The following is a 56,456-nucleotide window of genomic DNA, read 5'->3' as shown; positions in this document are numbered from 1 at the left end:
TACCGGCTGCCGGAGCCGATCCGCCAGGCGGACCGGCTCTCTCGGTCCGGGGCGCGGACCGCCTGAGCGACCCCGGGCACCCCGGGACGAGCCGGCGTCGGGAACGCGTCCCGGCGCCGGACGGGCTATCCGGCGCAGACGGCCTTGCTCAGCATTCCGTGCGGGTCTCAGGCAGGCGGCGGCGGTGGACCTGGTCAGCGGGGCGTACGGCACCGCCGATGCAGTTCGTCCACGCGTTCGGTGAGTCCGCTCCGGTCGAGGTGCTCCAGCAGCGGCACCATGACCCGACGGCTGCTGTCCAGCGCCCTTCTCGCCTCGCTGACGGTGAACGGCTGGGGCAGGCGGGCCAGCAGCTCCGCCGCGCGGACGTCCGCCCCCGCTGGGAGCACCACGCCGTCGGCCACCCGTAGCAGCGCGCCCGTCCGCACGGCCGCCGCCACCTCCTTGGGACCGAGCCCCAGCTCGGCCAACCGTCCCGCCTCTGGAGCGAGGAAGGGCCGGGCGGCGAGCTCGGCGCGCAGACGCTCCACCGCCGCCGCCACGGGCGCGGGCAGGCCGGAGGACCCGCTGACGATCCGACCACCCGCGACGGCCAGCGGCGGTTCGACCAGGGCCGTGACGAGATGGCGGTCCGGCAGGCCGAGCTCCTGCCGTGCCACGTCGACCGGCATCCCCGGCTCCAACGGGTGCGCCGCCGCGTACCGCCGCACCGCGCCGGACAGCCGCTCCCGCAGCCCGGACCAGTATGCGGGATCAGCGTGCCAGTCCCCGGACACCGGCCTCCCCTGAGGTGCGCATCCCATTGCCCGCAGGTCACCCCCGCGCAGCAGCCGGTGCGTCCGCAGCAGGGATCCGGCGTCCGGCGTCGCGGCGGTCAAGTCGACGGCCCTCTCCCTGGCCGCGCCCCGGCGGCGTAGCCCGGGCGGCCGTGCGTCGAGCACGGTCGCGCCCGCCAACACCCTCACACCGGTTCCCACGCCGGTTCTCGCACCGATTCTCGCGCCGATTCTTGGGCCGGTTCCGGGGCTGTGGCCGGGGTCGCGCAGCAGCAACACGTCCCCCACGTGCAGCGGCAGCGGACGGGCCAGACGAAGCCTGGCGATCCGCCCGCCGAGTGGCCGTACTTCGCACACCACGGCAGCGGAACCGATGTGCGCGGTCAGTCGCGGCGGCAGACCCTGTACGTCGGACAGATGCTCGACCGCACCCCCGACCGGAGAGATCCGCACGTCGACGGCAGCGGTCCAGGTCCACGCCCCCGGGGTGACGAGGGCCTGGCCCCGTTCCGGCGCGGCGGGGGCGCGCAGGTTGAGCGCCACCCGGGCGACACCGGTCGCCGAGGGCACTGCCTCGTTCAGGCACTCGACCGCGCGGATGCGCACCGTGCCGGCCGCCAGCGCCAGTTCGTCGCCGGTCGCGACCGTTCCCGCCGGCAGCGTCCCCGTAACGACGGTGCCACTGCCTCGCACGGTGAACGCGCGGTCGATCCACATCCGCACCGGCGCGCGGGGATCGGGCGTGGGCAACCCGGCCACGAGGCGGTCCAGCGCCGCCCGTAGCCCCGTCAGCCCCTGGCCGGTGCGTCCGCTCACCGCGACCCGCTCCACGGATCCGAGGCCGCTCTCCGCCAGCCGGGTCGCCGCCCGTACCATCGCGGGCCCGGGGTCGGCGAGGTCCGCGCGGGTGACGGCGAGCAGGCCGTGCCGTACGCCGAGGGCTTCCAGTGCCACCAGATGCTCCTCCGACTGGGGCATCCAGCCCTCGTCGGCGGCCACCACGAACATCACAGCGGGTGCCGGACCCACCCCGGCCAGCATCGTCGCGAGGAACCGCTCGTGCCCGGGGACGTCCACGAACGCCAGCCGCTCCCCCGAAGGCAGCGTCGTCCAGGCGTATCCGAGCTCGATCGTCAGGCCGCGCTGCCGTTCCTCCTCCAGCCGGTCCGGTTCCATGCCGGTGAGCACGCGCACCAGCGTGGACTTCCCGTGATCGACATGCCCTGCCGTGGCCACGACGTGCATCAGCCCTCCACCGCCAGAACCGCCCGCGCCACGTCGCCGTCCCGCGTCCCCGGGACGGCGCGCAGGTCGATGAGGAGCCGCCCGCCCTCGATCCTGCCGACGACCGGCGGCTCGCCCGTGCGCAGGGGGCCGGCGAACCGCTCCGGCAGGCTCACCGCGGCGCTCGGCAGTGTGACGCCGGGCGCGCCCCCGCCGCCCACGTTCGCCTCGCTGGGCACGGCCCGCGCGTCGAGCCCGGCCTCGGCGAGCGTGCCCGCGAGGACGGCGGCGCGCGCCGCGAGCGCCTCCGGGTCGGCGTGCAAGGCCTCGCCGAGCGGCGGCACGGGTCCGCGCAGGGTGGCCTCCAGGGCCGCCAGGGTCAGGACGAGGGCGGCGGCGTTGTTGTTGACGACATGCACGTCCTCGGCGTCGGGCACGGCCTGGGCCAGCGCGTCCATCGCTCCGCGCCCGCGCCTGGCCCGCGTCCCGCGTACCAGGTCGAACTCCACATCAGTCGGACCCGCGGCCGCCGTCACCGCGTCGATCGCCGCCGCCGACAGGGGTGCCCGACCCAGATTGGTGTGCAGCAGCACCCCGGTCGCGTTGATCACCGGACGGAGGCTCGTGGCGCGCGGGGGCAGCGCGGCCACCGCCGCGCCGACGACCTCGTCCGGGCCGAGTTCGCCCTGCCGTACGCGCCGCTGAGCGGAGGCGACGGCCTTCTTGACCGCCGCCCGCCCGAGCCTTCCCTGCGCCGCGACCAGCTCCGGAGCCGCGAGGACGGCGTCGGTACGGGGCACCCGTCTGCGTTGATCCACTCACGGAACACTAGAACGGAGCCCGACGTGATTCGAAGCCGCCGGGCCGGGAGCGGATGACACCGTCCCGCCAGGAAGTCAGGCAAGTCGTCGCAGGTCGGCCTGTACGTCGACTCGCGCGTCAGCGGTTCGCCGAACCGTCCGTCCCGGTGTCACCGGCGCTCTCAGCGGCCGCTCCCCGGTCGGCATCCCCGGCACTGTTGCCATCGTGGGCATGGTCACCATCATGGACACGGTCACCATCATGGGCACCACAGTCACCGTCGGCCTGGTCACCATCGTGGACACGGCCACTGCGGGCGCGGTACAGGCGCACCAGGAGGACGGCGAGGACGACCGTCACCACGCCCAGCAGCAGTGCGGTGTCGGGCACGTGACCGGCCACGGATTTCAGCCACACCTGGAGCGAGAACTGGTCGTCCACACTGGAGATGCTTCCGAGGTTGGCGGTGCCGTCGGTGACCAGGAACAGCACGCCGATGCCGACGAACAGCAGCCCGGAGATCAGGCTGGTGCTGTGCGTGCGCAGCGGGCCGAGGCGGATCCGCTTGCCCCGCAACCACGTCTTGCGGCCGAGGTCGAAGCGGTCCCACAACAGCGCGAGGAAGAACAGCGGCATGGCCATGCCGAGCGCGTAGAGCGCCATCAGCGCGCCGCCGTAGATCGGTTCACCACCGGCGGCGGAGACGGTCAGCACGCTGCCGAGCAGCGGCCCCGAGCAGAATCCGGCCAGGCCGTAGACCGTGCCGAGTGCGAACACCGACGCCGTTGAGGAGATCCGGATGCCGGCCGTCGCCCGCTGTGCGGCGGCCAGGCCGAAGCCCTTGCCCAGGATCGCGGCGGCGCCGAGGACGATCAGTACGATCCCTCCGACCGTCGTCGTGACGTCGCGATAGCGGGTGATCAGCGCTCCGACGGCGCCGACCCCGGCGCCGAGCGGCACCAACACGACCGCGAGCCCGGCATAGAACACCATCGTGCGCCGGGCGAGCGTGCCGACCCGCTCGAAGGCGTACGCGAAGAAGGACGGCAGGAGCAGTGCGGAGCACGGGCTGACCAACGACAGCAGCCCGCCGAGGAAGGCGCCCAGGAACCCGATCTGGCTCATCCGTGCCCGGCCGCCTGGTCGATCATGGCGGTGAACTCCTCCAGCGGCTGCGCGCCGAGCAGGGGCTGTCCGTTGATGAGGAAGGCCGGGGTACTCGGCACGCCGATGGACTGCCCCTCGATCATGTCCTTCTCGATGGCCTCGTCGAACGCCTTGCTCCCCATGTCCTTGACGAAGCGGTCGAGGTCCGGCACTCCGGCCTGCTCGGCGAACTTCCGCAGCGCCTTGGATGTGTAGTCCGGATGGCCGGTGGCCGGTGCCGCGGCGTACAGCGCAGCACTGAACTCCCTGAACTTGCCCTGTGCTCCCGCCGCTCGCGCGGCCCTGGCGACGTTGATCGACGGCTCGCCGAAGATCGGGTAGTCGCGCCATTCGATGCGCAGCGTCCCCTTGCCGGCATAGCGCTTCACGAGCTCAGGCTCGATGTCCCGGCCGAACTTCGCGCAGAACGGGCACCGGAAATCGGAGTAGACGACCATCGTGACCGGAGCGTCGGGACGGCCCACGGCAAGCGGATCCCCCGACACGCGACGGGCGACCGAGCTGAGCGGCCCCGTCTCGTCGGCGGACGTTCCGGACGGCGAAGCCCCGTCGGCATCGGTCCCGCTCCCCGCGGTCCCGTCCGACCCGCCTGGAGATGCCGCACTCGTCCCGGGTCCGCCCCTACCCGCCGCAGTGGCATCATTGGACGGGCGGGTGACCAGGGACCCCAGCAGCCCCACGGCGACCACAAGTAGGACCACGACCAGCACCGCATCACGCTTGACGGTGTTTTTCTGGTTGTTCGTCCCCATGGAGCCTCCGCGGTCCCGGCAGCACTTACTACTATCCACCATAGTAGTAAGTGCTGCCGGGACCGGATCCGCCCTACGGAGACGCACTCGCCCCACACTCACCTCACCGGGCCACACGAGGCCGAGCAACGTCCCCGAGGTCGTTGAGACCGGTCGGGCGCCGAACCGAACCAATGCCCGACGAAGCGCGGCGACCATCAGCCAGTCGAGGTGTTTGTCCACTAACAGCGACGACCGAACGGCGGCCGCGATAGCGCCGCGACCGTAACACCTCACAAGAACCGCCTGCCCGAATGGAACTTTTATTACATTGCGGACGAACGGTAAATAGGTGACTACTCAGAGTTGCCTATAGAACGTGTGAGCGATATCTTTACGGTGTGCTGATCGGCTGGAGGCCGGAGGGAGGCGTTCCGGGATGATGCTTTCGGGTGCGATATTGCTGCGCCGCCCAGTCCCGCAGGCCTCGCCTTCCTCACCTTCCTCGCCCTCCTGGCCGCCTTCTCCTTCGGCCGGTTCGGTCGGTCTGGCTGGTTCGGTCGGTCTGGCCGGTTCGGCTCGTCCGGGGCGGCGTGCGCCCCGGCGCTATGAGCCGTTGCGATGCGAGCCGTTGCGGTACGAGTCGTTGCGGTACGAGCCGTCGATGAGGTCGCGACGCTTCGCCGGTGATGCTTACGGGGCTGTGCTTCTCGATCGTGCTCGAGTCCATGTGCCCGGTATGGTCCAGCCCGTCATCGGGCAGTTCGACCACGCACCAGTCCAGATGGTGGACCCCGAGGCCGGACAGTTCGGCAAAGCGCCGGCCCAGATGATGCAGCCCGAGGCCGGGCAGCGTGACGGCGAGCCACGCCAGACAACGCGATCGCCGGATGCTGCGGAGGGGGCAGGCTTCGCGGGAGATGTGACCACGGGACAGCAGGGCCGGTGGTCGCGGACGGTGAGGACCGAGCGCGAGGACGCATCCGCCTGGGACGGGATCTGGCAAGGCCGTCCGGCCGGCCCCGCCGGGGGGATGTCGGGTGAGGCTGGGCGGGAATCGCCCGGGCGGCGTCGTCCGCGGCAGGGGCCGCGGCAGGCGCCGGGGCCGGGGCAGGGGCCGGGGGAGGAGCCGGGGGAAGCGCGGAAAGAACCAGGCCGGAAAGAACCAGGCCGGGAGGGGCGCGCCGGTAGCGGGCCCGGGTGTGGGGACTGGCCCGATCCCGGCCTGGCCGCAGCAGCGGTGACGGAGCTGCTGCGCCGCGCCGGACAGATCGCCGCCGCCGGGGATCAGGTGCCGTGCGACACCGAAGCGGCGATGGCGGAGATCGTGGCGTTGGCGCGGGCGATTGATCTGGCCGAGGCCGCGCTCGCCGCCAGGCTGGTGGTGGCTGAGGCCGGGAAGGGCCACCACCTGTTCGGGCGGCGTTCGGTCGGCGCGTGGCTGGCCGCCGCCACCGGCTCGCGCGCCGCCCGGGCCGGGGAGCGCATCACTCTGGCCCGGCAACTGTCCCGCCTGCCCCAGACCGCTGCCCGGCTCGCCGAGGGCAGCCTGTCTTTCGGTTACGCCGCCACGATCTCCTCCGCGGTGCGGCATCTGGATGACACCGAGACCGCTTTGGCCGAGCCGATCCTGGTCGACCTGGCCGACGCTTCCGCCAGTACGGTCGAGGATGTCGCCCGTGCGGGGCAGGCGATTTTCGAGACCATCGATCCTGAGGGGCGTCTGGCCCGGGCCGCGGCCAAGACCGAGCGCCAGCACCTGACGATCGCCGACACCTTCGACGGGATGGGCCGCGTCAGCGGCCTGCTGGATCCTGAGCTGAAGATGCAGCTCAAAACGTGGCTGGAGCCGTTGGCCGTCAAGACCGGCAGCGCCGACACCCGTAGCCACGCCCGGCGGATGGCCGACGCCCTGGCCATCCGCCTCTCGGAGGGCGGACGCCGCACGGTCATGCATGTGTCGGTTACCGAGCAGACTCTGACCGGTGAGTCCGATCAGCCCGCCCATCTGGAGGACGGCACCTCGATCCCGGCTGCTGACGCCCGCCGGATGGCCTACAGCGCCGAGTTGCGCCGGGTGTTGCGTGACGCGCGGGGGATCGTCACCGACTTCGGTCGTTCCCGCCGTCTGGCTTCGGCCGACCAGCGGGAGGCGATCATCGCCAAGTACGGCACCTGCTGCCGTGAGGGGTGTGACGTTCCCGCCTATCTGACGGAGATCGACCACATCGAGCCCTGGTATCCCACCGGTCGCACCGATCTGGACAACCTGGCTCCGTTGTGTGCGCCGGACAACAAGTGGAAATCCCGTCATCCGGACAAGGTCGAGATCATCGATCAGGGCGACGGCACCGTGTCCATGCGGTTCCATCGCTATCCCAAATTGCGTGCCCGGCCCTGGGTGAGCAGACGCTGATCACCAACCACCACCGACGCCGGCAAGCGACCACCACCACCACCACCGTCGACCACCACCGACGCCGACGCCGACGCCGGCAACCACCACCGACGGCCACCGTCGACGCCGCCAACGACAACCACCACCACCAACGACAACCACCAATGACCAGCGCCAATGACCAGCGCCAACGACCACCGCCGACGCTGGCAGCCAATGACCACCGCTGAGCACCACCGATGGCCGCTGACCAATGCCGACCAAGGGTGACCAGCGGCGATCAACTATGGCCAGCAGACCAGTGGCGACAAACGGCCACGACGCCGAACTCCGACAAGGCTCGTCCGGTGCGGTGGTACAGGCCTGGGCACATGCCTTGCGGGAGACGAGCAGTACGTATGCCGTCGGCTGTTGTGCGGTACCGAACGTCAGGCCGGGCGGACACCGAGGCAGTAGACCAGCACCACGAGCGTGACAATTGCGATCGAGACGAGCGCGGGCGTCAGGGCGAGCACAGCCGCGAGGGCATAACCGACCCGTGCTGGCAGCCATCCCAGCGCCACCCGCTCGTCGGCGAGCCAGCGGAGCCGGGCCTCGACCGCATCCCTCGACATGGCGAGCGCGGTGCTGGGGGTGCCGTGGCCGACCACGGCGAGCAGCCCGGCACGGACCGGTCCCGGACCGTGCAGGCGCGCGGCAGCCGCGTCAGCGGCCAGTTCGACAAGGACCCTGATGGCACCCGGCGCGCGGCGGCACAGCGGCACGAATGGCAGCGCCTTCGCCATGACGTCCGCGACCAGTAAAAGGAGATGGTGCCGGCCGCGCATGTGCGCGTGCTCGTGCGCCAGGATCGCGTCGCGTTCGCGGGGGCGCAGCCGGGCAACGCCGCGGGTCGCCACGATGGCGCCGCGCCGACCGCCGACGCTGTATGCGACGGGCGTGTCCTCATCCATCCAGAGGATCGAGCGCTCGCACCGGCAGACCGCGCGCAGCAGCGCGAGGTGTTCCCGCCGCCACCGCCTGCGGTGCCACGACAGGCGCGCGGCCACCACGGCGACCCATCCGGCCGCACCGAACACGGCCGCGGCCCCGGCCGACCGTGCGACGTGTCCCCACGCCACCTCCCCGCTGGCGCGGATGACGTTGACGCAGCTGTGCCTCATCCCGATCAGCCCGTCGAGGACGTACGCGTGTGGTGCCACGAGCAGCACCGCCGCCACCAGGGCCGCGACGACCATCAGCGCCATCGAGGTGACCCAGCCGACCAGGGCGAGCCCCGGCCGTACGCTCGGCTTCACGGCGATGCACAGGTAGGCCGGACCCGCAACACCGATGACGACGGCGGCCATGAGCAGCCCGAGAGCGAGCGTCACCCACGGCCTCCCCGCCGGTCCAGCGCGCGGCGGAGAATGTCCGACTCCTCCGGGGTCGCGGACCGGGCAAAGTGCAGCAGCACCTGTTCGGCGTCTCCGCTGGAGTGGAGCACGTCGCGTAGCAGCTTCGCGCCCGCCTCCTCGCGGGTCTCGCTGGCGGTGTACTCGTAGGCCCGGCCGGCGCGCTCCCTCCGGACCCATCCCTTTCCGTGCAGGTTGTCCAGCACCGTCATGACGGTGGTGTAGGCCAGCGGGCGGGGAGTGTGCAGCCGTTCGAGCACCTCGCGGACCCGCAGCGGTTCGCTCGCCGACCACAGCACGTCCATGACCTTGGCTTCGAGTTCGCCGAGACCGCGCATTGACCTCTCACCCTTCCGAATCAGGGGCTCGACCGAGCACCGGCCGGGCGAATCGGCCACGGGGCGCGGCCGCCGCGCGGGCAGGCATGGCCGCCCCCATCACCGACCGACACCAACGACAGTAACGGAGCACCGTGGCAGGACGGCTCGCCGAGCTTCCCGCGGCCGTCTCGGTGCCGGGCACGGCGTACGGCCGGGGAGGCCGCCAAGGGTATCGCGAGCGTCTTCGGTGGTGTCCGTTTCGGCGCGGGAACCGGTCAACCCTGCCTACGGGTCCCGGGTTCGGCAGTGGAATCAGCAGTGGAATCAGTATTGGCACGAGAAGCGGCATCAGAGGCGGCACCAGAAGCGGCATCGGCAGCGGCGCGGAGTCGGTCGGACAGGGTACGGAGCACCGGGACGAGCTCGGGCGGGTCGAGGACCTGGAACTCGAAGCCCTTGACCGCGACGTGGAGCGCCAGCTCGTCCAGCGAGTCGGCCCCGGTGTGGAACACACAGGAGCCCGCGTCACGGGCCTCCAGCCGTCCCGCCGCCGGCGAGCAGCGCTGGGCCACGGTGTCGATCGGCGCGTGGAAGAGGATGCGTGCCCGGTAGCGGTATGGCGCGGACGAAATGGACTGCGACACATATGCGACCACGTCGTCAGATGGAGGGGTGCGCGGCACGAATCGGGCGCCTGGCGGCCCCGGCGGTCCCTCGATCCGGTCGAGGCGGAAGGTCCGCCAGTCGGCGCGGTCCACGTCCCACGCCAGCAGGTACCAGCGGCGCGGTGTGTGGACCAGCCGGTGCGGCTCGATATTCCGGACGGTGACGCCGTCGCGCCCCGGATAGCGCAGTCGCAGCCGGCGCTGGTCCCGGCAAGCCGCGGCGACCGCGGTCAGCAACTCGGGGTCCACTGCCTCGGTGGCCGAACCCGGTCCGACCAGCGGCACGGTCGTCGCCAGGAAGGCGGTCACCCGGTGCCGGAGGCGGCGCGGAAGCAGGTGTTCCAGCTTGGCCAGCGCGCTAACCGCGCTCTCCTCCAACCCGGCCACGCCGCCGGTCACGGCCGTGCGCAGCCCGATCGCCATCGCCACCGCCTCCTCATCGTCGAGCAGCAGCGGCGGCAGGGACGCCCCCACCGCGAGCCGGTACCCGCCCGCGACACCCGGCGTGGCGTCCACCGGATAGCCGAGGTCGCGCAGCCGGTCGATGTCACGCCGTACGGTCCGCAGGCCGACACTGAGCCGCTCGGCGAGTTCGGCGCCGGTCCAGTCGCCGCGTGACTGGAGGAGGGATAGCAGGCGAAGCAGGCGGGCGGACGTCTCGAGCATGTGCTCCATCGTGCCGCACAATTGGTGCCAGAACTTGACACCAATGGTTCATACGATCAACTCATGACGAACAGCGACATGACCGCCCCTCGACCGGCCTCCGACGACACCGAGATCCGCCCATACCGCATCGAGATCCCGCAGGACGATCTCGACGATCTGCGTGAGCGACTGGCCCGGACCCGGTGGACCCCCGACCTGCCGGGGACCGGCTGGGAGCGGGGCGTTCCGACCTCCTACCTGCGCGGCCTCGCCGACTACTGGGGCGGCGAGTACGACTGGCGAGCGCAGGAGAAGGCGCTCAACGCCCTTCCGCAGTTCATCACCACGATCGACGGCACGGACGTGCACTTCCTGCACGTACGCTCCGCCGAGCCGAACGCCACCCCGCTGATGCTGCTCCATGGCTGGCCCGGATCCGTCGTCGAGTTCCTCGATCTGATCGGCCCGCTCACCGACCCGGTGGGGCACGGCGGCGACCGCGCCGACGCCTTCCACCTGGTGATCCCGTCGCTCCCGGGTTACGGGTTCTCCGGGCCGCTGCCCGACACCGGGTGGACCGACGGACGCACCGCCGCGGCGCTCACCGAGTTGATGGCCCGGCTCGGATACGACCGGTACGGCGTGCAGGGAGGCGACGTGGGGGCCTTCATCGCTCCTCTGATGGGCCGTGCCGCGCCGGAGCGGGTGATCGGAGTCCACGCCAATGCCCTGGTCACCTTCCCGACCGGCGACCCCGCCGACATGGCCGCGCTGACCGGGGCAGAACGTGACCGGCTGGCGGCGATGAAGGAGTGGCAGGATCGGTCGGGCGCGTACATGCAGATCCAGGGCACCCGGCCGCAGACCATCGCCCACGCCCTGCTCGACTCCCCCGCCGGGCAGCTCGCCTGGATCGTGGAGAAGTTCCGCGAGTGGACCGACCCGGCCGCCGAGCTGCCCGAGGACGCCGTCGACCGCGACCGGATCCTCACCGACGTGAGCGTCTACTGGTTCACCCGTACGGCCGGCTCGGCCGCGCACACGTACTACGAGCGGTTCAACGATCCGAGCATGTGGGCGCCGAAGGAGCGCTCCACCGTGCCGACCGCCGTCGCGGTGTTCACGACCGACTTCTCCATCCGCCGCTTCGCCGACAAGGTTCACAACGTGGTGCGCTGGTCGGAGTTCGAGCGCGGGGGCCACTTCGCCGCGTTGGAGGCTCCCGACCTGCTCGCCGCCGACATAAAGGAGTTCTTCCGGACGCTCCTCGCCTGAACGGCGTGGCATGGATGAGGGGCATGGATGAGGTGCATGGCTGAGCGGTGTCGGTGAGCGGTGTCGGTGAGCGGCGTGGGCACGCGGAGCGGGGAGGGGCGGGCAAGCAAGCGCGGCAGCGTGGATGAGCGGTGCGGCTACGCCGATGAGCGGCCGAGCTTTTACCAGCTCAGGGGAATGAAGGGGAGGCGGCGCACACTCTTCCCTGTTACGAAGGAGGCATACCCCCGCATTCATCAAAGCCGACGCACAGGAGGTCGTGATGGTGTGGCTGGACGTCGCGGTGGAAACCGAAGGCCCCCACGCTGTCATCCATCCGTACGGTGAGATCGACCTGACGACCACGGGCATCCTGTGGGACACGCTCGACCGCGTCATCCACCAGGTGTCCGTCCCGAAGATCGAGGTCGACATGGGCGATGTGTCCTTCATGGACTGCGCGGGCGTGCGCGCCCTGATCCCGATCAAGCAGCACGTCAGGGAGCAGGGCGGCACCTTCGTGTTGACTCACGTCCCACCGGGGGTCGAGCGGCTCCTGTCCGCGGTGGGGCTCGACCACGAGCTCGAACCGTGCGAGAAGCCCGGCTGGACGCCGCTCCGCTCCATACCCTCCCAGGTGGAGCGCCTTGGGTGGCCCTGGACGATATCCCGCCTCTGACAGGCGGCGGGGCGGCGCCTCTCCCCTGATCGGCCAGTTGGGGAGCCCGCCCGTGCACCGAGATCCGGCACACCTTCCCGAGGATGGCGGAACGCGGGCCTCAACCATGATCAACCATGCCTGTTGGGCACCCCTAAACGCACCGCTTGTTGCGCAAGCTTTTGGGCGAGCATTCATTGCGCAGTCCGCACATTTACGGGACGCGCATATTTGCGGAACACGCAAGAACTGCTAGAGTCTTGATCATGGGCACAGAAGGTGAGCGCCTGGGGCTGCGCGAGCGCAAGAAGCAGGAGACCCGCATCGCGCTGAGCTGGGCCGCGATTCGCCTCGCCGTGGAGCGCGGGCTGGACAACGTCCGTGTGGAGGACATCGCGGCCGAGGCCGGCGTCTCCCCACGCACTTTCAACAACTACTTCTCCAGCAAGGGCGAAGCGATCGCCGCCCGGCATCTCGACCGGGCCCGGCTGATCGCCGATGAACTGCGCGCTCGTCCGGCTTCGGAACCGCTGTGGGAGGCCATCGCCCACGCGGTGATGGCCCGGTTCACGCTGAGACAGGGCGCCGAGGGACAGGGCGCCGAGGGTGCCGGGGGCCAGGACACGCCCGACCGGCAGTGGCTCGACGGGGTCCGCTTGATGACGACCGATCCGGCGCTGACGGGCGCGTTCCTCCAGGCCGCCACCGCCGCCGAGACCGAGCTCGCCGCGGCGATCGCCGAGCGCACGGGCGCCGACGTCGACCGCGACCTCTACCCGCGGCTGGTGGCCGGCGCGGTGGGAGTCGCCATCAGGGTGTCCATGCAGCAGTGGCTGCACGCGGACCCGCCCGTCCCGATCAATCAACTACTCCGTGACGCGCTCCGCCAGCTCTCCATGGGACTGCCGGTTCCTTAACCTCCCGGGAAGGCCGCCAGAGCCCCCTCAAAGAAGACGCGGAGCCCCGCACCGTCTGAGAAACCAACCCGAGTGCCCTCGCGCCGCCGGGTCGATCGCCCATGCGCTTCGCCCGGCCGCTTTCCGCTGTTTCCCCGCCGTCCGAGGAGCACTGCCATGTACGTCGACGTCGTCATCGCCGGAGCCGGACCGAACGGGTTGATGCTCGCCTGCGAGCTGAGCCTGGCCGGAGTGCGCCCGCTCGTGCTGGAACGCCTGCCGGAGCGCACCGAGGAGAACCGGGCCAACGGCCTGGTCGGCCAGGTGGTACGGATGCTCGACCGCCGGGGCCTGCACCGCCGCCTCAGCGGCAGCATTGAACCCCCACGGCCGGGGCCGTCCTTCGTGTTCGGCGCGCTGCCGCTGGACCTGAGCACGCTGGAGGACAACCCGCTCTACAGCCTGCCCGTACCGCAGCGCCGCATCGAGCAGGTCCTGGAGGAGCACGCCGTCGAACTGGGCGTGGAGATCCGTCGCGGGCACGAGCTCACCGGGCTGGCCCAGGAGACCGACGCGGTCACCGTCGACGTCGCGGGCCCCGCCGGCTCCTACCGGCTGCGCGCCCGCTACCTGGTCGGGGCGGACGGTGGCCGCAGCCTGACGCGCAAGCTGGCCGGCATCGGCTTCCCCGGCGTGACCAGGGACAACACCATCTCCCGCACCGCGCAGGCCGTCGTGCCGTCCTCGCTGGTCGATCCGGTCACCGGCGGGCTGAACGTTCCCGGACACGGGCTCGTCCCGCCGTTCAGGCACCATCGCACCGAACGCGGCCTGTTCGTGTACGCGCCGTTCCCCTCCCGCCCTCCGCTGGTGAGTACGACGGAGTGGGACCCGGGCGAGGCCGGTGACGGGCCCCTGACCCTCGACGAACTGCGCCAGAGCGTACGCCGGGTGCTGGGGGCGGATCTGCCGATCGACCCGCCCGAGGGGCCGGGACCGCACATGGTGCGCCGGCAGGTCGGCGGCAACACCCGGCTCGCCGACCGGTTCCGCGACGGCAGGGTGCTGCTGGTCGGCGACGCCGCCCACGTGCACTCGGCGATGGGTGGGCCCGGGCTCAACCTGGGCCTGCAGGACACCGTCAACCTGGGCTGGAAGCTCGCCGCCGAGATCCACGGCTGGGCCCCGCCCGGGCTGCTGGACACCTACGAACGCGAGCGGCGGCCGGCCGCCGAGCGGGTGATCATGCAGACGCAGGCCCAGTCGGCTCTGGTCGCCCCCGGCACCGAGGTCACCGCACTGCGTGAGCTGTTCACGGAGTTACTCGCCGACCGGCGAAACGTCCAGCGCATCGCGGACCTGATGGCGGGAGCGGACATCCGCTACGACCCGGGATCCGGCGACGCGCATCCCCTCGTCGGCCGGTGGGCGCCCGACCTCTCGCTGGACACCGGGAACGGTCCGGTCCGGCTGGCCGAGCTGACCGAGAACGCCCGGCCGCTGCTGCTGGACCTGACCACGGACGCGTCACTCGCCATGGAGCTGTCCGGCTGGCAGGACCGGGTGGACGCCGTCACCGCGAGGTGCGATGACTCCCCGGCCGGCGCCCTGCTGCTGCGGCCGGACTGCTACGTCGCATGGGCCTCGGTATCCCCCAACCCCGGTTCGCGGGACCGAGCGGCGCTCCGCGCGGCGCTGGAGCGGTGGTTCGGAGCCGCCCGCTGAGCCGATGATCGGGGCGTCCGCTACCGGCCACTCGTGTCGCGTACGCGGTTTGTCCGCGGCCTGGGCCATGGCGGCGTAGGCCTGGAGTGCGGCGGACACGGTCGATCCCTGGTGATCCTTGGTCGCGCCGGCGGCATCGGGGAGGATGCGTTCTCAGACGGTCGAGCCCGCACGATCACCTGTCGTGCGGGCGTTCTGTGGGTGGGCCTGTGAGGACGGCCTCGCCGCCTCGACGTCACAGTCACATGGTCCACACATGGTCCACATGGTCGTGTGATCCGCGGGACATCGCCGTGAGGAGGTAGCGCGTGCTGCTCAGCCGCCTGCGCGTTCCCGGTCGTGTACCGGAGGAATGGCCGTTCACCCTCCCGGCCGTGCGCACGGAGAGGGCTTCTTCACGGTCCTGGACCGCATGGTGGCCGGACCGGGGCTCTATCTGATGGACGAGCCCGAGGCCGCCCTGTCGTTCACCTCGTGCCTTCGGCTGATCGGCCTCATGGACCGCGTGGCCAGGGATGGTGGGCAGATCGTGTGCGCCACGCACTCGCCGATCCTGGCCAGCCTCCCCGGCGCGCAGATCCTGGAGCTCGACGACGACGGGATCCGCATCGCCGAGTGGGAGAACCTGCAGGTGGTGGACCACTGGCGGCGCTACCTGGCCAAGCCGGACTTCTATCTCCGGCACGTCCTCTGCCCCGACGACGACTGATCGGCGCGGCAAGCAGGACCTGCCATTTTGCCGACTTACCCCCCTCTCATATGGATCTTCGTGAAATTTGGCGGCACAAGCCCGCATCGGCGTCTCTGCGAAGAAATGTTGAGAAGGAATCTTTGCATTGATATCTTCTCAACATGACGGAGATCCAGCGGAGACAGTTGTCCGATCCGGAGGCGTTGAAGGCGCTGGCACATCCGCTGCGCCAGCGCCTGCTCACCCACCTGCAGCGATACGGCCCGGCGACCTCCGCGACCCTCGCCGCCGAGTTCGATGAGGATCGCGGCGCCACGAGCTACCACCTGCGCCAGCTCTCCCGGTTCGGCTTCATCGAGGTGGACGTCGATCGTTCGGCCGGGCGGCGGAAATTCTGGCGCGCCATCCCACTGGACCTGCGGCTGCCGAGCCGCGCGGTGAACGCCGAGGCCGAGGCCGCAGCGACCGAGATCGACCGGCAGTGGCAGGAACACGGCGAACGGGAACTGGCGGCGTTCCTCGCGAACGAGGACGACTTCGGCCCGTTCGGCGACGCGGCACTCAGCTCGATCGGCGGCACCACCCTGACGGCCGCGGAACTGGCCGCCTTCACCGAGGAGTACGTTGCGCTGCTCACCCGGTGGCGGCGCGAACCGGACCAGGCGCCCGATGGGGCCCGGCACATCACGGTGATCTTCCATGCCTTCCCCACCCCCCGAAGCAGCGAGGCACGATGACCACCACCGTGGGCCGCAGGCCCTCCCTGTGGCGCAACCGCGACTTCCTCGTCATCTGGAGCGGCCAGATCGTGTCCACCCTGGGTTCCCGGGTCAGCGCGATGGCCATGCCGCTGCTCGTGCTCTCGATCACGGGGTCCGCGGCCGACGCCGGCGTCGTGGCCGCCGCGGCCTCCCTCCCCTACCTGGTGGCGAACCTCCTCGCCGGCACGCTGGTCGATCGCTGGGACCGCCGCCGCGTCATGCTGGCCGGCCAGCTCAGCGCGGGGGCCGCTCTCGCGAGCATCTGCGTCGCGTGGTGGCTCGGCGTCCTCACGCTGCCCCATCTGGTGATCGCCGCGTTCGTCCAGGGCGTCTGCTTCGTCTTCTACGGCCTCGCCGAGGAAGCCGCCCTGCCGCAAATCGTGCCCGCCGTGCTCCTGCCCGCCGCGATCGCGCAGAACGAGGCCAAGACCCGCGGCGCCGGTCTCGCCGGCCCTCCCGTCGGCGGCGCTCTGTTTGGCGTCGGCCAGGCCGTCCCGTTCCTGGCGAGCGCCCTTTCCTATCTGGTCGCCGCGTTCGCCCTGCTGTTCGTTCGGTCCGACCTGCGAGGCGAGCGCGCGGAGCGGCCCGGATCATTCTGGCACGACACCACGGCGGGCCTGCGGTGGCTCTGGGGGCACCCGCTGATCCGCGCCGCCGTACTCCTGGTCGCGGCGAGCAACATGATCTTCGCCGGGCTCGCCCTCGTGCTCGTCGTGCTCGCAGAGGAGCTGGGCGCCTCCTCGGCCGAGACGGGTGTGATGATGGGCGTCTACGGCGGGGGCGGGCTGCTCGGCGCGGTCGTCGCCGGCCGTCTGCACCGCCGGTTCAGCCCCAGAACCGTGATCATCGGCGTCAACTGGGTCTGGGCTGTGCTGCTCCCGCTGATCGCGGTCGCCCCTCACCCGCTGGTAGCCGGTTTGATCGCCGCGGGGACCTCCTTCGTCGGCCCGATGTGGAACATCGTGATCGGCACGTACCAGATGACACTGGTGCCGAACGGGATGCTGGGGCGGGTCAGCAGCGCGGGCATGACATTGAGCTGGGGTGTCATACCGGTGGGCTCCCTGGCGGCGGGCCATCTCCTCACCGTGGTCACACCTCGCGTCACCATGCTCGTCCTCGGCGCCGGCATGCTGGTGACCGCGCTGGCCGCGACGGCGAGCACGGCCGTCCGGCACGCCCCGCCACTTCCCGCCGGCGACACCCCACGGTGACGCGGCCGCAGTCCCGGCGTTCTTGGAGACGTCCACCGAGGCGAACGTACGGTTCTACGGGCGGCTGGGGTTCGAGGTCACCGCCGAGGTCGAGCTGCCCGGCGGCGGTCCGCGCACGTGGGCGATGATCCGCCGTCCGCACTGAACCGACCGGATTTACGACCACCTTCCGAGGCCCGCCAGGACCGCACCTCTTGACCGTTTCTGAACTCTGTGCGATCGTCCTAATCATGTTAGGAGAACCGATTCGAGATAGGAGAGCCGAACGTCACGAGAGGACGAAGGCCGAGATTCTCGAAGCGGCTTGGGACATCGCGCGCGCCGCTGGGCTGGCCGGGCTGACGCTGCGGGATGTGGCCCACAGGGTGGGGATGCGCCCTCCGTCGATGTACTCCTACTTCGACTCCAAGAACGCCGTCTACGACGCCATGTACGCGCAGGGCTGCCGCGAGTTCCTGGATCGCGTGACCCGCCTCGCGCTGACGGGTGACGCACTGCGCGACCTCAAGACCGGCAGCCGGATGTTCGTCGAGTTCTGCGTCGAGGATCCGGCGCGCTACCAGTTGATGTTCCAGCGCACGATTCCCGGGTTCGAGCCGTCCGCCGAGTCCTACGCGCTGGCGGTTCAGGCGCTGCGGACGATGGGCTCGCACCTGGCGAAGATCGGCATCGCCGCACCCGAGGCGCTGGACATGGTCACCGCGCTCACCACCGGCCTGGCCGACCAGCAGATCTCCAACGACCCGGGCGGCGATCGCTGGCTCAAGCTGGTCGACGAGGCCATGGAGATGTTCTTCGCCCACATGAGCAACCGCACGCAAGGGAGGCTCGGCTGATGCCCGACACCTCGACGGCGATGGAATCGCTACCCACACTCGATCGCCGGGAGGCCGCGGTGCTGGCGGCGGCCGAGAACGCGCGCTTCGTCGATCTGGTCCGATCATTCGATGCCGAAGACTGGACTCGGCAGACCGACTGCCCGGCCTGGGACGTGCGGGCGCTGGTCGCGCACGTCGTGGGCATGATGGAGTTCACCGCCTCGCCGCGCCAATTGGTCCACCAGCTTCGAGCCGGCAGCAAGGCCGCGGGCGACCGTCCCCTCGTCGACGGCATGACTCAGGTCCAGGTCGCCGAGCGAGCCCACCTGAGCACGTCCCAGCTCGTCGAACGGCTCACCGCCGTCGCGCCCCGTGCCGCCCGTGCCCGGCGCAGGATGCCCGCGCCGCTGCGCCGGATGCCGATCAAGACCGACGTCGGCGGCGTCATGGAGCCCTGGACGATCGGCTACCTGTACGACGTCATCTACACCCGCGACACCTGGATGCACCGCGTCGACCTCAGCCGTGCGACCGGCCGTCCCTTGAGGCTGACCGCCGGCCACGACGGCCGGATCGTGGCCGACGTCGTCGCCGAGTGGGCCCGGCGCCACGGCAGACCCTTCCGGCTCCACCTGGAGGGACCGGCGGGAGGCACCTTCGTCGTCGGCGACGACGGTGAGGAGATCACGCTCGACGCCGTCGAGTTCTGCCGGATCCTCTCAGGCCGCGACGGTGGCACGGGACTGCTCGCCCAACCGGTTCCCTTCTGAGGATCCGGAGACCCGCTCCTGAACGGCGCCGCCGGCACCGGATTTCGACGCTTGCAGTGACACCAATGCCGTTCACCCTCTTCGGAAACGCCAGTGGGAGGCGAGATGGGACCGAGTTCGGCCCCGGCGGACACGCGAATAATGGGGATCGTGCATGGCGCGCTACGCCGCGACCTGGACCGCTCACATGCGGCGCTGACCACCAAGCCGTATCCGCAGGGCCGGCAGCGGCGCGCGCTCGGCGAGCACGTGATGTGGCTGATGGGGCTCCTGCACGCGCACCACACCGGCGAGGACGAGGGCCTCTGGCCGCTGGTGCGCCGACGCAACCCGGCCGCGGGCCCGCTGCTCGACTCCCTGGACGCCGATCACCGTCGGATCGCCCCGGCGATCGTGACGTTGACGACCGCCGGGCGGCGGTACGCGGCGACGACGACCGACGAGGCGCGCTCCCGGCTCGTCGCGGCGCTGGAAGCACTGACAGGCGTGTTGGTGCCCCATCTGGAACGCGAGGTCGCCGAGGCCATGCCGGTGGTGTCGGCGAGCATCACGCAGGCCGAGTGGCACACCTGGGACCAGGCGTACAACGTCAAGCCCAAGTCCTTCCGCCGGCTCGGGATCGAGGGGCACTGGCTGCTCGACGGCATCGACCCCGAGGGCTACCAGGTCGTCGTCCGGCAGGTCCCGGCGGTGCCCCGGTTCATCCTGCTGCACGGTTTCGCACGCAGCTATCGACGCCAGACCGCGGCCCGCTGGCAGCCGTAGATCCCGACACGCGCCTGCAGCCCGGGCTGGTCGCGACCAACCCGGCATCGGAGATGCGGCCGCTACTACGCGCCCGCCACCACCGAAGTCCCGCCACACCACCTCCAGGTGTGCCCTTTATCGTGGGCTGAATCCAACCTTCTGTTACCCCCGTGTTTCTCGTCAGGGACGCCCGCCGCGCCGTTCCGTACCCGCACCGGATCCCGCAGACAGACACGCGAGCGGTCGAACTCACAGTGAGACATCCCGCATGGCCGGCCTCCCCGCGCGCCCGCCGCCACTGTGACCAGCACCCCCGCATCAGAACGGGCGATGCGCCCATTGGACGGCCAGAGCCCTAGACCATACAGGCAACCGACCACCGCACGGTGTACACCGTTCACTTCTGGTTTGTCCGATTCCGAAATGGTGCCCTGCGTAGCCGGAGCGCGATCTCTGCTCCGGCGGAGAGAAAGGGCACGCTATGGGTCACGGGCACCCCCACACCCACGACCACCATCACGATCACCACCACCATGGCCACGACGGCGGCGACGTCGCTCCCGCGGCCGACATGTCGATTCCGGACGGGGAGCTGTCGCCGCGCGACCTCTCCCGGCGCCAGATGTTCCGCCGCGCCGGACTCCTCGGCGCCGGGCTCACCGCCGCCGGCGTCCTCGGCGCCATGTCGCCGGCCACCGCGGCCGCGGCCGCGGCCAGCTCGCGCAGCGGTCCCGAGCGAAGGGACGGCTACCTCTGGCTCGCGGGCGACCACCACATCCACACCCAGTACAGCTCCGACGGCATGTACAAGGTCATCGACCAGGTACGCCACGCCAACGCGTACGGGCTGGACTGGATGGTCATCACCGACCACGGCAGCGTGGCCCACGCGAAGATCGGCGTGGAGAAGGTCAACCCCGACATCGTCGCCGCCCGGGAAGCGGTCAAGGAGACCCTCGTCTTCCAGGGCCTGGAGTGGAACATCCCGGCGGCCGAGCACGGCACGGTCTTCGTCGCGCCGGGCAAGGGCGAGGTCGCCACGCTCAAGGAGTTCGAGAACTCCTTCGACGGCGTGGTCAAGGGCGCCACCACCGGAACCCCGCAGAACGAGGCCCTCGCCATCTCGGGCCTGAACTTCCTCGCGGACGCCGTCAAGCGGCGCCGCGTTCCCGACGCGCTGTTCCTCGCGAACCACCCCTCGCGCAAGGGCATCGACTCGCCGCACGAGATCCGCGGCTGGCACGACACCCAGCCGGGCATCGCCGTGGGCATGGAGGGCGCGCCCGGCCACCAGGCGGCGGGCATCGCCAAGCCGTACGGCCCCGGCTCCGGCCGCGGCTACTACGACAACGGCCCCAGCGCCGACTCCTTCCCCGGCTACCCGGCCGAGAGTTACAAGACCTTCGGCGGCTTCGACTGGATGACCGCGACGGTCGGCGGCCTGTGGGACAGCCTGCTCGCCGAGGGCAGGGGATGGTGGATCACCGCCAACTCCGACGCGCACACGATCTACGGCGACACCACCGACCGCGGTCCCGGCGGCGACTTCAACGCCAACGGCAGGTACGAGGACCCGATCTACAAGGGTGTCCCGAACCTGACCAACGGCGACTTCTGGCCGGGGTACTACAGCCGCACCCACGTTGGGGCGGCCGACTTCTCCTACGGCGCCGTCATGGAGGGCATCCGCCAGGGCCGGATCTGGGTCGACCACGGTGGCCTGATCAGCGACCTGGTCGTACGTGCCCGGGCGCAGGGCAACCACGGTGTCACCCTCGGAGACACCCTGTACGTACGCAAGGGCGCGAAGGCCGAGGTCTCCATCCAGATCACGCTGGCGAACACCCCGAACTGGGCGCAGGTCGTGCCGACCCTGGCCCGCGTCGACGTGATCCAGGGCGACGTGACCGGCCCGGTGTCGGACCAGGACGCGTTCACCACGCCGAACACGAAGGTCGTGCAGTCCTTCGAGGTCGGCAAGAACAGCGGCACCGTCACGTTCACCTACCAGGTGGGCGCCGTCGACCGGCCCATCTACGTACGGCTCCGCGGCACCGACGGCAAGCGCTCCGCCCCCGGCCTGCTCGGGGCGTCCGTCGACCCCAACGGTCCGGCGATCGACGTTTTCGGCGACGCCGACCCGTGGAGCGACCTGTGGTTCTACACCAACCCGATCTGGATCCTGCCGCGCCGATGATCCTCGGTGTCGACTCGGGATCACGTACGGTCGCCGAGGCCGAGCGTCTTCTCCACTCCGTGGTGGAGGCGCTCGGCCTGCCGTCCGCCGTGATCGGCTGCACGCACTTCGTCAGGACCGGGGCGCTCCCCCACGTGGCCTGCTCGGTCACGCTGGAAGGAGACGCCGACCTGTCCCTCCTGCCCGATGGCGTGTCCGCCGCGCTGGGCGAGAGCCGTACCGGCCCGGACGCGGAGGGCGCGGCGCTCGCCGCGGCGGAGCACGCGGCCGGGAGGACGGGCAGGATCGTCCTCTTCCCCGGCCAGGACGAACTGACCGGGACGCTGCCCGTGCGCGAGGTCCTCGCCCGCTCGGCCATCGACCGGGTGGTCGTACTGGCCCAGGCTGACGAGCCGGACGCGGACACGGACGTGGTCACCAACGACCACGTCCGGCCGGAGTGGCGCGACGGCCTGATGACGTTGGTCACCATGCCCGCGTCCGGCGGGTGCCTGACCCCCGCCGAGATCCCCAATCCCACGCCCTGCTGCGCCGATCACGCCTGACCTCCAGGCCCCCCCGGAGCGGCGCTCGTCTCCAGTTCACGGCGACCGTGCAGGCCGCCGTGAACGTCGGTCAGCGTCCGTGATGGGCTGGCTACCTGCGGCCGATCCGGTGGACCGTCCATCCGGCTTCGGCCCACCACCCGTCGTGTAGGGCGTTACGGGCGTCGATCACCACCCGCTGGGCTACCGCTTCGGCCACCGTCTGCGGGTGGATGCCGCGGAACTCCGGCCAGGCGGTCATCACCAGCAGCACGTTGGCGTCGGCGACCGCGGCGACCGGGTCGGCCGCGTACCCGAGTTCGGGGTGCGCGGCCCGGGCGGTGTCGATGGCCATCGGGTCGTACACCGTGATCAGCGCGCCCTGGGCGTGCATGCGCGCGGCAACGTCCAGAGCGGGCGAGTCCCTGATGTCGTCCGTGCCGGTCTTGAAGGAGGCACCCCACACGCCGACCCGCTTCCCGGCGAGGGTGCCGCCGCACGCCTTACTGGCCATGGTGACCACGCGGTCCCGGCGGGAGGCGTTGATCTGGTCGACGATGCCCAGCAACTCGACGGCTTCGTCCACGCCGAGGTCGCGGGCGCGGGCCGCGAACGCACGGCCGTCCTTGGGGAGGCAGCCGCCGCCGTAGCCGAGCCCGGCGTCCAGGAATGCGCGGCCGATTCGCGGGTCCAGGCCGACGGCGTCGGCCAGGTGCGCGACGTCACCGCCGGCGACTTCGCACAGGTCGGCCACCGCGTTGATGAAGGAGATCTTCATCGTCAGGAACGCGTTCGCGGCGCCCTTGACCAGCTCGCAGGTGGCAGGGTCGGTGACCACCAGGGGCACTCCGGCATCGGTGATCGGCTTGTACGCGTCGCGGATCATCCGCTCGGCCTCGGGCGAGGTGACGCCGACGACGATCCGGTCCGGGCGGAGCGTGTCCTGTACGGCGTGGCCCTCACGGAGGAACTCGGGATTCCAGATCACCTCCACCTGATCCCCGGCCGGGGCGAGCTCGCGGACCAGCTCCTGCACGGCCGCTGTCGTCCCGACCGACACCGTGCTCTTGCCGACGATCACGCATGGCCGGTTCAGGTGCGGCGCCAGCGCGGACACCGCCGCGTACAGCTGCGTCAGGTCGTAGTCGTCGCGGTCGGCCATCCCCGGCGTGGCCACGCCGACGAAGTGCATGTCGCCGAACGCTCCGGCCTCGGCGAAGTCGGTGGTGAACCGCAGCCGCCCGCTGGCCACGTGCCGGGCCAGCATCTCGTCCAGCTCGGGCTCGTGGAACCACGCCCGCCCGGAGTTCAGCGTGGCGATCTTTCCGGGGTCGATGTCCACGCCCACGACGTCGTGGCCGATCTCCGCCATCGACGCCGCATGGGTGGCACCCAGATGGCCACACCCGATCATCGTCATCCGCACGTTCCGTTCGTCCTTCCTGTTGGAGGTGCACAGTGAAACGCGCTCGGGCGCGGCTAGTCCGAGTCGACGTACCCGGCCGCTGCGGGGCTGTCCACGGGCAGCCCCCACTCGGACTCCGCCACCCGCGCGGCTGCCTGCGCCTGCGCCGCTGCGGGTTCGCCCCAGCCGAGCACGTCGGCAGCGTCTTGCAACGGCACCATGAGCCTGCGGCAGATGTGCCCGTTGCTGTCGGGGTCAGGGCAAGGCGGGTCGAAAGCGCGAATCACGCCTGCCATGCGGACCTGCGCGTACGGCGGTCGGCCAGGCTCACGGACCTCCTGATACCCGAGGTAGACGACCGGCCCGACCTGAACGTCGTTTTCCTCCATCGCCTCACGGACGAACGTCTCTGCGAAATCCTCATCCTCAGGTTCGGGTGTTCCCCCGGGCAGACCCATCGTCCCGCCGACGTCCTGGATCAGCACCCGCCCGCTGGACGGACACACCAGGTAGCCGTGAACTTTCGCCACCGGCAGATCTGGAGGGACGGGCGCCTCATGCCATAGATAAGTCACCTGCGTCTCATCTGTCACGGCGCCCGAGCCTAGCCACGCACCGGGGCTGCTGTATCCGGAATCCGATTGGGGGGTACGTCAGCGATGAAGCGCTGGCCGCGGCTGTAGGCGTCCACCCGGGCCCCCTACACATGGCGGAACGGTGTGACGTCAGGCCCTCATTCAGGAACAGGCTCGCCTCAGCTGCGTTCGTCGAGCGGCGCGTGGCGGCCGTCGAAGAGGTCGGCAAGGTCATTGCCTGGCGTAGCCCCTTGGCAGATCGGCTCGTCCCCGTGCGTGAGGAGCCTCATAGGTGGGCCAGCAGTCCGTCGAGCGGTCGCGGCACGCGATCGAGCTCCAGTGCCGCGACGAGCGGGCCTGAGTAGCGGATCTTGCGGCCGCTGCCTGATCCCATGAACCGGCGCAGCTGGTCGTGAGCGCTGCGCCCGCGCCATGTGGGTTGCTTCTGGAGTGTGCGAAATGACCTGAGCTCGCCCTCGGCATCGACGACGCGTTCAACCGTGGCGGTGCCGAGGGCCCGGATCAGCTCGTCTTCCAGGTCAGCCACGCACACGAAGAATCCGAGCGCCTCCAGATCGCTTCTGTTGAGATTGGATCCAAGGCCAGCGCGCTCGAGACTCCTCCGGAAGGCGCCTTCTTCGCCGGCGTCACACAGACCGGCCAGCCGGAGATTGCGACCAGGAGGGCCGAACTTGCCGATATACGTCCAGATGTTCGTGGCACCGCCCATCGCCACGAGGGAGATTCCTTCGGCCGCGAGGTTTCGGCCCCGGCGCTCGGCCAACGCTTTGATGGCCGACTCATCACTGATCCCCTCGACCAGGACCACGGTGTGCGTATGGTTCACGCGCTCAGCCTTGCACCGAATCCGGCGAGGTTTGTACCCATTTTCCTGCGTTGAAGGAATTCACGATCGGCGGGAGCAATAGTCAAGACCTGGGATCAAGATCTTTTAGGCTGCCTCGGGTTGGGGTTCGTCGTCGGGTCTCTCGACGAGCTTGCCGCCCGCGTCGTGATGACGCAGCCGAGAGAGTCGTGGCGCTCCTCACGGGACGGACGGAATCACAGGAACACGGCCGTGACGCGATGTTCCCCATTTGTTCCCATCGGGCCTCCGAGAAGATCACTTCTGCGGGGAAATGTGATCAGCGGACATGGCTTCCGGAGTACCTTGCCTGGTAGCGGAGGCGGACGGGAATCGAACCCGCCAGGCCGAGATTCTCGACCTCAACGATTTTGAAGATCGTGGGGGCCACCAGGCGCCCAGACACCTCCAGGGGAGAACGTATCGGCAGGCGGGTAAGGGGCATCACGAACTGCACCCATGAACTCTCCCACTTATGTCCAGATCGATCCAGGTGAGGCGGCATGACCGGAACGACCACGGAGCACGGATCCCCCACGTCGGGACACGGCACGGAGAACAACCAGGGGACCGACGAGCACAGCCCGGGGAACGGCCCGGGAGGCGCCGGGAACCCGGAAAGCTCCCCGGCTGCCGGAGCGCCACACCCGAACGGGGCCGTACGGCTCACGCAGTACGCCCACGGAGGCGGCTGCGCCTGCAAGATCCCGCCCGGAGAGCTGGAGGCCATCGTCTCCGGCCTCATCGACCGTCCAGGGCACACCAGGCGGCGGGGTGACGTTTTCTCCCCCATCGGTGAGCTGCTCGTCGGGCTGGACGACGGGGACGACGCCGCCGTGGTCCGGATCGAGGACGGCCGGGCGGTCGTCGCGACAGCCGACTTCTTCACCCCCGTCGTGGACGATCCGTACGACTGGGGGCGGATCGCCGCCACCAACGCCCTGTCCGACGTGTACGCGGTGGGCGGTGAGCCGCTGGTGGCCGTCAACCTGCTCGGCTGGCCTCGGGACACGCTGCCCATGGAGCTCGTCAGGGAGGTCTTGCGCGGCGGCCTCGACGTCGCGCGGGCGGCGGGCTGCCACGTGGCGGGCGGTCACAGCGTGGACGACCCGGAGCCCAAGTACGGTATGGCCGTCACCGGCCTGGCCGACCCGGCCCGGCTGCTGCGCATCGACGGCGGACGGCCCGGCCTGCCGATCTCCCTCACCAAGCCGCTCGGCATCGGCGTGTTGAACACCCGGCACAAGGCGACCGGCGACGTCTTCCCGCAGGCGATCGACGCGATGACCACGTTGAATCGGGACGCGTCACGGGCGGCGCTCGCCGCCGGGGTCGAGTGCGCCACGGACGTGACCGGCTTCGGTCTCCTCGGCCACCTGTACAAGCTGGCCAGGGCGAGCGGCCTCACGGCGGTGGTCGACGTGGCGGCCGTGCCGTACCTGGAGGGGGCGAGGGAGGCGGTGCGGGACGGCCACGTGAGCGGTGGCACCCGCCGCAACCTGGCGTGGGTGCGGCCCCATCTCGACCCGGGCCGCTGCGACGACGCGGAGCTCCTGCTCCTCGCCGACGCGCAGACCTCAGGGGGGCTGCTCGTGGCGGGCGAGGTTCCCGGCGCTCCGGTCGTCGGCGAGCTCGTCGCCCCCGGCCGCGCCGCCCTGCGGCTGCGCTGAACGGGGCTCATCGACACGGGACTCATCGGCAGCGGGGCTCATCGGCCGGAGGACGGGGCGGGCGCTCCGGAGTCGAGGCGCTCCCGCTGCGGCACCACGGTGAACTTCGGATCGGCGGCGGAGGCTCGGCCCGCCTCCAGCACACCGAACCGGGTGCACAGCGCCCCGGCGGTGAGGGAGAGGCCGGAGGCGACGGTCGCGACCCGGCTGCGTCCGGCGAGCAGCGTGAGCAGGCCGCCGCCCACCGTCAGCGCGCGTGCCGCGCGCAGTAGCCGACCCGCCCTGCCCTGCCGGTACGGCTCACCGACCAGCCCGAGCCGGTGTTCCAGGGCGGATGCGGCGGCGGTCTCGACCGCGGCCCCGATCAGGGCCACGGCACGGGCGGGGCCCGCCTCGGTCCGGGGCGCCGCCAGCATGCCCACCGCTCCCGCGCTTGCCAGCGCACTTCCCGCGAACAGGAACGGCAGTTCCCGGTACCCCTCGTGCCAGGCGGGTACGGCGGTGTCAGCGACCAGGACCGCCGTGTACGTGGCGGTCAGCGGCCCGGTCACGCCGGTCGCGAGCGCGGCGGCGTCACCGGCGGCCGGGAGGATCCCCGTGACGGCCGAGGCGGCGGCGACCGCGGACAGCCCGCCCTGGGCCGCCAGGATCCAGGACCCCACGCTCATCGGGGAGGTCGGCTTGAAGACGCGCAACATGTTGAGGAACCGCATGGGACGGCCCAGCTCGGCGACGAGGAAGCCGGTGCCCAGGGCGGCCCCGGCGGCGGCCGCGATCCGTGCGGTACGGGCCAGGTGAGGGCGCCCGGTGAGCCCCGCCATGATCGCCGTGAGCGACGACGCCCCGGACAAACCACCCAGATAGAGATAGACCGGCATGTGCGGTACGTGCCAGATTGGCCTCTTGATCACGGGACGTCCGTAGTAGGAGCGGAACTCCGCCTCCGGCGCCACGGCCCGCTCCCGAGTTCCCCTACTCATCGACGTCTCCCCCGAGATCCCTGAAGCTCCCGAAACCGACAATGGTCATAAACCCAGCTATATCGGTGACATTGCGCCATCCATGCCAACCGGGGCTCGTGGCTCGCCCGCGCTTCGACCCCCTCGCCTCACCGCCGCTCGGTCTCATCACCGGGAGCGTCCGCCGAGGAAGGAGGCGGCGACGGCTGCCGCCATGGTGGCTATGGCGGCGCCGGCCCAGCCCCACATCGCGGGCAGGTCCCGCGTGGGCACCACAGGGTCGGGCGGCAGGCCGTAAACCTCGGGCTCGTCCAGGAGCAGGAAGAACGCCCCCATTCCTCCCACCCCGTCGCCGGGGCTCTCGCCGTACAGGCGGGCCTCGGTATGGCCCGCGGCATGCAGGGTGTCCACCCGGGCCGCGGCCCGCTCGCGCAGCTCGTCGAGGGGGCCGAACTGGATCGAGTCGGTGGGGCAGGCCTTGGCACAGGCGGGTTCCAGCCCACCACGCAGCCGGTCGTAGCACATCGTGCACTTCCACGCCCGGCCGTCGCCCTCCCTGCGGTCGATCACCCCGAACGGGCAGGCCGGCACGCAGTAGCCGCAGCCGTTGCAGATGTCCGGCTGGACGACCACGGTGCCGAACTCGGTGCGGAAAATCGCCCCGGTCGGGCAGACGTCCAGGCATCCGGCGTTCGTGCAGTGCTTGCACACGTCCGACGACATCAGCCAGCGGCCGTCCCGCCCGACCTCGAACACGGACTCGCCGCCATGAGGCATCGAGCCGCCGTCGGGCATCGGGCCGCCATGAGACATCGGACCGCTATGAGGCACAGGGCCGCCATGAGACATCGGGTCGCCGTCCGGCATCCAGACGGGTTGCTGCTCGATGAAGGCGACGTGCCGCCACGTGCTCGCCCCGAGCGCCGCCGTGTTGTCGTAGGACGTCGCCTCGAACACGAACCCGTCGTCGGGAAGCTGGTTCCACTCCTTGCAGGCCACCTCGCACGCCTTGCAGCCGATGCAGATGCTCGTGTCGGTGAAGAACCCCATCCGCTCAGCCATGCCGGTACTCCTCGATCAGGGCGAGCAGGTCCCTGCCCCGTGGCCGCCGGCCCGGCCGGACATCGCAGGTCGTCGCCTTGCTCTCCTGGATGTAGACGTTGGGGTCGAGCGCGAGCGGCATCAGGTCGTTCGCGATGTCGCCGGTGACCAGACCGCCGCTGCCCCACCCCCAGTGGTACGGCAGGCCGATCTGGTGAACCGTACGCCCCTGGATCCGCAGCGGCCGTACGCGCTCGGTGACGAGGACACGCGCCTCGATCGCGGTCCTGCTGGTCACGATCGTGGCCCAGTCGCCGTTCGCCAGGCCCAGCTCGGCGGCGAGCGTCGGCGACACCTCGCAGAACAGCTCCGGCTGCAGCTCGGCGAGGTAGGCGAGCGGCCGGCTCATGCCGCCTGCGGTGTGGTGCTCGGTCAGCCGGTACGTGGTCAGCACGTACGGGAAGCGCGGCGCCCCCACCGGGTTGTACGGCGACTCGGGCCGCGGGTAGATCCGCCGCGCCGGGTTGTCCTGCTGGGCGTACAGCGGATTGCGCACCGGCGACTCGAACGGCTCGTAGTGCGCGGGGAGCGGCCCGTCGACCAGGCCCGCCGGCGCGTACAGCCAGCCCTTACCGTCCGCCTGCATGATGAACGGGTCGGTCCCGGACAGCGCCGCCTCGGCCAGGGCGCCCTCCGGCGGCCGGTAGCCCGGCGGCTTGGTCTTCTCGAAGTCGGGCACGTCGGGACCGGTCCACTCGCCCTTCTTCTCGTCCCAGTAGATGTACGCCTTGCGCTCGCTCCATGGACGGCCCTCGGGGTCGGCCGAGGCGCGGTTGTAGAGGATGCGCCGGTTGGCCGGCCACGCCCAGCCCCATTCGGGTGCCTCGGGGCTCTGTTCGCGCCCCGGCCTGCGCCGGGCCGCCTGGTTGACCTCGTCGGCGTACACCCCGCAGTAGATCCAGCAGCCGCACTGAGTGGACCCGTCCGGCTTGAGCTCGGTGTAATCCGACAGGGCGCGCCCGTCCGGCCCGACACCGCCGATCTCCCGCAGCACCGCCGACGCCGACGGGTCCCCGTGGACGCCCTCCTCGGGATAGTCCCAGGTCAGCTCGCGCAGCGGCCGGTCGATCTCGCCGGAAGTGATCCGTTCCTTGAGCAGCTTGCCGAGGTGGTAGAAGAACCACAGGTCGCTACGGCAGTCGCCGGGCGGGTCGAGCGCCTTCTCCCGCCACTGCAGCAGCCGCTGCGTGTTGGTGAAGGTCCCGTCCTTCTCGACGTGGCTGGCCGCGGGCACGAAGAACACCTCGGTGCCGATGTCCTCGGTGCGCATCTCCCCGGTCTCCAGCTCGGGGCCGTCCTTCCAGAACGTCGCCGTCTCCACCAGGGTCAGGTCGCGGACCACGAGCCACTCGAGGTTCGCCAGGCCGAGGCGCTGCGCCCGGCCGCCCGCGGACCCGACGGCGGGGTTCTCGCCCACCACGAAGTAGCCCTTGACCGTGCCGTCGATCTGGCCCATGACCGTGCTGTAGTGGCCGTGGTCCCCGGTGAGGCGCGGCAGGTGGTCGAAGCGGAAGTCGTTGTCCTCGGTCGCCGCGTCCCCCCACCACGCCTTGAGCAGGCTCACCATGTAGGAGCGCTTCCTGCCCCAGAACCCGGTGTCGCCGCCCGCCCTCGCCAGGTAGTCGTCGAGGGTCTCGTGCTGGTGCGCGTGCGGCATCGGCAGGTATCCCGGCAGGATGTTGAACAGCGTCGGGATGTCGGTCGAGCCCTGGATGCTCGCGTGACCGCGCAGCGCGAGGATGCCGCCGCCCGGCCGCCCGATGTTGCCGAGCAGCAACTGCAGGATCGACGCCGCCCTGATGTACTGCGCACCGACGGTGTGCTGGGTCCACCCGACGGAGTACACCCACATGGTGGTGCGCTCCCTGCCGGAGTTCGTGGTGACCGTCTCGGCCAGTTCGGCGAAGTCCTCCGGGGAGATGCCGCACAGTTCCGCGACCAGTTCCGGGGTGTAACGGGCGAAGTGCCGCCGCAGGATCTGGTAGACGCAGCGCGGGTGGCGCAGCGTCGGGTCCTTCATCGGCCGGGGATTCGCCGACGCGCCGCCCGCGCCGTACTGGTCGGGCCCGCCCATGTCCGCGTGCTCCCGGCCGTGATCCATCTGCTCGGCGCGCTCCCCCGCCGCCGCCTCCTCGGGCGCTCCCTCGTACGACCAGGTCGCCGGGTCGTACGTGCGCGTCTCGGGGTCGAAGCCGGAGAACAGGCCGTCCAGGTCTTCGGTGTCGCGGTACTCCTCGGACACGATCATCGACGCGTTGGTGTAGGCCAGCACGTACTCACGGAAGTCCAGCTCGTTCTCCAGGACGTGGTTGATCAGCGCGCCGAGCAGGACGATGTCACTGCCCACGCGGATCGGCACGTACCGGTCGGCGAGCGCGCTGGTCCGGGTGAAGCGCGGATCGATGTGGAACACCTTCGCGCCGCGGTACCTGGCCTCCACCACCCACTGGAAGCCCACGGGGTGGCACTCGGCCATGTTGGAGCCCTGGATGACGATGCAGTCGGCGCGTTCCAGGTCCTGCTGGAACGTCGTAGCGCCGCCGCGCCCGAAGCTGGCCCCCAGACCGGGGACGGTGGAGGAGTGTCAAATGCGCGCCTGGTTCTCCACCTGGATCGCGCCGAGGGCGGTGTAGAGCTTCTTCATCAGGTAGTTCTCTTCGTTGTCGAGCGTCGCCCCGCCCAGGCTGGCGATGCCCAGGGTGCGGCGCACGACCCTGCCCTCGTGCTCCTGCTGCCAGGTGTCCCGCCGGGTGCGCAGGACCCGGTCGGCGATCATGTCCATCGCGGTGTCGAGGTCGAGCGGCTCCCAGTCCGTGCCGTACGGCCGCCGGTACAGCACCTTCGTCTGGCGGCCGGCGTGGGTGACGAGCTGCTTGCTGGCCGACCCCTTCGGGCACAGTCTGCCTCGCGAGATGGGCGAGTCCGGGTCGCCCTCGATCTGGCTGACCTTGCCGTCCTTGACGTAGACGAGCTGGCCGCAGCCGACCGCGCAGTAGGGGCAGACGGACCGGGCGACGCTGTCGGCCTCCTCGACGCGTGGCCGCAGGGCGTCGGTGCGCGCCGACCGCGCGGCCTCGCCTCTGCCGTCCTGTCCACGGAGCTGCCGGATCACCGGCCACCGGAGAAACCACCCGCCACCTGCCATGATGCGAGTCTTGCCCGACTTCGTCGCGTCTAACCGCTCGCCCGCGCGTACGTCGTGACGGGCCGGGGCACAAGTCCCGGACCTGCGTGAATGTGCCGAGTGTCGTCCCCGGGCCGGGCCGGTCCCCCGGCTTACGCTGGGGCGATGGACTCCGGATTCGGCTACTTCGCCACGCACGACGCCGTCGATCCCGCCACGCTCGCCCAGGTGGTCGAGGAGCGGGGCCACGTGGCGCTGATGTTCAGCGAGCACACCCACATCCCGGTGACCGGCGCCACGCCGCTGGGCCCGGACGGCGCGCCGCTGCCCCGCAGATACTGGCACACCCTTGATCCGCTGGTGGCGTGCACGGCCGCGGGCACGGCCACGACCCGGCTGCGGGTGGGCACCGCGATCTGCCTCGTCCCGCAGCACGAGCCGATCGCGCTCGCCAAGGCGGTGGCCAGCGTCGACACCCTCACCGGCGGGCGGTTCGAGCTGGGCGTGGGCGCGGGCTGGAACGAGCCGGAGATCCGCAACCACGGGGTCGATCCCGCCCGCCGGTTCGCCGTCATGAAGGAGCACATCGAGGCGATGCAGCGGATCTGGACGCACGCCGACGCCGAGTACCACGGCGAGTTCGTGTCGTTCGGCCCGATGTGGTCGTGGCCGAAGCCGGCCCAGCGGCCGTACCCGCCGATCCTGGTGGGCGGGACCGGGCCCCGCGTCTTCGACCGCGTCCTCGCGTACGGCGACGCGTGGCTGCCGAACTACGGTCCCGGTGTCCTGGAGCGGGTGCCCGAGCTGCTCCGCCGGGCGGACGACACGGGCCGGCTGATCCGGATCGTGATGCTGTCGGCCCCCTCGGACCCCGCGGTGCTGGAGGAGTGCGAGAAGGCCGGGGTGTCCCGCGTGATGGCGTGGTTGCCGTCCGCCGGGCGCAGCCGGATCGAGCGCGAGATGGACGCCTTCGAGACGGCGCTCGCCACCATGCGGGGCGAATGACAGGCGGAATGCGGGCTACGGCGCGATCTTGTCGAGCTCGGCCAGCGCCTCCGCGTCCGGCCGCCAGGCCCCGGCGGCGGCGTTGGCCTTCACCTGCTCCGGCCGGGTCGCTCCCGCGATGACCGAGGCGACCGCGGGCTGCGCGAGGAGGCCGCCGATCGCGACGTCCAGCAGGCCGACGCCTTGCCGTTCCGCGAACGCCGTCAGCCGTTCCACGGTGTCGAAACGGGCGTCGGTGAGGTACTCGGGCCGGGCGGCGAGGCGGGTGCCCTCCGGTGGCGTCGCACCCCGTCGGTACTTGCCGGTCAGAAGCCCGCTCGCCAGCGGGAAGTACGGCAACACGCCGACGCCGTAGTGCGTGGCGGCGGGCACGAGCTCCTGTTCGATCCGCCGGTTCAGCAGGCTGTACTCGTTCTGCGCGGAGATGAAGCGCTCGTACCCGGCGGCGCGGGCGATGTGCTCGGCGTCGGCGACCTGCCACCCCGCGAGGTTGGACGACCCGATGTAGCGCACCTTGCCCTCGCGGACCAGCTCCGTCAGCGCGGCGAGGGTCTCCTCGATCGGCGTCACCTGGTCGGGAAAGTGCAGCTGGTAGAGGTCGATCCAGTCGGTGCGCAGGCGGCGCAGCGAGCGCTCGATCGCCTTGCGGATGTAGCGGCGCGAGCCGCGGGCCCCCCAGTCGGGGCCGTTCGCCCCGCCGGTGTCCCCACCGAACTTGGTGGCCAGGACCACCTCGTCGCGCCGGCCCTGCAGCACCTCTCCGAGGAACGTCTCGGACTCGCCGTAGGTGTCGGCGGTGTCGATGAGGGTGATTCCCGCGTCGAGGGCGGCGTCGACGACCGCGCGGGTCGCCTCGATGTCGATCCTCCGGCCGAAGTTGTTCGCTCCCAGGCCGACCGCCGAGACGACCAGGCCGGAATCGCCGAGACGGCGGTAGGACATATCAGGCACGGAAAAGCTCCTCTTGTCGTCGTCTGTTCTCATCGCACACGGCCGATCCCCGGCCGACCGGCGGCCGGTCCCGCCGCCCCGTAACCGGCTCGCGCCCGCGTCCTCTCCGGATCATTCCAGGCCGCGGCCGTGTGGCCAGGGTGTGTCTGACACTCGCTAGCCCTCGTCGGGTACGGCGTGGCGTTTCCGGCCGCCCGTCGGCATGAGCAGCTCGACGACGGCGCCGATGTCGGCGTCGGACCAGCCGCGCTCGGCCGCCTCCTCGAAACGCCGTTCGACCAGCTGGGCGATCGGCAGGTCGATCCCGGCCGACCGGGCCACATCGACGGCGAGCCGCACGTCCTTGGCGCCGAGCCGGGTCGTGAACCAGCCGCGATGATCGCCGCTGAGGATGTCGTCGATCCGGTTGTGTACCGCGGGCGGGACGGTCGGCCAGCCGAAGAGGAAGTCCCGCAGCAGCATGTCGTCCACCCCTGCCGCGAGGCCCGTGGCGACCACCTCGGCGACGACGGCGACGCTCGACATCAGCAGATAGTTGTTCAGCAGCTTGAAGATGACCGCGCTGCCCGGGTCGGCCCCGCAGTACCGATAGGCCGAGAACGCCTCCGCCCAGATCGGCCGGAGGTCGTCGACGAGCTGCCGGTCGCCCCCGACCAGCGTGAACGCCTGCCCGGAGACGACGGCCTGCGGTCCCCCGATGATGGGCGCGGCCACGAAACGGCCTCCCGGCGCGGCCTCGCGCAGCGCCCGCGACGTGTCCGGGGAGACGGTGCTCATGTCGGCGACGATCGGCCCCCCGACCTCGGCGAGGCGGACCATGACCTCGCGCACCGCCTCGTCCCCCGCGAGCGAGAGCAGCACGGCGTCGGCGTCGCGCGCGGCCTGCGCCGGGTCCCCGGCCTCCGCCGCGCCGAGGGCGGTCACCTCGTCGGCCCGGCCCGGCGTGCGGTTCCACACCGTGACCGCGAAGTCCCGCGCGAGCAGCCGCTCGGCCAGCGCCCGCCCCATCCTGCCCATTCCGAGCACCGCGACGCGCATACGGCATCCCCCCTCCCGGCCATTGTCCCCACCGTTCCGGTGCGGGAACTCTCCCAGGTCGGTCGGTAGGAAGGAAAGCCGACGTGTGAAGGTTGGAATCCCATTTATCCGGGGAGGGGAGGATCTCGAGTCCTTCCAGTACGACCGCGCTCGTCCGACCGAAAGGGAGCCGACGAATGCCGGAATCCGAGACCACGACCTGCGCCATATCCGGCGGCGGCCCCGCCGGGGTGATGCTGGGCCTGCTGCTGGCCCGCGCCGGAGTCCAGGTGACCGTCCTGGAGAAGCACGGCGACTTCCTGCGCGACTTCCGCGGTGACACCGTCCATCCCTCGACGTTGCAGGTCCTGGACGAACTGGGGCTGGTGGACGACCTGGAGCGGATCCCGCACCGGAACCTGACGACGCTCCGCATGAGCACGCTCACCCGGACGCTGGTCGACGCGGACCTCCAGTGGTTCCCGTCCACCCGGAAGTACCGCCACATCGCGATGATCCCGCAGTGGGACTTCCTCACCCTGCTGGTGGAGCACGCCCGCCGCTATCCGGCGTTCCGGCTGCTGATGAACGCGGAGACCCTCGGGCCGATCGAGCACGGCGGGGCGATCCGCGGCCTTCGCTACCGCGACGCGCACGGGGAGCACGACCTCCGCGCGGTGCTGACCGTGGCCGCCGACGGCCGCCGCTCCGACCTGCGGCGCGCCGCCGGGATGATCCCCGTCGACTTCGGCGCGCCGATGGACGTGCTGTGGCTGCGCATCTCGCGCCGCCCGGACGACGAGGGCAACGGCCTGACCGGTCACATCGGCAAGGGCGAGATGGCTGTGGCCATCGACCGGGGCGACTACTGGCAGATCGCCTTCCTCATCCCCAAGGGCACCTACCAGCGGATCCGCGAGCAAGGTCTGGAAGAGTTCCGGCCGCGCCTGGCCCGCCTGCTGCCGTTCCTCGCCGACCGGGTGGACGAGATCGACGACTGGGGGACGGTGGCGTTCCTTTCGGTCGGCGTGAACCGGCTCAGTCGCTGGGACCGGCCCGGTCTCCTCGCGATCGGCGACGCCGCGCACACCATGTCGCCGATCGGGGGCGTGGGCATCAACCTCGCCGTGCAGGACGCGGTGGCGACCGCCAACCTGCTGGCCGAACCGCTCCACCGCGCCCAGGCCGATCCGGACAGGTTCCGTAAGACGTTCAACCCTCGGCTCGTACAGCGGGTGCAGCGGCGCCGTACGATCCCGACCGCCGGCACCCAGTACGTCCAGTTGCTGGCTCAGCGCAAGCTCGTCGGCCGAGTCCTCGGCGGGAAGGAACCGCAGCTGCCCGCGATCCTGAGCGGCGAGCGCGGCCGCCGGCTCATGTCCCAGATCCTGATGCGGATCATGATGTACGGCATCCTGCCGGAGCACGTGCGGACACCCGACCGGGCGGGAGTGGTCTCCCCCAGCCCGGCCGTCCACGAGCCGACGACCTGAGACACGCGGACCCCTCACCGAGGCGGCGGCCACATCACCGGAACGCGGACAGCTCACCACCGTCCATGGCCTGTGCGCGCGCTGGATAGCATCGGCTGGTGCGCGCGTTCCGTGACGAGTTGTGGCGGGCGATGGACGGGATCTACCACGAGATCCTGGCCCATCCCTTCCTCACCGGGCTGACCGACGGGTCCCTCCCCAAGGAGGTCTTCCGGCACTTCGTCCTCCAGGAGGCGCACTTCCTGCCCGACTACGCGCGCGCGCTCGCCGCGTGCGCGGTCAAGGCGCCCGACCCGGCCACCGTCCAGCGGTTCGCCGCGGACGCCGCCCGCACGGTCGAGGTCGAGCACAGCCTGCACGTCGAGTTGCTCAACGCGTTCGGCATCGGCGAGGAGGAGGCGCGCCGCCACCCCGCCCCGCCCACCGCGCTCGGCTACGGGTCGTACCTGCTGCGCGCCTGCCACCTCGGCACCTTCGCCGAGGCGCTCGGCGCGATCGTGCCGTGCTACTGGATCTACGCCCGGGTCGGGGAGACCCTGCTCCGCCGCTCCTCCCCCGACCCGCTGTACGCCTGGTGGATCGAGACCTACGGCGGCGAGGAGTACCAGGAGACCGTCGCGGGCGTGCTCGACCTGCTCGACGCGGTCGCGGCGGACCTGACCGCCGACGAGCGCGGGCGGCTGCTCGCGAACGCGACGACAACCGCACGCTACGAGTGGATGTTCTGGGACGCCGCCTGGCGGCGGGAGGTCTGGCCCGTCTGAGCTGCCGATACTCTCGATGGGGGGATTCGGACGGCTACGGGATCGGGAGAGATGCGACTGCGGGACCTTTGCCAGGTCGACCATCTGGGGTTGAAGGTCCTGACCGGGCACGACCTGCTGGACCGGCGGGTGCGTGGCGTGGCCACGACCGACCTTCCGGAGCCGGCCAGGTTCGTCAAACCCGGAGAGCTGGTCCTCACCGAGCTGACCTGGCACGACGGGCCCGCCTCCTCGCGCCGGTTCGTCTCCGCGCTGGTCCAGGTGGGGGTGACCGCGCTCTGCTCCGGCACCGCGCTGAAGGTCCCGCCCGCCGATCTGATCGACGCCTGCGCCGAGGCCGGGCTGCCGCTGCTCTGCCTGTCGGTGGACGTGCCGTTCAGCGTCGTCACCGAACACGTCCTGCGCCGGCTGATCGACGAGCTGGGCGCCGCGCCGCGCCGGCCGCAGGGGTCGCGGCGCAGGCTCGCCAGCGTGCTCGTGGACGGCGGCAGCCTGAACAAGCTCGTCACCGCCGTCGCCGGAGAGCTGGACGTGCCGTGCTGGGTGATGTCGGCCACCGGCCGGGTGATCGTGGGGTCGCAGCCGCTCGCGCCCGGGGATGGGACCCGGCTGGCCCACGCGTTCCTGTCGGCGCGCTTCCTGCCCGGCATGTCCACGCGGAAGGACGGCACCGTGCTGTCGGTCTTCCCGGTGAGCAAGGGCGCGCCGCACCGCATCGCCAACTGGTTCCTCGCGTACGCCGGGGAGCAGGCGGGGGCGGGCGGCGAGCACGAGGACCTGATCGTGGAGCTGGCCGCGCTGGTGGCCCTGGAGCGGTCCCGGTTGGAGGCGGCGCAGCGGATCGAGCGGCGCGTGCTCGACCAGTTGCTCGATTTGCTCGGCTCAGGCGAGGCCAACCTGCCCGGTGTCGTCTCGCGGCTGCACACGCTGCACGTGGAGACCGAGCACGGGCTGCTGGCGGCGGCACTGCGGGTCGAGGGCGTGGAACGGGCCGACGAGGTGGGCGCCGCCGTGCTCGACGAGCTGCTGCGGCCGCTCGCGCCCGGGGTGGCCACGGCGCGCGAGGACGGCGAGGCGATCGCGCTCGTGCCGCTGGCGGGGAACACCGCCGCCGAAATCGCCGGACACGTGCTGCGCGGCGCGCGGACGCTGGAGGCCGGTCTCACCGACGCCCGGATCACGCTCGGGCTGAGCAGCGTCACCACCGGTCCGGCCGGGCTGAGCAGCCTCATCGAGGAGGCACGGCACGCGCGCACGCTCGCGGCGCTGGGGCAGGACCGGGTGAGCGCGATGACCGCGGACGACGTCAGCTCGCACCGGTCGCTGCTCGCCGCCATCCCCGGCGACCTGCGCCGGTCGTTCCGCGCCCGACTGCTCGGCCGGCTGGAGGAGTACGACGCCGCGAACCAGACGGACCTGATCGAGACCCTGGAGACTTTCCTCGAGGAGTCCGGCTCGTGGGCGACGACGGCCGACCGGCTGCACGTCCACGTCAACACGTTGCGCTACCGGGTGAAGCGGATCGAGGAGCTGACCGGCCGGTCGCTCACCTCGCTGGACGAGCAGGTCGACTTCCTGCTCGCCCTCAGGATGCGCTGACCCCGCAGTCGCCGGAGCGTCCCCTCCAGGGACGCTCAATCACGGAGAAGGGACCCGAACCGGCATAACGCAGCACCTCTCGGGTCTTTTCGCCGGCCGCGGTCGTTCCGGCGAAAAGACCCGAGAGGGGCGCGCCGTCTCTAGGAGGCGGCGTAGGCGTCCAGCTCGGCCAGGTAGGCGTCCTTCACCTGGCGGGGCAGCCAAGTGATCTCGAAGGCGTTCCGCTGGAGCCGGACCAGCTCCTCGCGGGACAGGTCCAGCGCCTCCTGGATCGCGACGAGGTTCTCCTGCACGTAACCCGGGAAGTACGCCGGGTCGTCGGAGTTGATCGTGACGCGCAGGTCCAGGTCAAGCATGCGCCGGATGGCGTCGGCCTTCATCGAGTCGGTGACGTACCGGTTGGAGATCGGGCACACGGTCAGGCCCAGCCCGCGCTCCTTGATGGCCTCGACGAGCTTCGGATCCTCCAGCGCGTTGACGCCATGGTCGATCCGGTTGACGCCGATCTCCTCGACGCACTGGCGGATGTGCTCGGTGGAGTTCTCCTGGTCCACGTCGCAGTGCATGGTCAGCAGGTAGCCCTCCTCCCTGGCTCGGGCGAACACCGCGGCGAACTTGGCCGGCGGGTTACCCTTCTCGTCGGAGTCCAGGCCGACGCCCACGATCCACTCCCGGTACGGCAGCGACTCCAGCAGCGTCGCCATCGCGTACTCGGCCTGGAAGTCACGCAGGAAGCACATGATGAGCTGGGCGCGGACGCCGAGCTGGTTCTCCGCGTCGATCAGCGCCCGGCGCAGGCCGCGGACCAGCACGTCGAACGGCACGCCACGAGAGGTGTGTGCCTGCGGGTCGAAGAAGATCTCCGCGTACCGCACGTTCTGCGCGGCGGCCTTGCGCAGGTACGCCATGGCGAGGTCGTAGAAGTCCGGCTCGGTGCGCAGGACGTTCATGCCCTCGTAGTAGACGGACAGAAACGACGGCAGGTCGTCGAAGTCGTACTCGGCCCGCATGTCCTCGACCGTGTCGTACGGCAGGGCCAGGCCGTTCCGCTTCGCCAGCTCGAACTTCAGCTCGGGCTCAAGGGTGCCCTCGATGTGCAGGTGCAGCTCGCACTTGGGCAGTCCGGCGATGAAGTCCTTCATGGTCTCAGGCATGGTCAGGCCTCCGAGATGATCGGGTCGATGACGTCCAGTGCCACGCAGTCGACCAGGCCGAGGTCGGTGATCGCGTAGTCCGGGATCGCGGTGATCGACAGGAAGAACAGGTACATCAGCGGCGCGGGCAGCGCGCAGCCCAGCTCCCGCGCCAGGTCGTCGAGCCGAGTCTCGGCGGCCGCCATCTCGGCCGCGGGCAGGTCGGAGACGATGCCGCCGACCGGCAGCGGCAGCAGCGCCGCGACCTCGCCGTCCACCACGACCGCCTGGCCGCCGCCCGCCGCGACGACCGCGTTGATCGCGACCGCCATGTCGGCGCGCGAGGCGCCCACGCAGATGATGTTGTTGTCGTCAGGGGCGGCGCTGGTGGCGATCGCGCCCTTGCGCAAGCCCATGCCGCTCACCATGGCCACGGGCATGTTCCCGGTCTTGCCGTACCGCTCGACCACGGTGACCAGCAGCGCGTCCTCGGCCACCGAGGGCTCGACCAGCCCGCCGGTGACGGGCAGCGTCACGTCGCGGCGCTTGCGCACGAACACCTGCTCCGGCGTCATGTTCATGGTCAGCACGGTCACCTCCGAGGCGCCCTCGGGCGCACGGAGCACGAGGTCCTCGGCGAGGATCTCGCGGACCGGCAGCGGCCGCACGTCTCCGCGCTCGGGCGGCGCGGTCGGGGTGATCATGGCGCCACCGCGCGCCACCAGGCTGCCGCCCGCGACGACCTCGCGGACGCGGAAGTCCTCCAGCGAGTCCACGATCAGCACGTCCGCGAAGCGGCCGGGGGCGATGCTGCCGACCAGGTGGTCGATCCGGTACATCTCCGCGCAGTTGATCGTGGCCATCTGGACGGCGGTCACCGGGTCGACGCCGGCCTTGCCGGCCATCCGGACCAGCTTGTCCATGTGGCCGCCGGCCAGCACGTCGGCGGCGTGCACGTCGTCGGTGCAGAACGCCACCCGGCGCGCGCCGACCTTGGAGACGACCTGGATGTTCTCCTCCAGGAAGTGCGCGACCGACGACTCCCGGACGATCGCGTAGATGCCGAGGCGCAGCTTCTCCAGCATCTCCTCGTGCGAGTAGGACTCGTGGTCGAGCCGTACGCCGGCCGCCGCCAGCCCGCTGATGCGGCGGGTGTCGGACAGCGGCGCGCAGCCGAAGACGGGCATCCGGTGCCGTTCGGCCAGGTCGAGGGCGTCCATGACGGCGGGGTCGCCGTGCTCCACCATCTCCTGGACGGTCTCCCACACGCCGACGCACTCGGGCCAGGTGTGCGCCTCCGCGTGCTGCTCCGGCCCGAAGGTGTGGCCGACGTTGGACTCCGGAACCGTGTACGGAGCCTTGGCAGGAGCGCCCCACCAGATCCGCATGCCGGTGTTCTTGGACTCATCCAGGAAGCGCCGCACGCCGGGGAGGCCGTCCACGACCAGGATCTGGTCGAGGCCCGACACCACGCTGGTCGTTCCGAGCGGGACGACCAGGTCGGCGAAGCTGGTCACCGAGAGCTTGCTGCACTCGATGTGCAGGTGGCCGTCGATCAGACCGGGCACGAGGTAGCCGCCGCGGGCGTCGATGATCTCGGTGTCGGGGCCGCGCATCGTGTCCGGCAGGTCGCCCACGGCCGCAATCCGGGTGCCGCTGATCGCGACGTCGGCGGGGTAGATCTCCCCGGTCAGCACGTTGACCAGCGTGCCGCCCGTGATGATGCGGTCGGCGGGGCGCCGCCCGTAGGCGACGTCGAGCAAAAGGCGGTCTGCCATGAGGTGTGCGTGCCTTTCGTTGTCAGGCTGCGTTTGCTGGGCGGCCCTCAGTCGGAGCTGCCCTGGATTCAGGCTGTCCTTGGTTCGGGCGGCTCGTGTCAGGCGGCGACGGGGACGGTCTCCACAGCGGTACGCCGCTCCAGCGCCAGGTAGGTGACGCCCGCCACGATGACCCCGGCGAAGATGCTGAAGTCGGTGCCGCCGGTGGCCTGGGAGATCCAGCCGGTGAATGCCGTGGAGTTGATCCACAGTGCGGCGGCGATCATGCCCGCGACCTGGGCCAGGATGCCGGACCAGCGCACGCCGCCGCTGCCCCAGTACGGGCTCGCCGGGCTCTCGTCGAACAGCGCCGCGCCGTCGTAGCTGCCCCTGCGGCGCAGCCAGTCGGAGAGGTAGACGCCGGCCCACGGCGCCAGCCAGATGATCAGCAGGCCGAGGAAGGTGTTCAGCATCGTGTTGAACGAGTCGGAGACCACGGCCACGTAGGTGATCGCAACGCAGATCACCAGGTCGGCCACGACGGCGACCCAGCGCTTGACGTTGATCCCGGCCGCCTGCAGGTTCAGGCCGGAGGAGTACAGGTCGGTGGTGTTCACCGCGAACAGCGTCACCATGGCGAGCACGAGGTAGGGCACCGTGAACCAGCCGGGCAGCGCGCCGGGCAGGCCCGAGATCGGGTCACCCGCATCCTTGACCACGGTGGCCACCGCGGCGCCGAGCGTCATCAGCAGCACGTACGGCACGAAGCCGCCGAGGGCGGCGTACCCGAAGACCGCCTTCCTGCTCGCGTCCGCGGGGAGGTAGCGGGAGTAGTCGCTGCCGAGCGGGGCCCAGGAGAGCCCGCCGGCGGACATGACCAGCGCCACCGCGCCCGTGAACGTGGCGAAGTCGGCGCCGCCGGTCGCGGCGAGGTCCACCTTCGGGCCGACCAGCACCGCCATGATCCCGAACATGGCGACGAACACCCAGGTGAAGTACTTCTGCGCCTTCATCACGGCCGCGTGCCCGACGAGCGGGAGCACGAGCTGGATCAGCGCGGCGACCAGGATCACGGCGACCTTCAGCCCGATGCCCTGGTCGTGGACGCCCGCCTTGTCCAACAGCGCGAGCGCGGCGAAGGTGATCAGCACCATGCCGCCCGCCTCGAAGCCGACCATGTTCAGCCAGCCGAAGAAGCCCAGCGCGCGGGCGCCCTTGGGGCCGTAGGCCGCGCGGGAGACGGCCATGGTGGACGTGCCCACCGCGGGTCCCTGCAGGCTGGTCAGGCCGACCAGCGGGAACGCCAGCAGGTTGCCGATGATGATCGCGGCCACGGCCTGCGGGAAGCTCAGGCCGAGCGACACGACGACCGTGCCGTAGACCAGCGTGAAGATGCCGAGCGTGGTGCCTGACCACAGGAAGAGCAGGTCGCGGGGCCTGCCGTACCTCTCCTGCGGCGAAACCAGCTCGATGCCGCGTTGCTCGACGGCCACGGGCCCCCTCTTTACCTTGAAGTCGACATTTGGTGCGGTCCCAGGAAAACAGCCCACGCCTGACCCGTCCATTGGCGAACGCCACGAGCCGTGGCGCCGCCTCCTGTAGTCGTCTCCAAGCTGATCACATGCTGATCACATGGATGATCAGATGCCGATCGCACAGCCCCCGGACCGGTCCCGGCCCCACCAGAATGTAGCCCCGCCCCGGCAGAGGTCCGGCCCACCCATACGGCCTTGGACCCGCCACGCGGGCGGGTCACGATGAACACGCAAGGCCATATTGATCACGCGCGAATCACCGCAAAGGCCGCAGTTGCCTGGCCTGTGTGTTCATCGCGGATGGAGTGATCGCTTTCTGCCGCGGTCAGACCACCTCGATGTCGGCCATCATCGCCATGTCCTCGTGTTCGAGGTTGTGGCAGTGCATCATGTAGCGCCCGCGATAACCCTCGAAGCGGACCAGGACCTCGATGACCTCGTACGGACGCAGGTCCACGGTGTCCTTCCAGCCCCCGTCGGTGGCCGCGGGCGCCTTGCCGTTCCGGGTGAGCACCTGGAAGTGCGCCAGGTGCACGTGCACCGGATGGTGGAAGTCGCTGGTGAGGCGCCAGACCTCGGTGGTCCCCAGGCGGGGTCGTACCAGCGGGGTGCCCGGATTGAAGGGCCTCCCGTTGATCGTCCAGGCGCCGGCCCATTGCCCGGACTTGCGGAAATCGAAGACCCGCGTGGTCGCGGCGGCGGAGCGGTTGAGGCGCTCCGGCCGGGACAGCCGGGCCGGGACCGCGCTGTCGTCGGCGGCCTTCCTGGCGACGCGGAAGCTCATCACGTTCCGCGCCGGTCCGGTGCCCAGAGTGTTGACCAGCGTCACCCGGCTGCCGACGGGGTAGCCGGAGAAGTCCACCACCACGTCGAACCGTTCCGCCGGGGCGATCGTGATCGCGCCGTGTTCCACCGGAGCGGGCAGCAGCCCCGCGTCGCTGCCGACCTGGACGAACCGGCCGCCGGGCTGCAGTTCCAGCCGGTAACGGCGGGCGTTGGACGCGTTGAGCAGCCGCAGCCGGTAGCGCACCGCGTCCACCTCCAGCTCCGGCCACGGCGCACCGTTGACCAGGATCACGTCCCCTTCGACGCCCTCCATGTACGGGTCGTGCACGCCGGCCCGGAGCAGCAGGCTCGGGTCCCGCGAGGGATAGCGGAACGCGCCGTCCTCGTCGAAGGCGCGGTCGCAGATCATCAGCGGGATGTCGCGTTCCCCCTTCGGCAGCGGCAGGGCGTCGTCCTCGTCATCGCGTACCAGCAGGAAGCCGGCGAGGCCGCGCCACACCTGCGGCCCGGAGAAGTCCATCCGGTGGTCGTGGTACCAGAGCGTGGCCGCCCGCTGCTCCAGGGGATAGACGTACTCCCTGGCCCCGGAATGGAACGTCCACTGGTCCGGGTCGACCCGCATGCCGGCGTGGGAGTGCCCGCCGGGCGGCCGGAAACCCCGTCCGGCGGCGACCACCAGATCGGTCGGGTAGCCGTCGGAGTCCGCCGGGGTGACCCCGCCGTGCAGGTGGGTGGACGTCGGGACCGGAAGCTCGTTGCGCACCCGGACGACCGTGCGGCTCCCGCGCCGCAGGTCGAACGTGGGCCCGGGAAAGGTGCCGTCGAACCCCCACACCTCGGTCGTCGTCCCCGGGATGATCTCCACCTTGGCCGCGCGTTGGACGACTTCGTAGTGGCCCGGCCGTACGGGGCGGGCGACGTTGGGAATCGGCAGCGGCACGGTGAACGGCGCGGGCAGCGGCAGCGCGCTGGCCAGTGGCCGGCCCGCGGTCTCGGCGGCGAGCGAACCGCAGCCCGCGAGGGCGAGCCCGCCGCCGCCGAGCAGGAGCGTGCCGCCGCCGAGTACGCCCAGGAAGCCGCGCCGGGAGAGCGAAGACGGCGGCACCACGCCGCGCCGGGAAGGCGAAGAGGACGGCGTCACGTGGCACTCCCCCGCCTGGCCCGCAGGCCCCACCAGGTCCAGGCGGCCATCACGGCGGAGACGCCGAAGATCGTCACGCCGAGGGGGAAATGTCCCGCGAGGACGCGGTTCAGGCCGAGCATGACCTGCACCGTCTCCAGGGCGACGAGCGCCGCGCTCGCCCAGGCGGGCCAGCTCGGGCCCCTGCCGGGACGCCACAGCAGGATCGCGGCGACGAGCTGGAGGTACAGCATGGTGTGCGTCAATCCGGCGTTGTCACGGTGCTGGACCAGCATGTCCACGTTGCCGGTGACGAACAGCCCGGCCAGCACGGCCTGCCCGAGCACCCCGGCCAGATGCGCGGTGGTGGCGATCCGCAGCCACCAGACGATCCAGCCCGGCGGGCGCGTGCGAGGGGCACCGGCCGGTCGGCCGGCCACGAGGGGTGGGGTGTCCATACGGGTCATGTTTCCGCCGGGGAGCTGCAAGATCGTCCTTCCTCGGACGGTATTTCGCGTACTTCGTAGGCGGTAGGCCGTGCCGCGCGTACCACCGGGGATGTACGCGCGGTCTCCGTCGCGCGGGTGTCGGCCGGCCGGAACCGGTGACCTACTGTGTCGATGGTGGAAGCCCGGAAGATCGACGCACTGATGGCCCTGGGCGCGCTGACGGGGATCGTCGCGGGCACGTACGGCGGGTTGTCGAGCTCGGGGGCGTTCGAGCGCCCCTTGGACCCCCTCGGCCTCGCGCTGATCACCGTGGCCGCGCCCGCGCTGGTCTTCCGGCGGCGCGCTCCGCTGGCGGTCGGTGTGGTCACGGTGGTCTGCGCGGTGGTCTACTACGCCTGTCACTATCCGGGGGTGTTCGCCGCCGCGCCCGCTTTGGTGTCGATCTACACGGCCGCGACCCTCGGCCGGCGCCGCCTGGCGATCGTTCTCGCCGTCGCGATGGACATGGGCATCTACGGCCTCATCGCGCTCTCGGATACCGACCCCTCGCCGAGCGACGGCTTCAACCTGCTCGGCGGGTGGCTGGTGGCGATGGTGGTGCTCGGCGAGGTGACGCGGAACCGGCGCGCCTACCTGCACGAGGTGGAGCAGCGGGCGATCGAGGCCGAACGCACCCGTGAGGAGGCCGCGCTCCGCCGGGCGGGCGAGGAGCGCCTGTGGATCGCGCAGGAGCTGCACGACTCGCTCACGCACAGCATCTCCGTGATCAACGTCCAGGTGTCCGTCGCCATGCAGCTCCTGGACCAGCGGCCCGAGCGCGCCCGGGAGGCGCTGGTCGCGATCAAGGAGTCCGGTCACGAGGCGATGCGCGAGCTGCGCGCCACGCTCGGCGTGCTCAGGCAGGCCGAGCTGGACGCCCCGCAGGCGGGTCTCGCGCGGCTCCCCCGGCTGGTGTCCAGGGCCGAGGCGGCGGGGCTTCCGGTGCGCAGCTCCATCGTCGGAGACCGGCGGGACCTGCCCGAGGAGATCGACAGGACGGCCTACCGCATCGTGCAGGAGGCGTTCACGAACGTCCTGCGCCACGCGGGCCCGGCGACGATCACCCTGACGACCGAATACCATCCGGAGAAGATCGTCGTACGGGTGGTGGACGACGGACACTCCGGCGGCGGTGCCGCCGGTCACGGGATGGGGCTGATCGGGATGCGCGAGCGCGTGGTCGCTCTCGGCGGGTCGCTCTCGGCCGGGCCGCGCCCGGAGGGCGGGTTCGGTGTTCACGCCGAGCTGCCCTTGGGGGAACGGCCGTGATCCGGGTCCTCCTCGCCGACGACCAGCCGCTGATCCGCGCGGGCTTCCGCGCGCTGCTCGAACTGGCCGAGGACATCGTGGTCGTGGGCGAGGCGGGCGACGGCGGCGCCGCGGTCGAGCTGGCCCGCACGCTGCGGCCGGACGTGGCGCTGCTGGACGTCAGGATGCCCTTCCTCGACGGAATCCAGGCGACCAGGAGCATCGGCTCCGATCCCCAGCTCGACGGCGTGCGCGTGGTGATCCTCACCAACTACGCGCTCGACGAGTACGTCTTCGCCGCGCTGCGCGCCGGGGCCAGCGGCTTCCTGGTCAAGGACATCGAGCCCGCCGAACTGCTCCGGTCGATACGGGTGGCCGCCCAGGGGGAGGCGCTGCTGTCGCCCTCGGTGACCCGGCGGCTGATCGAGGAGTACGTCTCCACGCCGCCCCGGCCCGTGGCCGTCCCCGGGCTGGAGCGACTGACGGATCGGGAGCGCGAAGTCGTGGCCCTGGTCGCGTCCGGGAGGTCCAACGAGGAGATCGCCGCGCATCTGGTCATCAGCCACGCCACCGTCAAGACACATGTCAGCCGGTCGATGACCAAGCTGGGCGCGCGCGACCGCGCCCAGCTCGTCGTCTTCGCGTACGAGTCGGGACTGGTCATGCCGGGGACGTCGGATCGTCCGGGGCAGCCTTCCCAGGGCTGACGTCGGGTTCACGGTCATCGGTCGGGTCATCGGTCGCTCTACTTCCAGATGCCGGTGGCGGCGGTGTCCCGCGCGTAGTCGGTGTCGGCCGGTCAGGGTCGCGCCCAGACGTAGAGGCCGAGGCCGGCGAGGAGGAGGCTGATCAGGCAGAACACCGCGCGCGAGGTGTTCCAGCGGGTCCACCGCCCGGAGAACTCCGACCAGAGGCGCGCGGCCTCGGCCGGGTCCGCGGGTACGGTCGCCACCGCGAGCGCCTGGTTCATCGGCACGTTGACGGCGGCGGTGGGCACGAAGGCGCCCAGCACGTAGGTCGCCGCGGCGGCGAAGAAGAGGACGGCCGCCGCTGGCTCGCCGAGGGCGAGGAGCAGCCCGCCCGTCACCGCGGACGCGACCGGCGTGCCGAGGAAGGACGCGAAGAACCGCGGGTTGAGGATCTTCTCGTTGATCCGGCGCATCGCCGGAATGGCGTGCTCGGCGGCGATCCCGTCCAGGCCCGGCATCACCGACACCGAGTAGCCGTAGAAGAGACCGGCGATCGCGCCGGTCAGGAGGAGGGCCACGGCGGCGGAGACGGCCGTCAGCGCGAACAACATCGAGACTCCTTCAGTCGTGCGGGGAGCCGGATCTCGATCCTCCTCCTCGCGGTGATCTCAGTGAACCGTAGTGCCGCGAGACGGAACATGGTTGAGACGCTCGGTTTCATGTTCGAGCGTCTAGGCTTTCACCCATGGACGCACTCGCGAGACTCGTGGACGGCCCCAGGGCCCAGGGCGCCTTCCTGCTCCAGACGATCATGACCCCGCCGTGGTCGGTGCGGATCGAGGACCGGGCCCCGCTCTCCCTGGTCACCATCGTGCGCGGCGAGGCGTGGGTGATCCCCGACCACGGCGATCCGCTACGGCTCCGCCCGGGCGACGTCACGATCACGCGCGGTCCGGACGCGTACACCTTCGCCGGCGATCCGGCCACACCACCACGGGTGGTGATCCACCCGGGACAGCGCTGCACCACGCCCGACGGCGAGGACGTATCCGAGGCGATGCACCTGGGCGTACGCACCTGGGGTGACAGCCTGGACGGTCCGGTCGTGCTGCTGATCGGCACCTACCGGCCACGTTCCGAGATCAGCCGGCGGCTGCTTGACGCGCTCCCGCCGCTGCTGGCGCTGCCCGGCGACGCATGGGAGAGCCCGCTGATCGCGCTGCTGGAGCAGGAGATCTCCCGAGACGATCCCGGCCAGGAGGTCGTCCTGGACCGGCTGCTGGACCTGCTTCTGGTCACCGTGCTGCGGGCCTGGTTCTTCCGGCCGGAAGCGGGTACCCCCGGGTGGTACCACGCGTCCGGCGATCCGCTGGTGGGACCGGCACTGCGGCTGCTGCACGACGATCCGGCGCGCCCGTGGACGGTGTCCACCCTGGCTTCGGAGGTGGGCGCCTCCCGGGCCGCGCTCTACCGGCGGTTCACCGAGCTGGTCGGCGAGCCGCCCATGGCGTACCTGACGGGCTGGCGGCTGGCGATAGCCGCCGACCTGCTCCAGGACTCCGACGCCACCATCGGCGCGGTGGCCGGGCAGGTCGGGTACGGCAGCGCCTTCGCGCTGAGCACCGCCTTCAAACGGGTGCGCGGCATCAGCCCGCGGGAGTACCGCAAGAGCACCCTGTCGCCCCGGCCCGACCGGCACTCCTTTCAGGAATACCTATGAGGGGTATACGGTGCGGGCTCGACGAGGGCCGGACCAACGTGATCGCCTGCCAGGCGCGGCACTCCGGCCGGCGCTACGAGAGCGAGCGGGGGAATTGTCGGAGGCGGTCACTACGATCACGCTCGACCGATCACATACCGGAGGTTTGACATGGGCGCGTGGGACATCGGGCCGTTCGACAACGACGGGGCGCTCGACGCTCTCGGCGACCTCGACCAGATGGAGGACGTGCCCGGCGGGCTCGCCCTGACCATGCGCGAGATTCTCGCCCAGGAGGATTACGTCGAGGCGCCTGAACTGTCCGAGGCCGTGGCCGCGGCCTGCCTCGTCGGCGCGCGGCTGATCGGTTCCGAGCCGAACATGATCGCCACCAAATGGCTCGACCGCCATCCCTTCACCGTGACCGACTCGCTGCGCGACCTGGCCCTCGCCACGCTCGACCGAGCGGCGCGTCCCGACGACAACGAGCTGTACGACCTGTGGGACGAGTCCGGCGCAGTGGCGCAGTGGCTGGACACGCTCGCGCCGTACCGGCAGGCCCTCACCACGAAGCCATGACGGCGACCCCTCTCCGGCCAGGTTCACGGTGTTGTTCCTCGCCGGCGCGCCCGACCGGGCGACGCTGGAGGGCATCGACCCGGCGGCCTGCGCGCCCGAGGAGATGCGCGTCGGGAGGCGTGAGCTGTACATGTACTTCCCCGACGGCCTGCGGCGCACCCGGCTGCAACCGCTGCTGGACAAGCGTCTGGGCGTCCCCGCCACCGCACGCAACTGGAACACGGTCACCAAGCTGGTGACCCTCGCGGAGGGGTGACCGGTTGACCGAAGCCTTGTCGCACCGCACTCGCGGCGCCTCCAAGCCCTTGGCGCGTGTGGTCGCGTTCGCGAACAGCCGTGTTCTGCATGATCGGCATAGGATCGGGTCCGCGATGAGTCTTGAATCCACACTGCGCCATGCGGTCGCCGAGCACATGATCGGAATTCCTGCCGGAGAGATCGTCCTGCGGGACGAAGGCACGAAGACGAACTGGAAGGTCGAGGTTGGAGCCTTCCGGCTGGCGTCGTGTCCCGTGACCCGCAAGCTGTACCACGCCGTTCGAGGCGAGGCGCCCGCGAGCTCGGCGGGGCCGCGGACGCCGGTGACCGAGGTCTCCTGGAACGATGCCGTCCGGTTCTGCAACCTGCTCTCGGAAGCGACCGGGCTGGACCCCTGCTATTCGATAGGCGACGACCCCGACGGGCAAGACGTGGTCTGCGACTGGGAGGCCGGCGGCTATCGCCTCCCGTCCGAAGCGGAGTGGGAGTACGCGTGCAGGGCCGGGACCTCCGGCGTCCGCTACGGAGAGCTGGACGAGATCGCCTGGTATCGCGACAACTCCGGCGGCGAGGTGCACGATGTCGCGACCAAGGCACCGAACGCGTGGGGCCTCTACGACATGATCGGCAACGTGTGGGAGTGGTGTTGGGATCTCTATGATCCCGGGGTCTACGGTCCGTACCGCGTGTTCCGTGGCGGAGGCGGGTTCGATCGACCCCGAGGGTGCCGGGCGTCGTGCCGCCGGAAGAGTCACCCGACCTTCCGCGTCGACGACCTCGGGTTCCGGCTCGCCCGATCGGTCTGAGTCGGGGGACGCGCCAGGTCACCGTACCGGGTGATCACACATTTCGCCGAATGAGCCGACGGGCCGTAACGTGCAGACCATGACCGGACACCACACCCTGCGCCAGACCGAGGACGCCATCGGCGACCGGCTCGGCGGACTCAATATCGACTTCGAGGCGATGTGGGCGGTGTCGAACATTTACCGGGCTTCCTCGGCGATCCGCAACCACCTGGAGCAGACCGTGCTCCGCGACACCGGGCTCACGTGGACCGGCTTCGTCGTCATGTGGGTCGTGTGGATATGGGGTGAGAGCGAGACCCGGAACGTGGCGGCCGAGGCGGGCATCTCCAAGAGCACGCTCACCGGCGTCCTCAAGACCCTGGAGTCCTACCGGCACCTGCGCCGATTCCCTCACCCGACGGACGGGCGCCGGGTCATGTTGGAGCTGACCTCGTCGGGGGAACGGCTGATGCGCACACTGTTCCCCGACTTCAACCGGCAGGAGGCCTTCGTGGTCAAGGAGCTGGACAGCGAGCAGCGCCGCGGACTCGCCGACTCCCTCAGGAAGGTCGTCCAGCACCTGGAGACCACGGACAGATGACCTTTCACCGCGCCGCGTGGCGCGTGGCCCATCCCAACCCGTACGGGGGCGATCTGCTTGTGGTGCCGGGCCGTTCTCGGTTGTCGCGGAACGGCCCGGCATCCGTTCGTCGGTCCAGCTCCTGAAGGAGCGAGACCGCGAACATCAGGCCCCTATCGCAGGTCATTCACGATGTGCGCGTCCGCCGACTACTGGCGGAAGGCGGGGGTACCGGTCAGGACCTGGCCGAGGTTCAGAGCGTGGACCTCCTCCGTGCCCTCGTACGTGGCGACCGATTCGAGGTTCACCATGTGCCGCATGACCGGGTACTCCAGCGTGATGCCGTTGGCGCCGTGGATGCCACGGGCGAGGGCGGCCACGCGCTGGGCGGCGCGTACGTTGGCGAGTTTGCCGAAGCTGATGTGAGAGTGGTGGCTCTGACCGTCGTCCTTGAGGCGGCCGATCCGTAGGGCCGTCAGCATGGCGTGGTTGACGTCGATGAGCATGTCGGCGAGCTTGCGCTGGGTGAGCTGGAAGCCGGCGACCGGCCGCCCGAACTGCACGCGGCTGCCGGCGTAGTCGAGCGCCGACTCGTAGCAGGCACGTGCCGCGCCCGCCGCTCCCCAGACGATCCCGTACCTGGCCTCCGACAGGCACGACAGCGGGGCCTTGAGCCCCTCGGCGCCGGGCAGCAGCGCGTCGGCGGGCAGGCGGACGTCCTGCAGGACCAGCTCGGAGGTGATCGAGGCGCGCAGGGAAAGCTTCTTGTGAATCACGTTCGCCGAGAAGCCGGGGGTACCGCGAGGCACGAGGAAGCCGCGGATGCCCTCGTCCGTGGCGGCCCACACGACGGCGACATCGGCGACGGAGCCGTTGGTGATCCACATCTTGGCGCCGTTGAGCACCCAGTCAGAGCCGTCGCGCCGGGCCCTGGTCCGCATCGATCCAGGGTCGCTGCCCGAATCAGGCTCGGTCAGGCCGAAGCAGCCGATGGCGTCGCCGGCCGCCATCGAAGGCAGCCACTCCTCCCGCTGGGCCTCGCTGCCGTACCGGTGGATCGCCGTCATCGCCAGCGAACCCTGGACGGACACGAAACTGCGCAACCCGCTGTCGACCGCTTCCAGCTCGCGGCAGGCCAGGCCGTAGCTGACCGCGTTCGTGCCGGCGCAGCCGTACCCCTCCAGGTGCATGCCGAACACGCCGAGCGCGCCCAGGCCCTTGGCGAGCCCACGCGGGTCCGGGATCGTGCCGGCCTCGAACCAGTCGGCGACATGCGGAAGCAACTCGGCGTCGGCATAGGCGCGCACCGTGTCGCGGATCGCGCGTTCCTCCTCGGTGAGATCGCGGTCGACGGCGAGAAAGTCGTGAGGGTCGGGGGTCTTCACTGGTTTATACCTTTCTGGGCGGGGTACGCGGCGTCGCGGTCATGGGGGTGTTGGCGGACCACGCCGTCCGCCTCCAGACGGCGGATCTCGTCGTCGGTCAGGCCGAGTTCGGCCAGCAGTTCCCTGGTGTGCTCGCCGTGCAGGGGCGGGGGCTGGGTCGGCGGAACGTCGCCGGTCAGCGTGAAGCCGGTGCGCAGCAGCTCCAGGAGCCCTGCCGTCGGATGCTCGACCGTGACGGTCGCAGGATCCTCCGCGGCCCGGATGCCCTCAAGCACGCCGCGGATCTTGCCGACGGGCACGCCCGCGTCGAGCAGCACCTGGGTCCATTCGGCGGCTGGGCGGGTGCGGAAGACCGCGCTCAGTTCGGCGACCAGCGCCTCCCTGTGCTGAACCCGCAGCGGGTTGGTGGCGAAGCGGGGGTCGGCGGCGAGGTCGTCGCGTCCGATCGCCGCGCACATGGCGCGGTAGAGCGCGTCGTTCCCGACCGCGACGGTGACGCCGCCGTCGGCCGCCTCGAAGGTCTGGTACGGCACGATCGTCGGATGCGCGTTGCCGTACGGCTTCGCCTCCTGGCCCGAGATGAGCGCGCTCTGCCCGACGTTGGTCAGCGCCGACAGGGCGGAGTGCAGCAGGGACACCTCCACCCGCGCCCCGGTCCCGGTGAGCGCCCGCCGATAGAGGGGGCCGAGGATGGCCACCGCCGCGTTGAGCCCGGCGAGGACGTCGACGATGGCGACGCCGACCTTGCTCGGGGAGTCGCCGGTGATGTGCATCAGCCCGCTCTCGGCCTGGACGGCGGCGTCGAAGCCCGGCCGGTCCTGCCTGCCGAAGCCGGTGATCGAGCAGTAGACGACGCCGGGGTTGCGCGGCCGCACGGACTCGTACCCGATGCCGAGGCGGTCGGCGACACCCGGACGGAAGTTCTCGATGATCACATCTGCGCGCTCGCACAGCAGGGTGGCGATCCGGCGGCCCTCCGGGTGTTTCAGGTCGAGGGCGATGTCGCGCTTGTTGCGGTTGACCGACAGATAGTAGGCGGCCTCGCCGCCCGCGTACGGCGGCCCCCATGCGCGGGTCTCGTCTCCGTGCCCGGGATGCTCCACCTTGACAACATCGGCGCCCATCTCGGCGAGCAGCATCGTCGCGTACGGCCCGGCGAGCACGCGGGAGAAGTCGGCCACCAGGACCCCGGCGAGCGGTCCACTCATCGGGGTTCCTCCTGCGGCCGGTGTCGGAGTCTCATGCTGATGATCTGCTCCATGGTCGGGGTTCGGAGGGGTCGGGGAGGGGGGTTGGGGTTCGGAGAAGTCTCGGAGGGATCGGAATGGATGCTCGGCCAACCGAGCCGTCATCCGCAAGACCTTCGGCCCAAGATTTTATTTTGGATCCAATATTGATTGTACGATCCTAGGTGCCTAGCCTCGGAGTCACCCACCACTCGACCCCCTAGAGTCATGGGTGTGCAGCGGCCCTCGCCGCGCCCCGGCTCCGGTGGTCGTGGCTCATCGCGGCCGATCACGGCGAATCGTGGCTGGTCGTGGCTGGTCGCGGCGGGCAGCGGACGGTGCCGACGAGCGCCGATGGGCCGGTCAGGCGAGACCACGAGGCGGAGTAGAAACGGTGGACATCGAGGCCAGACCCCCGCAGACGACCCAGCAATATGTGCTGGACCAACTGCGCAGGGCCATCCTCACCGGGCAGTTGGCCCCTGGCTCGGCGATACGGCAGGACGCGCTGGCCGACCAGCTCGGCGTGAGCAGGGTCCCGATCCGCGAGGCGCTGAAGATCCTCGAGGGCGAGGGGCAGGTGATCTACCGGCCCCGGCGTGGCTACATGGTGGCAGAGCTCGCCCTGGAGGATTTCCTCGAGGTCTACCGGATCAGGCAGATCCTTGAGGACGAGGCGGTGCGACGCGCCGTCGAGCGGATCACCGACGAGGACATCCAGCGGCTGCAGGACGCCCATGCCGACGTCGTCGCCGCAGGACAGGCCGGGGAGATCACCGCGATGGCCGCGGCCAACCGGCGCTTCCACTTCACCCTGATCGACGCGGCGGGAATGCCCCGCCTCCGGCGGTTCCTGAGCATCCTGTGGGATGCCAGCGACGTCTACCGCTCCCTCTACTACAGCGAAGAGAGCAATCGGGAGAGGGTGGACCGCGAGCACAAGGGCATCATCGACGCGGTCCGCGCGCGGGACACCGACGATCTCATACGCCGCCTGAGCGAGCATCGGGCGGGCACGGTGGCTACCTTCCGCGAGTTCATGGCGAAGCAGGAGTCCTGAAAACCCGGGGCCGCACCGACAACCGGCTGAAGGGTCGGGTCTGTCAGTCCTCTCCGGCGGTGCCACGGGCCCCGGAGGAGACCGGCCGCGAGCCGCCGGCGAGGGCGCCCACGACGGGGCACGACCATGAACGCGCGGGCGAGCCCGACGGAGTCGGCCAGCCAGCCGAGCAGGACCGGCGAGATCATGCCCGCGCCGTGGTGGCCTGCGCAACCGCGGGCCGGGCGGTGCGCAGGGTCAGCGGTGCGACGACCACACACAGCAGCACCGCGTGGAAGCCGCCGAACCCCCGCCAGCCGAGCCCGGAGTCCTGATCGGCGGAGGCTCAGATGAAGTCGTGGACTGTTGCGGCGAACTCCTCAGGGGTGGCGATCCGTACCCCCAAGCTCTCCGCCTTGGACCGCTTGGAACCGGCCTTCTCACCGGCCACGAGCAGGGAGGTACGGGCCGAGACACTGGAGGACGCCTTGCCTCCGGCGCGCTCGATCAGCTCGTTCATCTCGGTCCGGGACAACGCCTCAAGAGGGCCGGTCATCGCGCCGGTCACGACGACGGCCATCCCCGTGAGCGGGAGATCGACGGCGGGTTGCCCGGCGTCCGTCTCCGTCGCGCCGCCGGCCCCGGTCGCCCCCGGTGCGGTCGCGCCCGGCTCGGTCATCGTCACTCCGGCCGCCACGAGCCGGTCGATCAGGGGCGCGAGCTCGGCCAGCTCCTCCACCACCGCGGCCGCCTTCTCCGGTCCGATGCCGTCCACGGCCTGCAGCGCCTCGGCGTCGGCGGCGCGGATCGCGTCCATCGAGCCGAAGTGGCGGGCGATCCGCCGCGACATCGACCGGCCGGTCCCCCGGACGCCCAGCGCGCAGAACACCTTGTTCAGCGGCTTCGCCTTGGCCCGCTCGATGGCGGCCAGCAGGTTGTCGGTGCTGGTCTCGCCCATCCGGTCCAAGCCGAGGATCTGCTCGCGGGTCAGGGTGAACAGGTCGGCGAAGTCGGCGATCAGCCCGGCGTCGACGAGCTGGACGATGCGAGTCTCCCCCAGGCCCTCGATGTCGAGCTGGTCGCGGCCCACGGCGTAACTGACCGAGGCGACCGCGTGGCAGGCCCGGCCGCGGGCGCACCGCCAGCGCTGCTGCGTGGTGTCGATGTCGCCTCCGCATCTCGGGCAGGCGTCCGGGAAGGTGATCATCCGCTCGGCTCCGGTCCGCAGATGCACCACCG

Annotated in this window: 52 protein-coding genes, 1 tRNA gene and 1 pseudogene (2 of these 54 running past the window's edge); 29 read left to right on the top strand and 25 right to left on the bottom strand. The window is 70.7% G+C overall.

The window, feature by feature from the left end; genetic code table 11:
• Positions 1–66, top strand: partial view of a deoxyribonuclease V gene (nfi, locus tag QSK17_RS13225; RefSeq protein WP_285704963.1) — the final stretch only. The gene continues 627 nt to the left of window position 1, outside the view; 66 of the gene's 693 nt are visible here — the last part of the coding sequence; its start codon lies beyond the left edge, outside the window; it ends in the stop codon at positions 64–66.
• Positions 67–194: 128 nt separating this feature from the next.
• On the opposite strand, the gene QSK17_RS13220 is transcribed toward nfi, so the two are convergent.
• The 4 genes from QSK17_RS13220 to QSK17_RS13205 all read right to left on the bottom strand — a co-directional run bounded on the left by QSK17_RS13220 (position 195) and on the right by QSK17_RS13205 (position 4,720).
• On the bottom strand, positions 195–2,021 hold the full coding sequence (locus tag QSK17_RS13220; protein WP_285704962.1) for a SelB domain-containing protein: 1,827 nt from the start codon (positions 2,019–2,021) through the stop codon (positions 195–197).
• A complete protein-coding gene (locus QSK17_RS13215) occupies positions 2,021–2,818 on the bottom strand; it encodes a hypothetical protein (protein WP_285704961.1) in 798 nt (265 codons plus the stop codon). The genes QSK17_RS13220 and QSK17_RS13215 overlap by 1 nt, the downstream gene beginning before the upstream one ends.
• Positions 2,819–2,939: 121 nt before the next feature.
• Positions 2,940–3,926 (bottom strand): cytochrome c biogenesis CcdA family protein, encoded by a 987-nt coding sequence (locus QSK17_RS13210; RefSeq protein WP_285704960.1) that lies wholly within the window; start codon positions 3,924–3,926, stop codon positions 2,940–2,942.
• A complete protein-coding gene (locus QSK17_RS13205; protein ID WP_285704959.1) occupies positions 3,923–4,720 on the bottom strand; it encodes a DsbA family protein in 798 nt (265 codons plus the stop codon). Before QSK17_RS13205 ends, QSK17_RS13210 begins: the two co-directional genes overlap by 4 nt.
• Positions 4,721–5,939: 1,219 nt before the next feature.
• Here QSK17_RS13205 and QSK17_RS13200 point away from each other — a divergent pair.
• A complete protein-coding gene (locus QSK17_RS13200) occupies positions 5,940–7,115 on the top strand; it encodes an HNH endonuclease signature motif containing protein (RefSeq protein WP_285704958.1) in 1,176 nt (391 codons plus the stop codon).
• 410 nt (positions 7,116–7,525) lie between these two features.
• Here QSK17_RS13200 and QSK17_RS13195 read toward each other — a convergent pair whose 3' ends face one another.
• From QSK17_RS13195 to QSK17_RS13185, 3 genes are all read right to left on the bottom strand, one after another.
• The gene (locus QSK17_RS13195; protein ID WP_285704957.1) at positions 7,526–8,470 is read right to left on the bottom strand and encodes a M56 family metallopeptidase; all 945 of its coding nucleotides are present in this window, start codon (positions 8,468–8,470) and stop codon (positions 7,526–7,528) included.
• Positions 8,467–8,829, bottom strand: coding sequence for a BlaI/MecI/CopY family transcriptional regulator (locus QSK17_RS13190; protein WP_285704956.1), 363 nt, complete (start codon positions 8,827–8,829; stop codon positions 8,467–8,469). The genes QSK17_RS13195 and QSK17_RS13190 overlap by 4 nt, the downstream gene beginning before the upstream one ends.
• 257 nt (positions 8,830–9,086) lie before the next feature.
• A complete protein-coding gene (locus tag QSK17_RS13185) occupies positions 9,087–10,142 on the bottom strand; it encodes a helix-turn-helix transcriptional regulator (RefSeq protein ID WP_285704955.1) in 1,056 nt (351 codons plus the stop codon).
• 63 nt (positions 10,143–10,205) lie between these two features.
• Here QSK17_RS13185 and QSK17_RS13180 point away from each other — a divergent pair, with 63 nt between their 5' ends.
• The 13 genes and pseudogenes from QSK17_RS13180 to QSK17_RS13120 all read left to right on the top strand — a co-directional run bounded on the left by QSK17_RS13180 (position 10,206) and on the right by QSK17_RS13120 (position 22,400).
• Positions 10,206–11,399, top strand: a complete 1,194-nt coding sequence (locus QSK17_RS13180) for an epoxide hydrolase family protein (RefSeq protein WP_285704954.1) — start codon at positions 10,206–10,208, stop codon at positions 11,397–11,399.
• A gap of 262 nt (positions 11,400–11,661) precedes the next feature.
• Entirely contained in the window at positions 11,662–12,057 is a 396-nt protein-coding gene (locus QSK17_RS13175) for an STAS domain-containing protein (protein ID WP_285704953.1), read from the top strand.
• 245 nt (positions 12,058–12,302) lie between these two features.
• Positions 12,303–12,953 (top strand): TetR/AcrR family transcriptional regulator, encoded by a 651-nt coding sequence (locus QSK17_RS13170; RefSeq protein ID WP_285704952.1) that lies wholly within the window; start codon positions 12,303–12,305, stop codon positions 12,951–12,953.
• Between the two features lie 156 nt (positions 12,954–13,109).
• Positions 13,110–14,657, top strand: a complete 1,548-nt coding sequence (locus tag QSK17_RS13165; protein ID WP_285704950.1) for an FAD-dependent monooxygenase — start codon at positions 13,110–13,112, stop codon at positions 14,655–14,657.
• Between the two features lie 352 nt (positions 14,658–15,009).
• Positions 15,010–15,366: an AAA family ATPase gene (locus QSK17_RS13160; protein WP_285704949.1), complete on the top strand. Its 357-nt coding sequence runs from the start codon at positions 15,010–15,012 to the stop codon at positions 15,364–15,366.
• A gap of 143 nt (positions 15,367–15,509) precedes the next feature.
• Positions 15,510–16,085, top strand: coding sequence for a winged helix-turn-helix domain-containing protein (locus QSK17_RS13155; protein WP_285704948.1), 576 nt, complete (start codon positions 15,510–15,512; stop codon positions 16,083–16,085).
• Entirely contained in the window at positions 16,082–17,323 is a 1,242-nt protein-coding gene (locus QSK17_RS13150) for an MFS transporter (RefSeq protein WP_285704947.1), read from the top strand. Before QSK17_RS13155 ends, QSK17_RS13150 begins: the two co-directional genes overlap by 4 nt.
• A pseudogene (locus QSK17_RS13145) lies at positions 17,322–17,468 on the top strand (GNAT family N-acetyltransferase); the annotation flags it as partial. The gene QSK17_RS13150 and the pseudogene QSK17_RS13145, both read left to right, overlap by 2 nt.
• Positions 17,469–17,553: 85 nt before the next feature.
• Positions 17,554–18,159: a TetR/AcrR family transcriptional regulator gene (locus tag QSK17_RS13140; protein ID WP_285704946.1), complete on the top strand. Its 606-nt coding sequence runs from the start codon at positions 17,554–17,556 to the stop codon at positions 18,157–18,159.
• Positions 18,159–18,911 carry a maleylpyruvate isomerase family mycothiol-dependent enzyme gene (locus tag QSK17_RS13135; protein WP_285704945.1) on the top strand — a complete coding sequence of 251 codons (753 nt, stop codon included), beginning with the start codon at positions 18,159–18,161 and terminating at the stop codon, positions 18,909–18,911. The genes QSK17_RS13140 and QSK17_RS13135 overlap by 1 nt, the downstream gene beginning before the upstream one ends.
• A 141-nt stretch (positions 18,912–19,052) precedes the next feature.
• Positions 19,053–19,676 carry a hemerythrin domain-containing protein gene (locus QSK17_RS13130; protein WP_285704944.1) on the top strand — a complete coding sequence of 208 codons (624 nt, stop codon included), beginning with the start codon at positions 19,053–19,055 and terminating at the stop codon, positions 19,674–19,676.
• Between the two features lie 463 nt (positions 19,677–20,139).
• Positions 20,140–21,855 carry a PHP domain-containing protein gene (locus tag QSK17_RS13125; RefSeq protein WP_285704943.1) on the top strand — a complete coding sequence of 572 codons (1,716 nt, stop codon included), beginning with the start codon at positions 20,140–20,142 and terminating at the stop codon, positions 21,853–21,855.
• Positions 21,852–22,400: a hypothetical protein gene (locus tag QSK17_RS13120; RefSeq protein ID WP_285704942.1), complete on the top strand. Its 549-nt coding sequence runs from the start codon at positions 21,852–21,854 to the stop codon at positions 22,398–22,400. The genes QSK17_RS13125 and QSK17_RS13120 overlap by 4 nt, the downstream gene beginning before the upstream one ends.
• Positions 22,401–22,491: 91 nt before the next feature.
• Here the strand turns inward: QSK17_RS13120 and QSK17_RS13115 are convergent, their stop codons facing one another.
• The 4 genes from QSK17_RS13115 to QSK17_RS13100 all read right to left on the bottom strand — a co-directional run bounded on the left by QSK17_RS13115 (position 22,492) and on the right by QSK17_RS13100 (position 25,634).
• A complete protein-coding gene (locus tag QSK17_RS13115) occupies positions 22,492–23,799 on the bottom strand; it encodes a UDP-glucose dehydrogenase family protein (RefSeq protein WP_285705053.1) in 1,308 nt (435 codons plus the stop codon).
• 59 nt (positions 23,800–23,858) lie between these two features.
• Positions 23,859–24,359, bottom strand: a complete 501-nt coding sequence (locus QSK17_RS13110; protein WP_285704941.1) for an NUDIX hydrolase — start codon at positions 24,357–24,359, stop codon at positions 23,859–23,861.
• A 286-nt stretch (positions 24,360–24,645) separates the two neighbouring features.
• Entirely contained in the window at positions 24,646–25,206 is a 561-nt protein-coding gene (locus tag QSK17_RS13105; RefSeq protein ID WP_285704940.1) for a TOPRIM nucleotidyl transferase/hydrolase domain-containing protein, read from the bottom strand.
• Positions 25,207–25,541: 335 nt separating this feature from the next.
• Positions 25,542–25,634, bottom strand: a tRNA-Sec gene (locus QSK17_RS13100).
• 93 nt (positions 25,635–25,727) lie between these two features.
• Between QSK17_RS13100 and selD the strand changes: the two genes are divergently transcribed.
• Positions 25,728–26,894 carry a selenide, water dikinase SelD gene (gene selD, locus QSK17_RS13095; protein ID WP_285704939.1) on the top strand — a complete coding sequence of 389 codons (1,167 nt, stop codon included), beginning with the start codon at positions 25,728–25,730 and terminating at the stop codon, positions 26,892–26,894.
• A gap of 38 nt (positions 26,895–26,932) precedes the next feature.
• Here the strand turns inward: selD and nrfD are convergent, their stop codons facing one another.
• From nrfD to fdh, 3 genes are all read right to left on the bottom strand, one after another.
• A complete protein-coding gene (gene nrfD / locus QSK17_RS13090; protein ID WP_285704938.1) occupies positions 26,933–27,874 on the bottom strand; it encodes an NrfD/PsrC family molybdoenzyme membrane anchor subunit in 942 nt (313 codons plus the stop codon).
• Positions 27,875–28,021: 147 nt separating this feature from the next.
• Positions 28,022–28,915, bottom strand: coding sequence for a 4Fe-4S dicluster domain-containing protein (locus QSK17_RS13085; protein ID WP_285704937.1), 894 nt, complete (start codon positions 28,913–28,915; stop codon positions 28,022–28,024).
• Positions 28,908–32,099, bottom strand: a complete 3,192-nt coding sequence (fdh, locus tag QSK17_RS13080; protein WP_285704936.1) for a formate dehydrogenase — start codon at positions 32,097–32,099, stop codon at positions 28,908–28,910. Before fdh ends, QSK17_RS13085 begins: the two co-directional genes overlap by 8 nt.
• Positions 32,100–32,243: 144 nt before the next feature.
• On the opposite strand from fdh, the gene QSK17_RS13075 reads away from it, so the two are divergent.
• On the top strand, positions 32,244–33,083 hold the full coding sequence (locus tag QSK17_RS13075; protein ID WP_285704935.1) for a TIGR03619 family F420-dependent LLM class oxidoreductase: 840 nt from the start codon (positions 32,244–32,246) through the stop codon (positions 33,081–33,083).
• 15 nt (positions 33,084–33,098) lie between these two features.
• On the opposite strand, the gene QSK17_RS13070 is transcribed toward QSK17_RS13075, so the two are convergent.
• Together QSK17_RS13070 and QSK17_RS13065 are read right to left on the bottom strand one after the other, a co-directional pair.
• Positions 33,099–34,025: an aldo/keto reductase gene (locus QSK17_RS13070; protein ID WP_285705052.1), complete on the bottom strand. Its 927-nt coding sequence runs from the start codon at positions 34,023–34,025 to the stop codon at positions 33,099–33,101.
• Between the two features lie 165 nt (positions 34,026–34,190).
• Positions 34,191–35,072, bottom strand: a complete 882-nt coding sequence (locus tag QSK17_RS13065) for an NAD(P)-dependent oxidoreductase (RefSeq protein ID WP_285704934.1) — start codon at positions 35,070–35,072, stop codon at positions 34,191–34,193.
• Positions 35,073–35,248: 176 nt separating this feature from the next.
• Here QSK17_RS13065 and QSK17_RS13060 point away from each other — a divergent pair, with 176 nt between their 5' ends.
• From QSK17_RS13060 to QSK17_RS13050, 3 genes are all read left to right on the top strand, one after another.
• Positions 35,249–36,544: an FAD-dependent oxidoreductase gene (locus tag QSK17_RS13060; protein ID WP_285704933.1), complete on the top strand. Its 1,296-nt coding sequence runs from the start codon at positions 35,249–35,251 to the stop codon at positions 36,542–36,544.
• A 98-nt stretch (positions 36,545–36,642) separates the two neighbouring features.
• Complete coding sequence (gene tenA / locus QSK17_RS13055; protein ID WP_285704932.1) at positions 36,643–37,308, top strand: thiaminase II; 666 nt, start codon at positions 36,643–36,645, stop codon at positions 37,306–37,308.
• A 51-nt stretch (positions 37,309–37,359) separates the two neighbouring features.
• On the top strand, positions 37,360–38,907 hold the full coding sequence (locus QSK17_RS13050; protein WP_285704931.1) for a PucR family transcriptional regulator: 1,548 nt from the start codon (positions 37,360–37,362) through the stop codon (positions 38,905–38,907).
• Positions 38,908–39,047: 140 nt separating this feature from the next.
• Here QSK17_RS13050 and QSK17_RS13045 read toward each other — a convergent pair whose 3' ends face one another.
• The 5 genes from QSK17_RS13045 to QSK17_RS13025 form a co-directional block, all read right to left on the bottom strand.
• Positions 39,048–40,061: an adenosine deaminase gene (locus QSK17_RS13045; protein ID WP_352231796.1), complete on the bottom strand. Its 1,014-nt coding sequence runs from the start codon at positions 40,059–40,061 to the stop codon at positions 39,048–39,050.
• Positions 40,062–40,063: 2 nt separating this feature from the next.
• Complete coding sequence (locus tag QSK17_RS13040) at positions 40,064–41,818, bottom strand: adenine deaminase C-terminal domain-containing protein (RefSeq protein WP_285704930.1); 1,755 nt, start codon at positions 41,816–41,818, stop codon at positions 40,064–40,066.
• Positions 41,819–41,916: 98 nt separating this feature from the next.
• Positions 41,917–43,290, bottom strand: coding sequence for a purine-cytosine permease family protein (locus tag QSK17_RS13035; RefSeq protein WP_285704929.1), 1,374 nt, complete (start codon positions 43,288–43,290; stop codon positions 41,917–41,919).
• Positions 43,291–43,657: 367 nt separating this feature from the next.
• Positions 43,658–45,259, bottom strand: coding sequence for a multicopper oxidase family protein (locus QSK17_RS13030; protein WP_285704928.1), 1,602 nt, complete (start codon positions 45,257–45,259; stop codon positions 43,658–43,660).
• Positions 45,256–45,696: a hypothetical protein gene (locus tag QSK17_RS13025; protein ID WP_285704927.1), complete on the bottom strand. Its 441-nt coding sequence runs from the start codon at positions 45,694–45,696 to the stop codon at positions 45,256–45,258. The genes QSK17_RS13030 and QSK17_RS13025 overlap by 4 nt, the downstream gene beginning before the upstream one ends.
• A 162-nt stretch (positions 45,697–45,858) precedes the next feature.
• Here QSK17_RS13025 and QSK17_RS13020 point away from each other — a divergent pair, with 162 nt between their 5' ends.
• Positions 45,859–46,995 carry a sensor histidine kinase gene (locus QSK17_RS13020; RefSeq protein WP_285704926.1) on the top strand — a complete coding sequence of 379 codons (1,137 nt, stop codon included), beginning with the start codon at positions 45,859–45,861 and terminating at the stop codon, positions 46,993–46,995.
• The gene (locus tag QSK17_RS13015; RefSeq protein ID WP_285704925.1) at positions 46,992–47,681 is read left to right on the top strand and encodes a response regulator; all 690 of its coding nucleotides are present in this window, start codon (positions 46,992–46,994) and stop codon (positions 47,679–47,681) included. The genes QSK17_RS13020 and QSK17_RS13015 overlap by 4 nt, the downstream gene beginning before the upstream one ends.
• 92 nt (positions 47,682–47,773) lie before the next feature.
• Here QSK17_RS13015 and QSK17_RS13010 read toward each other — a convergent pair whose 3' ends face one another.
• A complete protein-coding gene (locus tag QSK17_RS13010; protein WP_285704924.1) occupies positions 47,774–48,274 on the bottom strand; it encodes an anthrone oxygenase family protein in 501 nt (166 codons plus the stop codon).
• 134 nt (positions 48,275–48,408) lie between these two features.
• Between QSK17_RS13010 and QSK17_RS13005 the strand changes: the two genes are divergently transcribed.
• From QSK17_RS13005 to QSK17_RS12985, 5 genes are all read left to right on the top strand, one after another.
• Positions 48,409–49,383: an AraC family transcriptional regulator gene (locus QSK17_RS13005; RefSeq protein ID WP_285704923.1), complete on the top strand. Its 975-nt coding sequence runs from the start codon at positions 48,409–48,411 to the stop codon at positions 49,381–49,383.
• Between the two features lie 150 nt (positions 49,384–49,533).
• Positions 49,534–49,941 carry a DUF4259 domain-containing protein gene (locus QSK17_RS13000; RefSeq protein WP_285704922.1) on the top strand — a complete coding sequence of 136 codons (408 nt, stop codon included), beginning with the start codon at positions 49,534–49,536 and terminating at the stop codon, positions 49,939–49,941.
• 28 nt (positions 49,942–49,969) lie between these two features.
• On the top strand, positions 49,970–50,197 hold the full coding sequence (locus QSK17_RS12995) for a hypothetical protein (protein WP_285704921.1): 228 nt from the start codon (positions 49,970–49,972) through the stop codon (positions 50,195–50,197).
• A gap of 115 nt (positions 50,198–50,312) precedes the next feature.
• Positions 50,313–51,005 carry a formylglycine-generating enzyme family protein gene (locus QSK17_RS12990; RefSeq protein WP_502889199.1) on the top strand — a complete coding sequence of 231 codons (693 nt, stop codon included), beginning with the start codon at positions 50,313–50,315 and terminating at the stop codon, positions 51,003–51,005.
• Between the two features lie 79 nt (positions 51,006–51,084).
• Entirely contained in the window at positions 51,085–51,588 is a 504-nt protein-coding gene (locus QSK17_RS12985) for a MarR family winged helix-turn-helix transcriptional regulator (RefSeq protein ID WP_285704920.1), read from the top strand.
• Positions 51,589–51,776: 188 nt separating this feature from the next.
• On the opposite strand, the gene QSK17_RS12980 is transcribed toward QSK17_RS12985, so the two are convergent.
• Complete coding sequence (locus tag QSK17_RS12980) at positions 51,777–52,952, bottom strand: acyl-CoA dehydrogenase family protein (protein ID WP_285704919.1); 1,176 nt, start codon at positions 52,950–52,952, stop codon at positions 51,777–51,779.
• Positions 52,949–54,160, bottom strand: coding sequence for a CaiB/BaiF CoA transferase family protein (locus QSK17_RS12975; RefSeq protein ID WP_285704918.1), 1,212 nt, complete (start codon positions 54,158–54,160; stop codon positions 52,949–52,951). Before QSK17_RS12975 ends, QSK17_RS12980 begins: the two co-directional genes overlap by 4 nt.
• Before the next feature lie 412 nt (positions 54,161–54,572).
• Between QSK17_RS12975 and QSK17_RS12970 the strand changes: the two genes are divergently transcribed.
• Positions 54,573–55,238, top strand: a complete 666-nt coding sequence (locus QSK17_RS12970) for a GntR family transcriptional regulator (protein ID WP_285704917.1) — start codon at positions 54,573–54,575, stop codon at positions 55,236–55,238.
• 59 nt (positions 55,239–55,297) lie between these two features.
• Positions 55,298–55,552 (top strand): hypothetical protein, encoded by a 255-nt coding sequence (locus QSK17_RS12965; RefSeq protein ID WP_285704916.1) that lies wholly within the window; start codon positions 55,298–55,300, stop codon positions 55,550–55,552.
• An 11-nt stretch (positions 55,553–55,563) separates the two neighbouring features.
• On the opposite strand, the gene ligA is transcribed toward QSK17_RS12965, so the two are convergent.
• Positions 55,564–56,456 carry the end of an NAD-dependent DNA ligase LigA gene (ligA, locus tag QSK17_RS12960; RefSeq protein ID WP_285704915.1) on the bottom strand. 1,204 nt of this gene lie beyond the right edge of the window, so only the last 893 of its 2,097 coding nucleotides appear in the window; its start codon lies off the right edge, out of view — the gene reads right to left on this strand; its stop codon occupies positions 55,564–55,566.

It is taken from the genome of Microtetraspora sp. NBRC 16547, from assembly GCF_030268965.1.
Classification (GTDB): Bacteria; Actinomycetota; Actinomycetes; order Streptosporangiales; family Streptosporangiaceae; genus Microtetraspora.
Note: the sequence above shows the minus strand (reverse complement) of the source record. Positions and strands in the feature narration are given on the sequence as shown.

Excerpts from the sequence above, each read along its gene's own strand:
- QSK17_RS13155 (WP_285704948.1), top strand. The coding sequence starts at position 15,510 with ATGACGGAGATCCAGCGGAGACAGTTGTCCGATCCGGAGGCGTTGAAG.
- QSK17_RS13120 (WP_285704942.1), top strand. The coding sequence starts at position 21,852 with ATGATCCTCGGTGTCGACTCGGGATCACGTACGGTCGCCGAGGCCGAG.
- selD (WP_285704939.1), top strand. The coding sequence starts at position 25,728 with ATGACCGGAACGACCACGGAGCACGGATCCCCCACGTCGGGACACGGC.
- QSK17_RS13125 (WP_285704943.1), top strand. The coding sequence starts at position 20,140 with ATGGGTCACGGGCACCCCCACACCCACGACCACCATCACGATCACCAC.
- QSK17_RS13050 (WP_285704931.1), top strand. The coding sequence starts at position 37,360 with ATGCGACTGCGGGACCTTTGCCAGGTCGACCATCTGGGGTTGAAGGTC.
- QSK17_RS13130 (WP_285704944.1), top strand. The coding sequence starts at position 19,053 with ATGGGGATCGTGCATGGCGCGCTACGCCGCGACCTGGACCGCTCACAT.
- QSK17_RS13025 (WP_285704927.1), bottom strand. The coding sequence starts at position 45,696 with ATGGACACCCCACCCCTCGTGGCCGGCCGACCGGCCGGTGCCCCTCGC.
- QSK17_RS13005 (WP_285704923.1), top strand. The coding sequence starts at position 48,409 with ATGGACGCACTCGCGAGACTCGTGGACGGCCCCAGGGCCCAGGGCGCC.
- QSK17_RS12985 (WP_285704920.1), top strand. The coding sequence starts at position 51,085 with ATGACCGGACACCACACCCTGCGCCAGACCGAGGACGCCATCGGCGAC.
- QSK17_RS13180 (WP_285704954.1), top strand. The coding sequence starts at position 10,206 with ATGACGAACAGCGACATGACCGCCCCTCGACCGGCCTCCGACGACACC.
- QSK17_RS12975 (WP_285704918.1), bottom strand. The coding sequence starts at position 54,160 with ATGAGTGGACCGCTCGCCGGGGTCCTGGTGGCCGACTTCTCCCGCGTG.
- QSK17_RS13010 (WP_285704924.1), bottom strand. The coding sequence starts at position 48,274 with ATGTTGTTCGCGCTGACGGCCGTCTCCGCCGCCGTGGCCCTCCTCCTG.
- QSK17_RS13070 (WP_285705052.1), bottom strand. The coding sequence starts at position 34,025 with ATGTCCTACCGCCGTCTCGGCGATTCCGGCCTGGTCGTCTCGGCGGTC.
- QSK17_RS13220 (WP_285704962.1), bottom strand. The coding sequence starts at position 2,021 with ATGCACGTCGTGGCCACGGCAGGGCATGTCGATCACGGGAAGTCCACG.
- QSK17_RS13065 (WP_285704934.1), bottom strand. The coding sequence starts at position 35,072 with ATGCGCGTCGCGGTGCTCGGAATGGGCAGGATGGGGCGGGCGCTGGCC.
- QSK17_RS13000 (WP_285704922.1), top strand. The coding sequence starts at position 49,534 with ATGGGCGCGTGGGACATCGGGCCGTTCGACAACGACGGGGCGCTCGAC.
- QSK17_RS13170 (WP_285704952.1), top strand. The coding sequence starts at position 12,303 with ATGGGCACAGAAGGTGAGCGCCTGGGGCTGCGCGAGCGCAAGAAGCAG.
- QSK17_RS13150 (WP_285704947.1), top strand. The coding sequence starts at position 16,082 with ATGACCACCACCGTGGGCCGCAGGCCCTCCCTGTGGCGCAACCGCGAC.
- QSK17_RS12990 (WP_502889199.1), top strand. The coding sequence starts at position 50,313 with ATGAGTCTTGAATCCACACTGCGCCATGCGGTCGCCGAGCACATGATC.
- QSK17_RS13185 (WP_285704955.1), bottom strand. The coding sequence starts at position 10,142 with ATGCTCGAGACGTCCGCCCGCCTGCTTCGCCTGCTATCCCTCCTCCAG.
- QSK17_RS13075 (WP_285704935.1), top strand. The coding sequence starts at position 32,244 with ATGGACTCCGGATTCGGCTACTTCGCCACGCACGACGCCGTCGATCCC.
- nrfD (WP_285704938.1), bottom strand. The coding sequence starts at position 27,874 with ATGAGTAGGGGAACTCGGGAGCGGGCCGTGGCGCCGGAGGCGGAGTTC.
- QSK17_RS13205 (WP_285704959.1), bottom strand. The coding sequence starts at position 4,720 with ATGGGGACGAACAACCAGAAAAACACCGTCAAGCGTGATGCGGTGCTG.
- QSK17_RS13175 (WP_285704953.1), top strand. The coding sequence starts at position 11,662 with ATGGTGTGGCTGGACGTCGCGGTGGAAACCGAAGGCCCCCACGCTGTC.
- QSK17_RS13190 (WP_285704956.1), bottom strand. The coding sequence starts at position 8,829 with ATGCGCGGTCTCGGCGAACTCGAAGCCAAGGTCATGGACGTGCTGTGG.
- QSK17_RS13165 (WP_285704950.1), top strand. The coding sequence starts at position 13,110 with ATGTACGTCGACGTCGTCATCGCCGGAGCCGGACCGAACGGGTTGATG.
- QSK17_RS13085 (WP_285704937.1), bottom strand. The coding sequence starts at position 28,915 with ATGGCTGAGCGGATGGGGTTCTTCACCGACACGAGCATCTGCATCGGC.
- QSK17_RS13115 (WP_285705053.1), bottom strand. The coding sequence starts at position 23,799 with ATGACGATGATCGGGTGTGGCCATCTGGGTGCCACCCATGCGGCGTCG.
- QSK17_RS13160 (WP_285704949.1), top strand. The coding sequence starts at position 15,010 with ATGGCCGTTCACCCTCCCGGCCGTGCGCACGGAGAGGGCTTCTTCACG.
- QSK17_RS13135 (WP_285704945.1), top strand. The coding sequence starts at position 18,159 with ATGCCCGACACCTCGACGGCGATGGAATCGCTACCCACACTCGATCGC.
- QSK17_RS13045 (WP_352231796.1), bottom strand. The coding sequence starts at position 40,061 with ATGCCTGAGACCATGAAGGACTTCATCGCCGGACTGCCCAAGTGCGAG.
- QSK17_RS13020 (WP_285704926.1), top strand. The coding sequence starts at position 45,859 with ATGGTGGAAGCCCGGAAGATCGACGCACTGATGGCCCTGGGCGCGCTG.
- QSK17_RS13040 (WP_285704930.1), bottom strand. The coding sequence starts at position 41,818 with ATGGCAGACCGCCTTTTGCTCGACGTCGCCTACGGGCGGCGCCCCGCC.
- QSK17_RS13210 (WP_285704960.1), bottom strand. The coding sequence starts at position 3,926 with ATGAGCCAGATCGGGTTCCTGGGCGCCTTCCTCGGCGGGCTGCTGTCG.
- QSK17_RS13060 (WP_285704933.1), top strand. The coding sequence starts at position 35,249 with ATGCCGGAATCCGAGACCACGACCTGCGCCATATCCGGCGGCGGCCCC.
- QSK17_RS13140 (WP_285704946.1), top strand. The coding sequence starts at position 17,554 with ATGTTAGGAGAACCGATTCGAGATAGGAGAGCCGAACGTCACGAGAGG.